Raw genomic sequence first — 57531 nt, 5'->3', positions numbered from 1 at the left:
ATACCAAGCCGGCCGCGGTACTCGTGTACCCAGTTTTCCAACGCCGCGTTCTGGCTCTCGCGCAAGCGCCCGAGTTGCTGGTGCACCATCAGCCACTGGTGGGCCATTGTGCCGATCAGGGGCAGATCGAACTCGTACGCCAGGTGGGCGTTACTGGTGCCGACAAAGACCCCAGGAAAATCGCTGCGCATCACATTCACCACTTCACGCTGGGCCCTGAACGACAGCCGCCGCCGGGTGGAGAAGTCTGAAACGCGAAACTCGGCGAGTTCTTCACGACTGGCATTTTTCTCCAGCCATTCGAACTTCTGGTACAGCTTGCGGGTGACGTCGGCCAACTCGACCTCGGGGTATTTCTCGCGGTTGCGCAATTCGCTGACCATCGCCAATACCGGTTGCTCGAACATGATGCAGTGCAGCATCGGCCCACGGACGCGGATGTGCAGTTGGCCATCGACTTCCGCAACGTGGATGTAGCGCAAATTGAAGCGAAACAGGCCGAGAAACTGTTCGAAGTCCGGGGTCAGGTACTCACGGAAACGCTTGTTGAACAGAAACCGCTGCTCTCCTTCGCGCAGCTGCAACCCGGCGAGCCTTTCCAGCTCGACACGAATGTCCGGAATCAGGTGACCGAGCCGCTCCTTGGAACGCACGATGAACTGATATTCCACCTCGACGTTCGGGTGCTGGTGCAAGACCGCCTGCATCATGGTGAAGGTGTAGTAGTCGGTATCCAGAAGACTCTGGATGGTGCCGCTGCTTGAATCGAATGCACTGTCCATGTCTTTTCCTTATGCGTTTGCCAGGCGGATGGTTTCTTCGCGGGTCGCGGCAACCGAGATCCCCGCTTGCTGCATGTCTTGGATGGCCTGAACGGCGCCCTCCTCACTGATGGCCCGGCAAGCCGGGAGGTGAATGATCACCTTGAAGCCGGCGGCGGCCAGTTGCAGAGCGGTGGTCTTGACGCAGAAATCCAGCGCCAGCCCGCCGACAATGACCTGCTCGACACCCAGGCCCCTCAGGTACTCGATCACCCCGGTGGACAGCTTGCCGTGCAGGTCGTGGTAGCAGGCGCCGTACGGGTGCAAATCCGGCTCGACACCCTTCCAGACGAAATAGTCGTAGTCGTAGGGGGTCGGCAGTTGATCCAGCAGGGCGAAACCTTCGGTACCAGGAACGCAGTGGCTGACCCAGGTGATGTCGGCGTGCTCGAGCCCGGTGGGCACGAACATCTGTGCGTGATCGGCGACCACCCAGGGGGCCTGGGGCGAGTGGGCGTCCTTGCTGCCGATACGGAGGCTGGCCAGGGACGCGATGAAATTCAGCTCACCGGCAATCTGGTCACCGCCCGGCACCGGAAGCTCATCGGGACATAGCGGCGTGAAGCTCTTTTGCGCATCGACATCGAAGGAAGCGGTTTTCCGGGTCAGGCTGTTCATGCTGGGTTTCTCCTCTTCATGGCCACGAGAGTACATAAGGTGTACTTTCATAACAAGCCATCTGTAGAAAATATTTTTGACTTGCCCTTTCTATCCAAACCAATTGGTGCATCAGAAAGCGTGTTTTCACAAAAAAGATTTTGCTGATAGAGTACATGTCATGTACCAAAAGAGGATAAGCCATGTTCGAGATAGCCCTTTATGGCGGCGCCTTCAATCCCCCTCACGCCGGTCATGCCCAGGTGATGATCGAGGCCTCATGCCAGGCCAGACGCGTGCTGGTGGTCCCAAGCTTGCGGCATCCCTACGGCAAGCAAATGGTCGACTATGAGGTGCGCCTGAACTGGCTGGAATCGATCGTCGAAAACGTTCAGCCGCTGTGCCGCGCCGAAGTGCGCGCAAGCCGGGTGGAGCAGGTCGTGGCCCGTGGCGTTGAAGGCGCGATCTACAGCTACACCCTGCTTGCCCATCTCGCCGACAGCCTGGCCCTGGACGGCAAGCGGATCGCGTTGGTGGTGGGGCAGGATGTCGCGGATCTGCTGCCGACCTTCTATCGCGGGCAGGAACTGCTGGAGCGTTTTTCCATCCTTCGCGTAGAAGAAAAGATCCACGTGCGCAGCACGGTGGTTCGCGAACGACTGGCCTCGGGCGAACCGCTTCCCACCCACTGGATGGCGCCGGGCATGAACCCGTTAAACTATGACCTTTACGCTACCCACGGAAATCGACATGCCCACTAGCACAGCCCCCGCTCGCGGTTACCTGCACACCATCGACCTCTGTGTGCTGCGCTTCTGCCGGGAGACCCAGGCGCTGGAAATCCTCCTGAACCGACGGGAAGCCGAGCCGTTCGCCGGCCATTGGGCGCTGCCCGGGATCGTGGTCAATGGTGGCGTCGAAGATCTCACGCTGAACGACGCCGTGGAGCGCCTGCGCAGCTCGAGCAAAGTGGGCATGCCGCTGGCCTGGATCGAACAGGTCGGCACCGTCGGCGACGCGTTCCGCGACCCACGCTGCTGGTCATCCTCGACGTTCTACCTGGCGATTGTCAGCGAGGCGGTCCAGCTCGCCGAACACCAGGTTTTTTTTCCCCTCAAGGATGTCGCCGACGCCTCGATCAAACTCCCTTTCGACCACAACAGCCTGGTGGCCGCCGTCCAGGAACGGTTGTTGTCCAAAGCCCTCTACAGCAGCCTGCCGCTGATGTTCCTGGGCCCGGAATTCAGCGCGCCGGAAGCGGTGAGCATTTTCTCCGTGGTGCTCGACCGCCCGGTGCTCAAGACCAGCATGCGCCAGCGTTTGCTGAAGATGACCGAAGCGGGTTATTTGCAGGAAACCGGCCGCAAGAAAAGCGGCGACGGCGGCCGCCCGCAACGCACGGTGGAAAACCTCAAGCCGGCCAGCGTTTATCTTTTCGATCGTTGTTTTCTAGAGTAGCGCTTAGCGGGCCAACGCAAATGCTGATGATTATTCGCAGGTGTTAAGTGGACCACAACGTATAAGCACTGCCCTATCCACCCGGAGCCTTGTATGTCATTAATCCTTCGCGTCTGCGCCCTTCTCTTGCTGTCGGAAATCGCCCTTGCTGGCCCTTTGATGGAAGCCATCAAAGAGCGCCGCGCCGAACGCCAGCAAGACAGCGTCCCCCTGAAACTCCCCGCCGGCGCTACGCTACTAAAAGATCTCCCCTACGGCCCCAACACCCGAGAACGCCTGGATGTCTACCTGCCCCACAAGCCCAGCAATGCTCCGATCATTTTTATGGTGCATGGCGGCGCCTGGCGAACCGGCGACAAAAACGCCCAGCAAGTGGTGGCCAATAAGGTCAGCCGCTGGGTGGCAAAGGGTTTTATCTTCGTCTCCGCCAACTACCCGCTGCTGCCGGACGCCAAGCCCCTGCAACAAGCCCAGGAAGTGGCAAAGGCGCTGGCAATGACGCAAGCCAACGCCGCGAGTTGGGGCGGTTCGGCTAACCATGTGATAGTGATGGGCCATTCGGCCGGAGCGCATCTGGTCGCGCTCCTGGCGGCCTCCCCCTCGTTGGCAGCCGCACAAGGCGCCAAGCCGTGGCTCGGCACCGTCGCATTGGACAGCGCCGCACTGGACGTGGAGAAGATCATGCAGGCGCGGCATATGCCCTTCTACGACGAAGCCTTCGGCAGCGACCCCACCTACTGGCAACAAACCTCGCCGTCCTACGTACTGGCGAATGGCGTCGCGCCGATGCTGGCTGTGTGCTCCACCCGGCGCGACGTGGCCTGCGAGCAGGCGCACCTGTTTGCCACCCATGCCAGCGCGCTAGCCGTCAGCGTCAGCGTCAGCGTGCTGGAGCAAGGCATGACCCATAAGGATATCAACCAACTGCTCGGCACCCCCGGCGCCTATACCGAGGAGGTTGAACGCTTTATGGCGGGACTGGATAACGACGTGGCTAAACGCTTGGGCCGCTAGCGGCAAGTGGACTGGCGCCGCGTTGCGTGTAGCGCCTAACAATGAGCTGCAACGATGGCCAGCGTTTTCCTGCAATCCCTGTTTGCCAAAGCCGCCGCGCGTTTTTGCGTTAAACACAGGCAATGAAAATAAACGCAGGGGATTTGATCAGTTCAGCGTTTAAGCCTCGACCCTTCCCAGCACCTCGAGGTTTTCCATGCGCCGTCCATTGTTCACCACCGTCCCCGTTCTACTGTGTCTGGCCTTGCTGTGCACCGCCGCCAGCGAAGCCGCTGAACGCCAGCGCAGCGGCGGTTTTTCCACCAGCCGTGGCCACAGCGGTACTTATCAAACCACTGTCAGCGGTCAGCGTGGTGCCGGGTTAAATCGCCAGCAAACGGTTACCGGCGCCGATGGCAAAACCGCCACCCGCTCCAGCACTCGTCAATACGACCCGGCCAGCGGTCAGTTCAACCGTTCCACAACCGCTGCCAACGGTGATACGCGCACCGTGCAAGGCACTCGAACCGATGGCCAGAATAGCGGCACCTATACCGGCGCCAACGGCAATACGGGAACCTTCAATCAGCAGACCAGTCGCACCGATGGCACGGCGAACCGGCAAACTGAGGTGACCACAGCCACAGGTAAAACCCTCAGTCGTGATGCCAGTTACAGCTATGATCGAGTCAGTAACACGCTTCACCGCAGTGTAACCGGTAGCCAAGGCAATACCCGCTCGGGCAGCATCACCGTCACCCCCACCCCTTAAGGCGCCGCCCACGCCATGACGCCCACCGACGAGCAGCTAATGACCGCCATTGCCAGAGGCGACCAGCATGCATTTACCACGTTGGTGGCGCGTCACCTGCCGCGCGCCTATGCCATTGCCCGGCGTTTTTTTGCCCAGCAGACCGACGCCGAAGACATCGCCCAGGAGGCGTTCACGCGGGTATGGACCCATGCCGCCATTTGGCAACCCGGCCGGGCGCAGTTCTCTACATGGTTGCAGCGTATTGTGGTCAACCTGTGCCTGGACAATCTGCGTCGACATAAACATCGCGCTGAGCAGGATATCGACAGCCTGCTGCACGAGTTGCTCGACGCCAAGGCCGACACCGCCGCTAATGTCGAGCGCGCCCGAGAAGCCGCGAAGATTCAACAAGTCGTGCAACGCCTGCCGGAAAAACAACGCATGGCGGTACTGCTCTGCTACTTCGACGAACACAGCAACACACAAGCCGCTGCGTTGATGGGCCTGCACCCTAAAGCGCTGGAAGGCCTGCTCGGCCGTGCCCGCCAACAACTACGGCGCTGGCTGCCCAAAGGCTTGAGCCCGCACCACGAGGATAAACAGCGATGAACGACGTCGATGACGAGCTGCGCCAGCAATTGGCCAATCAACCCCTCCCGCGCCCGCCCCACGGTTTAGCCGCACGCATCGTGCAAGCCGCCACAGCTCAGCCGCAACGCCAGCCGTGGTATCGCGCCGTGCAACAGTGGCGCTATGGGTGGCCAATGAAAGTCGCGGGCCTGGCCTTGTGCGCAGTGCTGGGCGTGTTGGCTGGCCACTGGACGACGCCTGTGGCCGACGACGATATGCAAATCGCTGCCCACGTCATGGGCGGCCTGTTATGGACAGACGAGCGATGAACAAAACCTGGCTACTGAACGGCGCCCTGCTGCTTTCCCTCGGAGCTAACGCCTTTCTCGGCGGCTGGCTGCTAAACCGCCCCAACGCGGTGTCCTTCGAACTGGGGCAGAACCAACTGGTGAGGGAACTGATTGGCAAGGTGCGGCGTTTACCCGACGAGCAACGTCAAGACGTTCGCGCCGTTATCAGCCAGCACGCGCCCGGCTTGCGCAAGCTGGCGGCGCAAGCACGCAGCAACCGACAGGTCATACTTGACCAACTGAGCGCTGACAGCATCGATAGGCAACAGGTACAAACCAGCTTCGCCAAACAACGCGAAGCCACCGTGCAACTGCAAACGGCAGCCCAGGTGATGTTGTTGGACATAGCGGAAAAATTGCCGCCCGAACAGAGACGGCAATTTATGCGTGAGGGACCGTAGGAATGTGCTGCGGTCATCGAGAAACTGACTCACGAGATTGCACAGCTCAAACGATTGGAGTTTGCCAAGCGCTGCGAGCAAAGGTTTCTTAGCGGTTCACCACTTTCGCTGGCAGCGCGATCACCAGCAAAGAGCTAAGCAACAGGCATCCGGCAAAGATGCACATAGCGATCTGCGGGCTGTGGAAATGATCCATGACCACGCCCATCAGTGAGTTGCTGACCAGCCCAGCGATGTTGGCCACTGAACAAGCCAAGGCAAAGCCGGTAGCCGCTGCGGTTCCCTTGAGAAAGGTGGCCGGCAGGCTGAAGAACACAGGTACTGCGCCAATGATCGTCAGCGAGGCAACGGAAAACAGCAGCACCGTAACAGCGACGTTCTGGGTGAAAAAAGTGCTCAGGAACATCGCCGCAGCGCCAATTATGAATGGAACGATAATGTGCCAGCGACGCTCGCGATGCTTATCGGAGCTTGCGCCGATGGCGAGCATACCGATCAGCCCCGCAAGACTTGGGATGGCAACCAGCAAGCCTATCTGGCTGGGGTTGGTGACACCCGCAGTCTTTATGAAACTCGGCATCCAGAAGCCCATGGCATAGGCACTTAATAGGATCGAGAAGTCGATACCGCCGAGCATCCAGACTTTAAGGTTGAAGAAACCTTCGCGAAACGAATGCCCGCCTTTGTTCTCACTGTTGTCCAGACGCAACACGCCTTCGAGCTCGGTCTTTTCCGCCTCGCTGAGCCACTTGGCCTCGCGAATGTTGTTGGGCAGGACGAAGAAGCACAAAAAGCCCAATACAACTGTGGGAATCGCTTCAATGAGGAACAGCCACTGCCAGCCAGCGAAGCCGCCGACGTTGTTGAAGTTGCCCATGATCCAGCCTGACAGCGGGCTGCCGACCAGAGTCGACAACGGCAAACCGATCATGAACAAGGCAATGATGCGGCTGCGCCGATACGACGGGAACCACTGGCTCAGGTAATACAGGACGCCCGGCAGAAAGCCGGCTTCGGCAGCCCCGAGCAGAAACCGCAGGGTGTAGAACTGCCACTCGTTGGAGACAAACATCGTCAGGCCGGAGAGCAATCCCCAACTGATCATGATCCGCGCAATCCATAGACGCGCACCCACTTTTTCCAGGACCAGGTTGCTGGGTACTTCAAACAGGATGTAACCAACGAAAAACAGCCCTGCTCCCAGACCGAAGACGGTTTCACTCATGTGGAGCGAGTCAAGCATCTGTAGTTTCGCGAAGCCGACGTTTATACGGTCCAAATAGGACGCCAAGTAGCAGAAGCACAGGAACGGGATGATGCGCCAGACGATCTTGCGATAGGTGTCCGAATGACTGAGGTCTATCGCACCGGGGGCTTGTGTATTGCTGAGTGACATGATGCTACTCCTGATTCTGCCGCAGCAGCGGCGCGCAATGGCATATGTTTGAATCGGTAGTCAGGAAGTCGAGGCTCTAGCGGCCCTGTTTATTATCGGAACCCGTCTCTTTTTGGACGGCTGTTACGCTTGGGGTCACTCGATCTATCGGTGCAAGTAATCAATGGCTTCGGCTTTAGCGACAACGTCACCATATTTGTTGTCGATATCGAACAGATTTGCCTCGTGCGGCGCCTGGTGTCGGTCGCCTACGCATTCACGTACCACTATGCCGCGAAAACCATGCTGCACGGCGTCCACCGCAGTGGCGCGTACACACCCGCTGGTGGAACAGCCAGCCATGATCAAGGTATCGATGCCCAATGCTTGCAGCATGGGTGCCAAGCTGGTCCCGAAGAAGGCGCTGGCGTACTGCTTGGTCAGCACCACTTCGCTCGGCAGCGGCAGCACTTCAGTGCAGAACGCGGCCAGGGGGTTGCCCTCGACCATGTCCTTCATCACCGGCGCCTTCTTCACCCACATGCCGCCGTCGGCGAAATGCCCGGGGTGGTAGCGGATGTTGGTGTGGATCACCGGAATGCCCTTGGCCCGCGCAACGGCCAGCAGCTCGACGCTATGGGCCACGGCCTCGACCACGCCCGGCGCGTACAGTGGCGCGCCCTCGGTGGTGTAGCCTTGCATGAAGTCGATCAGCAGCAGCGCGGGGCGCTGGCCGAAGCCGACGCGGTTGCCCCAGACGCCGGCGTAGTTGTCCTCTGCGGTGGTCATGGCGGAGCTCCTCAGTACGCACCGGACAGCAAGGCACCGGCGCCGGGCACGATCGGCTCCAACTGCAGGGCCTTGAGCATGGCATAGGTGGTGGCGATGGCGGCGGTGAGCACCGGCTTGCCGGTTTGCGCCTCGACCTTGGCGACGGCGCCCAGGGAAGGCATCTGCACGCAGGCCGAGAGCACGATGACATCGACGTCGGTCAGGTCGAGGCCTGCGACGATGCCCGGCAGGTTAGCCGGGTCATGACGGGCCACTTCAAGGTTGTCCGGAATCTCCAGGGCATGCCATACCTTGACCTCGATGCCTTCGTGCTGGATGTAGTCGACGACCAGTTCGGTCAGCGGCTTCATGTACGGCGCCACAAGGGCGATACGCTTGGCGCCCAGCACCTTGAGGCCATCAACCAGGGCGCCGGCGCTGGTGATCACCTTGGCCTGGGAGTCGTTATCCATCACCACCTGCCCCAGGCGCTGCTGGGATTCACGGTGATAGCCGCGACCCATGGCCATGATCGCCACCAGGCAGGCGTAGCCCAACACGTCGACGCGGGCGTCGGACAGCTCCAGGGCGCAGCGGTCGGACTGGGCGTCCATGGCCGCCAGCTCTTCCTTCTTCACGTGCTTCATGCGCATACGGGCCGAGTGGTAGGTGAAGCGCTCGGGGCGGATCAACTGGCGCGCAGTGAGCATCGCCGGTATCTCGGTTTCCATGGTGGTGTTGGAGCTCGGCACTATCTGGCCGATGCGGTAGAGCTTAGTCATGTCGTGTCTCCGGAATCAGCTGAGGGGGCGGCCAAGGAAGGTGCCGAAGGCGGCGAAGAAGCCTTCGAAGTCGTCCCAGGGAATCATGTGTCCGGCGTCTTTCACGTGCACGGTCTGAATCGACGGCTGCAGACCGCGAATCTCGGCTTCGTCTTCGGCACCGATCACGCCGCCCTTGCCAGCGATCATCAGCAAGGTGGGCAAGTGGTTGCGGGGAAAGTCCTGATGGATATCCACCTCGTGGAAATCGGAATACGCCTTGAGGATTGCCGGCGCATAACAGGTGTGCAGCCATTCGGCACGCAGGGCTCGTTGCTCTTGGGTCCAGGTCGGGCAGAACACGAGCATGTCGTCGGCGTTCATGCCGTCTTCGGCCTGGCGGATCGAGTCGACGTACCACGGCAGCTTGCCCGGGTACTCGCGGCGGCCGGGGCCGGAGACCGGCGGGTCGATCAGCGCGAGCCGGCTGAAGGGCGCGTCGGGGTGGCGGGTGGCGGCGCGCAGAATGAAGCGCGCGCCCATGGAGTGGCCCACCAGCAGACAATCCCTGAGCCCCAGGGCCTGGGCGAAGGCGACGATGTCATCGGCGCAGGCGTCGGTGCCGTAGTCCAGGTTGGGCCCGGTGGAAGACAGGCCGCGGCCGCGGGCGTCGAGAACATAGGTGTCGAAGTGCTCGGCCAGGCGCTCGGCCACGAACCCCCAGGTGATAGCCGGGCTGGTGATACCCGGAATCAGCAACAGCGGCTGCCCCTTGCCGCCATAGCGCAGGTAGTGCTGGCGGATACCGTTGGCCTGCACGTTGGCACCGTAGAGAAATCTGCTCACGCCGCGTTCTCCGATTTCAGCGGATGGTCGAACAACTCGTAACCGAATACCCACGATGGGTCTTCCTGGGTACGCAGCCAGGTGTTGGCGTTGGACACCGCCTGCACGCGGGAGGCGCGCTCCTTGCGGTTGGCCTCGTACAGGCGAAAACCAGTGGCGTAGTCGTTGAGGCCGGTTTCCATCAGGCAGCGGGAGAGCATGGCGCCGTCTTCGATGGCCATGGCAGCGCCCTGGGCCATGTGCGGTTTCATCGGGTGGCAAGCGTCGCCCAGCAGCACCATGCGGCCCCTGCTCCAAACCGGCAATGGCTGGCGGTTGAGCAGTGGCCACTTGGTGATGCTCTCGGCGTTCTCGATCAGCGCCTGCACGCTCGGGTGGTAGCCCTTGAAGGCGTCGAACATGGCCTCGCGGCTGCAGTCGACGAAGCTGGCATTGCCCCCTTCCCATTCGGCCTGGGGCACACCGCTGACGAAGTAGTACTCGTCGCGCTTGGCGGTGGTGTAGTAGACCATCAGGTGGCGGTCGCCCGACCACCACTTCACGCAGTCTTCGAAATTGAAATCGTACTTGGCCAGCTTGTGCGCCGGGATCAGCGCGCGGTGGCCAACCCAACCGCTGTAGGTGGGTGCTTCGGCACCTAGCAGGTGCTCGCGGACCCGGGAGTTGATGCCGTCGGCGCCGATCACGATGTCGGCGCGGGCCTGGGTGCCGTCGGCGAATTTCAGCAGCACGTCGCTGCCGCTTTCATCGAGGCTGGCCAGGTGTTTGTTGAAGTGCACCGAGCCGGGCTTGATGGCGGTCATCTGCAGGGCATGTAGGTCGCCGCGGTGCACGGTGATGTAGGCCGCGCCGTATTCCTTGCGGGCGAAATCGCCCAGCGGGATGCGCGACATGTATTCGCCATCCTGGTCGCGGCTTAGCCAGAAGTCCGGGTGCGAGCCCATGGCTTCGACCTGCTTCTCGATACCTTGGCGGCGGAAAATCTTCAGCACATTAGGGCCCATGTGGATCCCGGCGCCCAAGCGCGAGAATTGCGGCGCCTGTTCGTAGATATCGACTTCGAAGCCAGCCTGTTGCAGCGAAGCGGCGGCTGCCACGCCACCCAGACCAGCGCCGACGATGGCGATTCGTTGTGTTGCCCCCATGGGTCGTGTCTCCTCGATGACCGATCTCAAAGCGCGGGACCGGAACGCATTTACAGTGTATGCACTATTTATTTTTCCTGTGAAGAGCCTGTCTAAAAAAATTTCAAAAACGACACCTAGTGAATAACCGCCAATATAGCCAATAAAATATAGGACTGCTGCAACTTAAAGTAATTGGCCCGTCCTTTGCTGAGCCGCCTGAACAGTGTAAGCGCTTGCAAATATACAGTGCATACATTACAAATGCGCACCATCAAGAAGCGCTGCGCGCCATCGCGGTGCATAGTTCCAAATTCAGCGAAGGAGAGAGGCAATGGCTGTCAGCGACGGTGAACTGACCCAGATGTTCGAGCACGTGCTCAAGCTTTCGAAAGTGGATACCACCCAGAGTGTGGCCATTCTCAAGGCCCATTACTCCAACCCGCGCACCGTGCGCGCGGCAATGGAGGCCGCCCAGCGCCTGGGCGCCAAGGTCTACGCCGTAGAGCTGCCGGCCTTCAACGCGCCGGTGGCCATGGGTAATGACATGACGGCCTACTGCGGCGACACCGCGCTCACCGGCAACCTCGCGGCCCAGCGCGCGCTGGAGGCAGCCGACCTGATCATCGACACCATGATGCTGCTGCACTCGCCCGAGCAGGAGCAGATTCTCAAGACCGGCACGCGCATGCTGCTGGCCGTGGAGCCCCCGGAAGTACTGGCGCGAATGCTGCCCACCGAGGCCGACAAAGCCCGCGTGATGGCCGCCGAAGCGGTGCTAAAGCAGGCCCGCACCATGACCGTACGTTCCCGCGCCGGCAGCGAATTTCGCGCCGCGCTGGGCCAATACCCGGCCGTGACCGAATACGGTTACGCCGACGCCCCGGGCCGCTGGGACCACTGGCCCAGTGGCTTTCTGTTCACTTGGCCGAACGAGGAAACCGCCGAAGGCACGCTGGTATTGGACGTGGGCGATATCTTGCTGCCGTTCAAGACCTACTGCCGCGAGCGCATCACCCTGGAGATCGACAAGGGCTTTATCACCCGCATCCACGGCGGTTTCGAGGCCGAGTACCTGCGCGAGTACATGAAGTACTTCAACGACCCCGAGGTGTACGGCATCTCCCATATCGGCTGGGGCCTGCAGCCTCGCGCGCAGTGGACCGCCATGGGCCTGCACGACAAGAACGACGGCATGTGCATGGACGCCCGCGCGTTCTACGGCAACTTCCTGTTCTCCACCGGCCCCAACACCGAGGTGGGCGGCAAGCGCAAGACGCCGTGCCATATGGACATCCCATTGCGCAACTGCGATATCTACCTGGATGACCAGGCCGTGGTACTGGCGGGTGACGTAGTCGCCCCGGCCGCCTCCATCGCCCGTTGACCCACATCGCTGGCGCCCGTGACGCAAGGTCCGGGCGCGCGGCGGTGGTGAACTTTGAGTTATCGTATGTATTTTTCAGCTGCTGCGGACCCGTCCTGCCCATGAGCTCCCCCGATTCTTCCTACGCTTTCACCGAACAGGTGGGGCACTTGCTGCGCAAGGCTTACCAGCGCCATATGGCGATCTTCCAGCAGAACGTTGGCGAGTCGCAGCTCACGGCGGTGCAGTTCATTACCCTGTGCGCCGTGCGCGACAACGGCCCCAGCTCGCTGACCGAGCTGGTGGCGCTGACCGCCGTCGACCAGGCCACCATCCGCGGCATCGTCGAGCGCCTCAAGGCTCGAGAACTGGTCGAGCTGGGCCACGACGCCAAAGACCGGCGCAAGGTAATCGTGCACCTGTCCGAAGCCGGGCGCGTGGCGGTAGAGCAGACCGAGCCCTGCGCCCTGCAGATCAGCGAACTGACCCTGAGCAACCTCAATCCCGGCGAGCGGGTGGCAATGCTGTTCCTGCTGCGCAAAATGATCGACGATCCGGCCTGACTCACCCGCTTTGCCACACCTGGCGCGAGGCTCCGCGCGCCAGCAGGCAATTGGCACCGTTCTTGCCTTTTGATGTAGTAAGCACTACACGAAATAGAGAGCGGCATGAACAAACCTCTTTCGCCCACCTCCACGATTAGCGTCAACTGCACCGTCAACGGCCAGCCGGTGACTTGCAGCGCCATGGCCGACACGCCCTTGCTATTGGTGCTGCGCAACGACCTGCACCTCAATGGCCCCAAGTTCGGCTGCGGCCTGGGCGAATGCGGGGCGTGCACGGTGATCGTCGACGCAAAGGCTGCGCGCTCCTGTGTGCTGCCCTTGAGCGGGGTGGCGAATCGTAACGTCACCACCCTCGAAGGCCTCGGTGACCGTCACCACCCGCACCCGGTGCAGCAAGCCTTTATCGATGCCCAGGCGGCCCAGTGCGGGTATTGCCTGAACGGCATGATCATGACCGCCAAGGCCTTGCTCGACCGCAACCCCGACCCTAGCGAAGAACAGATCCGCCGCGCACTGTCGGCGAACCTGTGCCGTTGCGGTACGCACCTGGAAATCCTTGCTGCGGTGCGGCGCGCCGCCCAGCTATACCGTGAGGGCCACTGCAATGACTGACCGACCCGTTCCCACCCAGGCCGAACTGCTGGCGCGCGAGGGCGTACTGCTGGTGGTCGACCGGATCCAGCCACCGCCCGGCCTGGTGCCCAAGGGCAAGACTCCAGTCGTCAAGCCCAAGGAACTGGGGTTGTTCATCGCCCTGTGCGACAACGGCGAATACTACGCCTTCAACGGCCACGTCGACCTGGGCACCGGCATCCAGACCTCTCTGGGGCAGATCGTCGCCGAAGAACTCGACCTGCGCATGGACCAACTGCGTGTGGTACTGGGCGATACCGCCCGCACGCCGAACCAGGGCGCAACCATTGCCAGCGCGACCTTGCAGATCTCTGCGATACCGCTGCGCAATGCCGCCGCCGAAGCTCGTCGCTGGTTACTGGCCGCCGCCGCCAAACGTTGTGGCAGCGATGACCTGCGCATCGAGGCCGGTGTGGTACATGGCCGCGATGGCCAGGCGCTGAGTTTCGCCGAATTGATCCAGGGCCAGCACATCGAGCTGAGCATCAGCGGCACTGCGCCCCTGAAACCGCTGGACGATTACAAACTGGTGGGGCAAAGTTCGGCGCGCGTCGACATTCCGGCCAAGGCCACCGGCGATCTGACGTTCGTGCAAGACATGCGCGTGCCCGACATGCTCCACGGGCGGGTCGTACGTCCGCCTTATGACGGCTACGATACCGGTGTGTTCGTCGGCACCAGCTTGATCGCCGTGGATGAAAGCTCCATCGCCCATCTTCCCGGCATCGTCCGCGTGGTGGTGATCGGCGACTTCATCGGCGTGGTCGCCGAGCGTGAAGAACAAGCGATCAAAGCCGCCCGCGAGCTCAAGGTGCAATGGCGGCCCTGGCAGCAGCATTTACCAAACCTCGACAATATCGAACAGGCGCTGCGCGACAACCCGTCCATTGAACGGGTCGTGCACGACACTGGCGGCGTCGATGCGGCATTGGCCAGTGCCGCGACGCGGCTGACCCGCCGCTACCTGTGGCCCTATCAATTGCACGGCTCCATCGGCCCGGCCTGCGCGGTGGCCGACTATCAACCGCAGGCCACCCGCATCTGGTCCGGCACACAGAACCCCCATGCCCTGCGCGCCGACCTCGCCTGGCTGCTGGAGTGCGATGAAACCAGCATCGAGATCATCCGCATGGAAGCCGCCGGCTGCTATGGGCGCAACTGCGCCGACGACGTGTGCGCCGATGCCGTGCTGCTGTCCCGCGCGGTCGGCAAACCGGTGCGCGTGCAACTGACTCGCGAGCAAGAGCACGCCTGGGAACCGAAAGGCACTGCGCAACTGATGGACGTCGACGGCGGCATCGATGCTGCCGGCGACCTGGCCGTGTATGACTTTCGCACCCGCTACCCGTCCAACGGCGCGCCCACCCTGGCGCTACTGCTTACCGGCCGCGTCGAGCCGGTGCCAGTGGCCTACGAGATGGGCGACCGCACCGCTGTGCCCCATTACAGCTACCCCGAGTTGCGGGTGAGCATCGAAGACATGGCGCCCATCGTGCGCGCCTCCTGGCTGCGCGGCGTATCAGCGCTGCCCAATGTATTCGCACATGAATCCTATATCGACGAACTGGCTTACGAAGCCGGCATCGACCCGGTGGAATACCGCCTGCGCTACCTGCCCGACGAACGCGCCGCCGAACTGGTGCGTGCCACTGCCGAGCGCGCGCAATGGTCACCGCACACCCAGCCTGGGCAAACGCCCAGCGAAGATGGCGTGCTGCGTGGCCGCGGCTTCGCCTATGCGCGCTACATCCACAGCAAATTCCCCGGTTTCGGCGCCGCCTGGGCCGCCTGGGTCGCCGACGTGGCCATCGACAAGCACACCGGCGAAGTCGCTGTGACCCGCGTGGTGGTCGGCCATGACGCCGGCATGATGGTCAACCCGGCCGGGGTACAGCACCAGATTCACGGCAATGTGATGCAGTCCACCAGCCGCGTGCTCAAGGAACAGGTGACCTTCGAAGAATCGCGGGTGGCCAGCAAGGAATGGGGTGGCTATCCGATCCTGACTTTCCCGCAGGTGCCCGAAGTCGATGTACTGATGATGCCGCGCCAGAACGAGCCGCCGCTGGGCGCCGGGGAATCGGCCTCGGTGCCGAGCGCGGCGGCCATCGCCAACGCCGTGTTCGACGCCACCGGCATCCGCTTTCGTGAACTGCCGATCACCGCCGAGCGGGTGCTGGCCGCGCTCAAGGCCGCCGAGCCTCAAGACCCACTCGGGCTGCCTTATGCCGCACCGGTGAAAAGCAAGAAGCGCAAATGGCTGTTCGGCGGCCTGGCCGGGCTGTTCGGTACGGCCCTGGGCCTGGGCATCAGCGCCATGCCGTGGCGCGCGGAAATCGCCGCGGTCACGCCGCCGCCGGCCGGTACCTGGAGCACCGCCACTCTCGAGCGCGGCCGGCAACTGGCCGCCGCCGGGGATTGCGCCGTGTGCCACACCGCCCGCGATGGCGCGACCAACGCCGGCGGCCTGGCCATGGACACGCCGTTCGGCACCTTGTACAGCAGCAACATCACACCTGACGGGCAGACTGGCATCGGCAACTGGTCCTTCGCCGCCTTCGACCGCGCCATGCGCAAGGGCATCAGCCGCGATGGCCGGCATCTGTACCCGGCATTTCCCTACACGGCCTTTCGCAACATCAAGGAAGCCGACATGCAGGCGCTGTACGCCTACCTGATGTCGCAACCGGCAGTACCGAGCACGCCACCGGCCAACCAGATGCGCTTCCCGTTCAATGTGCGGGCGCTGATGGCGGGTTGGAACACGCTGTTCCTCAAGCAGGGTGAATACCAGGACGACCCGACCCGCAGCGCCCAGTGGAACCGCGGAAATTATCTGGTCAACGGCCTCGGCCACTGCGCTGCCTGCCACTCGCCGCGCAACTTGATGGGCGCGGAACAGGGCGGGGCGAAGTTTCTTTCCGGGGCGATGGTTGATGGCTGGGAGGCGCCGGCACTGACCGGCCTGTCCAAGGCGCCTACGCCCTGGACCGAAGACCAGCTGTTCACCTACATGCGCACCGGTTTCAGCGCCGAGCACGGCGTGGCGGCCGGGCCCATGGGGCCGGTGGTCAGCGAGTTGTCGACCTTGCCGGACGATGACCTGCGGGCGATCGCCCATTACCTCGGCACCCTCGAAGGTAAGCCCGCCGCCCAAGCGCAGCAGGCAGTTGCCAGCGCACCGAGTACGGCCAACCTGGCCAATGGCCGACGGGTGTTCGAAGGCGCTTGCGCCGGTTGCCACAGCGCTTTGGACGGCGGGCCCGAGCTGTTCGGTGTGAGCCCGTCCATGGCCACCAATACCAACGTGCACAGCGAACGCCCCGACAACCTGATCAAGGTCATTCTGCACGGCATCGGCAACCCCGCGGTCAGCGAGCTGGGCTATATGCCGGCCTTCAAGGACAGCCTCTCGAACACCCAAGTCAGTGATTTGGTGGCCTACCTGCGCAGCAACTTCGCCGCCGACAAGGCGCCATGGCCGCCCCTGGCCAAGCAGGTCGCGTGGCTGCGTGCCAACCCTGGCAGCCACTGAGCCCTGTCAGCCAACGGCCAGCCCGCGCAGTACTTGGTCGCGGGCGTAGTCCAGCCAGCGGTCGCGGGCGCTTTTGCTGTCCAGATCGACACCCAGGAAGGCACCCAGGGTGTGCAGGTTGGAGTTGTAGAAGTAGCACAGCGAGGCAATCAGCAGGTAAGTATGGAGCACGTCCACGTCGGCCCGAAACACCCCCTTCGCTTGCCCCGCCTGGATGATCGGCGCCAGGGTATTGAGCGCCGCGCCTGACAGCACCAAAAGGTGGGGCGATTTGCGCGAGTGCTTGCCTTTGTACAGGTTTTCGCTGTTGAGGATGCTGATGAATTCGGGATGGCGCCCGTAGTAGTCCCACACGAACCCAAGCAGTTGCTGCACCGCCGCGATCGGCTGTTCGAGGTCGAAGCGCTGGCGGCTCTCGGCTTCGTTGAAGTCGGCGTAGATGCCTTCCAGCACGCGGATGAACAACTGCTCCTTGCTCTTGAAGTAGTAATAAATCATGCGGTCGTTGGATTTCGCCAACCGCGAGATTTTCTCGATGCGCCCGCCCGAGTAGCCGTCCTGGCTGAATACTTTGGTGGCGGCCTTGAGGATGCGTGCGCGGGTTTCTTCGGCTTGTTGGCTGCGCAACCCGGAATTGGGAGTGGCCATGGGGATCCTGTGGCGGAGAGTGCTGAGGCAATGATACGCCATGAAGCTGTGCGGTATGAGCAGGGGTAATCATGCAGCAACTTGATGGCGGTATCCGCCAGGCGCTGGCCCGTCTACGCGAGGGGCAGCCGATCTGGCTCTGGTCGATGCCTGCGGGTACACATCGGCACCACGCAGGAACTTCTGATCGCCGGTGTGCACCTCGCTCTTGGTAGACGACTCACTCCACCGTCACAGACTTCGCCAAATTCCGCGGCTGGTCTACATCCGTCCCCTTGAGCACCGCGACGTAGTACGACAGCAGCTGCAGCGGGATGGTGTAGAGGATCGGCGACAGGATGTCGTGGATGTGCGGCATGTGCACCACGTGGGTGCCTTCACCGTTGGTCATGCCGGCTTGCTCGTCTGCAAAGACAATCAACTGGCCGCCGCGGGCGCGCACTTCCTGCAGGTTGGACTTGAGCTTTTCCAGCAGCTCGTTGTTCGGCGCCACGGTGACCACCGGCATGTCGTTATCCACAAGCGCCAGCGGGCCGTGCTTGAGTTCACCGGCCGGGTAGGCCTCGGCGTGGATGTAGGAGATTTCCTTGAGCTTCAAGGCCCCTTCCATCGCCACCGGGAATTGCGCGCCACGCCCGAGGAACAGGGTGTGGTTCTTCTCGGCGAACAGTTCGGCGATTTTTTCCACCGTGCTGTCCATGGCCAGGGCTTCGCCCAGGCGGGCCGGCAGGCGGCGCAGTTCTTCCACCAGTTTGGCCTCGACGCCCTCGCCCAGCGTGCCGCGGACCTGGCCCAGGGACAGGGTCAGCAGCAGCAGGCCCACCAGTTGCGTGGTGAACGCCTTGGTCGATGCCACGCCGATCTCACGGCCGGCCTGGGTCAGCAGGGTCAGGTCGGACTCGCGCACCAGCGAGCTGATACCAACGTTACAGATCGCCAGGCTGGCGAGGAAACCCAGCTCCTTGGCATTGCGCAGGGCCGCGAGGGTGTCGGCGGTTTCCCCGGACTGGGAAATGGTGACGAACAAGGTGTCCGGCTGCACCACCACCTTGCGATAGCGGAACTCACTGGCCACTTCGACCTGGCACGGAATACCGGCCAGTTCTTCGAGCCAGTAACGGGCGACCATCCCGGCGTGATAACTGGTGCCGCAGGCAACGATTTGCACGTTACGCACCTTGGCGAACAGTTCGGCGGCCTGTGGGCCGAACGCCTGGACCAGCACTTGGTGCTGGCTCATGCGGCCTTCCAGGGTGCGCTGCACCACGGCCGGTTGTTCGTGGATTTCCTTGAGCATGAAGTGGCGGAACTCGCCCTTGTCGGCGGCTTCGGCACCGTCGCGGTATTGAACGGTCTCGCGCTCCACGGCTTTGCCGTCGATGTCCCAGATTTGCACGCTGTCGCGGCGAATCTCGGCGATATCGCCTTCTTCCAGGTACATGAAGCGGTCGGTGACCTGACGCAGCGCCAACTGATCGGAAGCCAGGAAGTTTTCCCCCAGGCCCAGGCCGATCACCAAAGGGCTACCGCTGCGGGCCGCGATCAGGCGATCAGGTTGTTTCGCGCTGATGACCGCCAGGCCATAGGCGCCGTGCAGCTCCTTGACGGTGGCCTTGAGGGCCACGGTCAGATCCACCAGGTCCTTGAGCTTGTGGTTGAGCAGATGGGCGATGACTTCAGTGTCGGTGTCCGAAGTGAACACATAACCGAGCGCCTTGAGCTGTTCACGCAGGGCTTCGTGGTTTTCGATGATGCCGTTGTGCACCACCGCCAGATCGCCGGAGAAATGCGGGTGAGCGTTACGCTCGCACGGCGCGCCATGGGTGGCCCAACGGGTGTGGGCGATACCGAGGCGACCGAGCAGCGGCTCGGCGTCCAACGCCTGCTCCAGTTCGCTGACCTTGCCCGGACGACGCATGCGCTCGAGCTTCTCGTCGTGGGTGAACACCGCCACACCGGCGCTGTCGTAGCCGCGGTATTCCAGGCGCTTGAGGCCTTCGAGCAAGATTGCTGTGATGTTGCGTTCAGCAACGGCGCCGACAATTCCACACATGCTATTTCTCCTGGCTGACAGGCGCGCAGATCACGGTGATGCCGCGGGCCTGAATCTGATCGCGGGCCTCTACGGGCAGGCGATCATCGGTAATGAGGGTATGGACGCTGCTCCACGGCAGCTCCAGGTTGGGGATCTTGCGGCCGATCTTGTCGGCCTCCACCATCACGATCACTTCCCGGGCGACCTCAGCCATCACGCGGCTCAAGCCCAGTAGTTCGTTGAAGGTGGTGGTACCTCGAACCAGATCGATGCCGTCGGCGCCGATGAACAACTGGTCGAAGTCGTAGGAACGCAGAACCTGCTCGGCCACCTGGCCCTGGAACGACTCGGAGTGAGGGTCCCAGGTGCCGCCGGTCATCAACAGCACCGGCTCGTGCTCCAGTTCGCTCAAGGCATTGGCGACGTGCAGGGAATTGGTCATCACCACCAGGCCCGGCTGCTGGCCGAGTTGGGGGATCATGGCGGCGGTGGTGCTGCCGCTGTCGATGATGATCCGCGCGTGTTCGCGGATCCGCTTCACGGCGGCCCGGGCAATGGCGAGTTTGTACTTGGAGACGGTTTGCCCGTTATCGGCCACCAACTCCTGCGGCATCGGCACCGCGCCACCGTAGCGACGCAGCAGCAGGCCATTGGTTTCCAGGGCGGCGAGGTCCTTGCGAATCGTAACCTCCGAGGTTTCGAAGCGCTTGGCCAGCTCATCCACACTGACCTCGCCCTGCTCTTGGAGCAAAGCAAGGATGTTGTGACGGCGCTGTGGCGTATTGCGTTTCGACATGGCGGCTTAAGTTTCGATTCGAAAGATAACGTAAGCAATCAAAACCTATTGCGGCGATATCGTCAAGGCGCCCGGAGAAAAATTCAGAAATCCTCTCATCACTGTGGGAGCGAGCTTGCTCGCGAAGGGGTCAGACCAGGCAATACAGCTTTACCTGATACACCGCTATCGCGAGCAAGCCCGCTCCCACAGGGGTTGTGGATAACTTAGGGCTTCTTGATTTTTTCCGGCCGCTTCCAGCCGTCGATGTTGCGTTGGCGCGCGCGCGCCACCGCCAATTGGCCGTTATCCACATTCTGGGTCAGGGTCGAACCGGCCGCCGTGGTCGCACCGCTGGAGATATCCACAGGCGCCACCAAGGAGTTGTTGGAGCCGATGAAGACATCGTCACCCATTACGGTTTTCCACTTGTTGGCGCCATCGTAGTTGCAGGTGATGGTGCCGGCGCCAATGTTGGTGCGGGCGCCGACTTCAGCGTCACCCAGGTAGGTCAGGTGGCCGGCCTTGGCGTCTTCGCCCAAATGAGCGTTCTTGAGTTCGACGAAGTTACCCACATGGGCACGGGCTTCCAGCACGGAGCCTGGACGCAACCGCGCAAACGGGCCGGCATCGCTGCCTTCGCCCATGACCGCGCCATCGAGATGGCTGTTGGCCTTGATCACCACGCCTTTGCGCAGGGTGCTGTCCTTGATCACGCAGTTCGGGCCGATGACCACGTCGTCTTCGATGACGACCTTACCTTCGAGGATGACGTTGATATCGATGACCACGTCGCGACCCACGCTGACTTCACCGCGCACGTCGAAACGGGACGGATCGCGCAGGGTCACGCCTTGGGCCATCAGGCGGCGGGCGGCGCGCAATTGATAGTGGCGCTCCAGCTCCGCCAGTTGCCGGCGATCGTTGGCGCCCTGCACTTCCATGGCGTCCAGCGGCTGCTCGGTGGCGACCACCAGCCCATCGGCAACGGCCATGGCAATCACATCGGTCAGGTAGTACTCACCCTGGGCATTGTTGTTCGACAGACGACTCATCCAGTCGCCCAGGCGCTCGGCCGGCACGGCAAGAATTCCGGTGTTGCCCTCGGTGATCGCGCGCTGTGCCTCGTTGGCGTCCTTTTGCTCGACAATCGCCGTCACCTGGCCGTCGGCGTTGCGCACAATGCGGCCGTAACCAGTGGGGTCATCCAGCTCCACGGTCAGCAGGCCCAACTGCTGTGGGGCGACGTGCTTGAGCAGGCGCTGCAAGGTCTCGACTTCGATCAGCGGCACGTCGCCGTAGAGAATCAACACCGTATTGGCCGTGATGAACGGCACGGCCTGGGCCACGGCATGGCCGGTGCCCAGTTGTTTGTCCTGCAGAACGAAATTCAGGTCATCCGCCGCCAGGCGTTCACGTACCGCATCGGCACCGTGGCCGATGACCACGTGAATGCGCTGTGGATCAAGTTGCCGGGCACTGTGGATAACATGACCGAGCATGGAATTGCCGGCGACCGGGTGCAAGACCTTGGGCAACGCCGAACGCATGCGGGTGCCTTGGCCGGCCGCGAGGATAACGATTTCAAGAGACATGACTGGCTACCAATCCTGGGTGGTCAGCGGCTGCGACCAGGTAATGAATGTGGGGAAAAGAAAAAAGGGTAGCCGAGGCTACCCTTTTTAATCAATCGCACAGAAAGCAGACGGCTTAGCCGCCGAACTTCTTGCGGATCTGCTGGACGGTACGCAGCTGGGCTGCGGCCTCGGCCAGACGTGCGGCAGCAGAACCGTAGTCGAAGTCTGCGCCTTTTTCGTTCAGAGCCTTCTCGGCAGCCTTGACGGCTTCCTGAGCGGAGGCTTCGTCCAGGTCGGCAGCACGTTGCACGGTGTCGGCAAGAACCTTGACCATGTTCGGCTGAACCTCGAGGAAACCACCGGAGATGTAGAACACCTCCCTTTCCCCGCCCTGCTTGGTCAGAGTAATCGGACCTGGCTTCAAGCTGGTGATCAGCGGTGCGTGACCCAGGGCGATACCAAGATCACCCAGCTCACCGTGCGCAACCACAAACTCGACCAGACCGGAGAAGATTTCCCCTTCCGCACTGACGATATCGCAATGGACTGTCATAGCCATCTGATTGCCTCAACCTAAATTAGCGCCCGTTACCGGGCGCCGGGATTACAGTTTCTTGGCTTTCTCGATCGCTTCTTCGATGCCGCCGACCATGTAGAACGCTTGTTCTGGCAGGTGGTCGTAGTCACCGTTGAGGATGCCTTTGAAGCCAGCAATGGTGTCTTTCAGGGAAACGTATTTACCCGAGGCACCGGTGAAGACTTCAGCCACGAAGAACGGCTGCGACAAGAAGCGCTGGATCTTACGAGCACGGTTTACCAACTGCTTGTCGGCTTCCGACAGCTCATCCATACCCAGGATCGCAATGATGTCCTTCAGTTCCTTGTAACGCTGCAGCACGTACTGAACGCCGCGAGCGGTGTCGTAGTGCTCCTGGCCGATCACGTTCGGGTCCAGTTGGCGCGAAGTCGAGTCCAGTGGGTCTACCGCTGGGTAGATACCCAGGGAAGCGATGTCACGGGACAGAACGACGGTGGCGTCCAAGTGGGCGAAGGTGGTCGCTGGCGACGGGTCGGTCAAGTCGTCCGCTGGTACGTATACCGCTTGGATCGAGGTGATCGAGCCTTGCTTGGTGGAAGTGATGCGCTCTTGCAGCACGCCCATCTCTTCAGCCAGGGTCGGCTGGTAACCTACTGCCGAAGGCATACGGCCCAGCAGTGCGGATACTTCGGTACCGGCCAGGGTGTAACGGTAGATGTTGTCGACGAACAGCAGAACGTCGTTACCTTCGTCACGGAACTTCTCGGCCATGGTCAGGCCGGTCAGGGCTACGCGCAGACGGTTTCCCGGCGGCTCGTTCATCTGGCCGTAGACCAGTGCCACTTTGTCCAGAACGTTGGAATCCTTCATCTCGTGGTAGAAGTCGTTACCCTCACGAGTACGCTCACCCACACCGGCGAACACGGAATAACCGCTGTGCTCGATGGCGATGTTACGGATCAGTTCCATCATGTTTACGGTCTTGCCTACACCGGCACCACCGAACAGACCGACTTTACCGCCCTTGGCGAACGGGCAAACCAGGTCGATAACCTTGATGCCGGTTTCCAGCAGCTCGTTGCCACCAGCCTGTTCAGCGAAGGTTGGCGCAGGACGGTGAATGCCCCAGCGCTCTTCGGTGTCGATCGGGCCAGCTTCGTCGATCGGATTGCCCAGTACGTCCATGATCCGGCCCAGGGTCGCTTTACCGACCGGTACGGAGATGGCTGCGCCAGTGTTGTTGACGTCCAGACCGCGCTTCAAGCCCTCGGTGGAGCCCATCGCAATGGTACGAACCACGCCGTCGCCCAGCTGCTGCTGAACTTCCAGGGTGGTTTCGGCGCCTTGAACCTTCAAGGCGTCGTAGATGCTCGGTACGCTGTCGCGTGGGAATTCCACGTCGATAACGGCGCCGATGATTTGAACGATACGTCCGCTACTCATAGCTGGATCCTCTGAATATTTGAACCGTTAAACCGCGGCAGCGCCGCCGACGATTTCCGAGATCTCTTGGGTGATCGCAGCCTGACGCGCCTTGTTGTAGATCAGCTGCAAATCGCTGATCAAATCACCGGCGTTGTCGGTAGCGTTCTTCATCGCGATCATCCGCGCCGCTTGTTCAGCTGCGTTGTTCTCGACCACCGCCTGGTAGACCTGCGACTCCACGTAGCGGACCATCAAGCCGTCAAGCAGCTCCTTGGCATCCGGTTCGTAGAGATAGTCCCAGTGGTGCTTGAGTTCCTGTTCCGGGGTCGCCACCAGTGGAATCAACTGCTCCACGGTCGGCTGTTGCGTCATGGTGTTGATGAACTTGTTGGATACCACGGACAGGCGGTCGATCCGGCCTTCCAGGTAAGCATCCAGCATCACCTTGACGCTGCCGATCAGGTCGTTGATCGACGGTTCTTCACCCAGGTGGCTGATAGCAGCGACGACGTTACCGCCGAAGTTGCGGAAGAAAGCCGCACCCTTGCTACCGACCACGCACAGATCGATCTCGACGCCTTGTTCGCGGTTTACCGCCATGTCCTTGACCAGGGCCTTGAACAGGTTGGTGTTCAAGCCACCGCACAGACCACGGTCACTGCTCACCACAACGTAACCGACGCGCTTGACGGCGCGTTCGATCATGAACGGGTGGCGGTATTCCGGGTTGGCGTTGGCCAGATGACCAATCACCTGGCGGATGCGCTCCGCATAAGGACGGCTAGCAGCCATGCGCATTTGTGCCTTGCGCATTTTGCTGACCGCCACTTTTTCCATGGCGCTGGTAATCTTTTGCGTGCTTTTGATGCTCGCAATCTTACTGCGAATCTCTTTTGCGCCTGCCATGTAACACCTATCAGGTTAGCAAGCGGGAGCCTTGCGGCTCCCGCTGCGGCTTACCAGGTTTGGGTGGCCTTGAACTTCTCGATACCGGCCTTGAGGCCAGCGTCGATTTCGTCATTGAAGTCACCTTTAACGTTGATCTTGGCCATCAAATCGGCGTGATCGCGGTTGAAGAAAGCGATCAGCGCTTGTTCGAAGCTGCCGATCTTGGCGATTTCAATGTCAGTCAGGAACCCACGCTCAGCGGCATACAGCGACAGCGCCATGTCAGCGATCGACATTGGTGCGTATTGCTTCTGCTTCATCAGCTCGGTAACGCGCTGACCATGCTCAAGTTGCTTACGGGTCGCTTCGTCCAGGTCAGAAGCGAACTGGGCGAATGCCGCCAGTTCACGGTACTGGGCCAGGGCGGTACGGATACCACCGGACAGCTTCTTGATGATCTTGGTCTGAGCGGCACCACCCACACGGGATACCGAAACACCGGCGTTCACAGCAGGACGGATGCCCGAGTTGAACATGGCCGATTCCAGGAAGATCTGACCGTCGGTGATGGAAATCACGTTGGTCGGAACGAACGCGGAAACGTCGCCAGCCTGGGTTTCGATGATCGGCAGAGCGGTCAGGGAACCGGTCTTGCCAGTCACTGCGCCGTTGGTGAACTTCTCTACGTACTCTTCCGAAACGCGGGATGCGCGCTCCAGCAGACGGGAGTGGAGATAGAACACGTCGCCTGGGTAGGCTTCACGGCCTGGTGGACGGCGCAGCAGCAGGGAAATCTGGCGGTAGGCCACTGCTTGCTTGGACAGATCGTCATAAACGATCAGCGCGTCTTCACCGCGGTCGCGGAAGTATTCGCCCATGGTGCAACCGGAGTACGGTGCCAGGAACTGCAGTGCGGCCGATTCGGAAGCACTGGCGGCAACGATGATGGTGTTAGCCAGTGCACCGTTCTCTTCCAGCTTGCGAACCACGTTGGCGATGGTCGATTGCTTCTGACCGATTGCCACGTAGACGCAGAAGATGCCGCTGTTTTTCTGGTTGATGATCGCGTCGATCGCCAGAGCGGTCTTACCGATCTGACGGTCGCCGATGATCAGCTCACGCTGGCCACGGCCGACAGGGATCATGGCATCGACAGCCTTGTAGCCAGTCTGAACAGGCTGGTCTACCGACTTACGCCAGATCACGCCTGGAGCAACTTTCTCGACCGCGTCGGTCTCGGTGTTGTTCAGCGGACCTTTACCGTCAACAGGATTACCCAGTGCGTCGACAACGCGACCCAGCAGTTCCTTACCTACCGGAACTTCGAGGATGCGGCCGGTGCACTTGGCGCTCATGCCTTCAGCCAGCGTCGTGTACGCGCCCAATACCACGGCACCTACAGAGTCTTGCTCCAGGTTGAGGGCCATACCGTAGACGCCGCCCGGAAACTCGATCATCTCGCCGTACATGACGTCGGCCAGACCGTGAATCCGCACGATGCCGTCAGATACGCTGACGACAGTGCCTTCGTTACGGGCTTGGGAGGTCACATCGAGCTTGTCGATGCGGCCCTTGATAATTTCACTTATTTCGGAAGGATTGAGTTGCTGCATTGCTCTGCTGCCCCTTCAAACTCAAGATTTCAATGCTTCGGCAAGTTTCGCGATTTTGCCGCGAATCGAGCCATCGATAACCAGGTCGCCGGCGCGGATGACAACGCCCCCAATCAGGGACTTGTCTTCCTCGACTTGCAGGCGCACTTCCCGGTTGAGTCGTGCACTGAGAACCTTGGCGAGTTTGTCTTGCTGTTCTTGGTTCAATGCGAAAGCACTGGTGACTTCCACGTCTACCGATTTCTCTTGCTCGGCCTTGTACAGGTCGAAAAGAGCGGCGATCTCCGGCAAAAGCGGGAGACGGTCGTTTTCGGCAACGACGTGAATGAAATTCTGTGCCTTGGCATCGAACTTGTCGCCGCACACGTCAATGAACGTGGCGGCCTTTTCTGCGCTCGTCAGTCGCGGGGCCTTGAGCACGCGCTGCATGGTGCCGTCTTGCGACACCGCTGCTGCCAGGCCGAGCATGGCTGACCAATTGGCCAGTTGCTGGTGGGCCTGAGCGTGCTCGAAGGCCGCCTTAGCGTAAGGTCGGGCCAACGTGGTCAGTTCTGCCATGATCGCCCTCGCTTAGATTTCAGCAGCCAGTTTGTTTACCAGCTCTGCGTGCGCGTTTTGATCGATTGTGGCACCCAGGATCTTCGAAGCACCGCCAACGGCCAGAGCACCCACTTGGGCACGCAGCGCGTCTTTGACACTGTTGAGTTCCTGTTCGATCTCGGCTTGAGCCTGAGCCTTCACACGGTCAGCTTCGACGCGAGCCTGTTCACGGGCTTCGTCAACAATCTGGGTACCGCGTTTCTTGGCTTGCTCGATGATTTCAGCTGCCTGAGCTTTCGCTTCGCGCAGTTGCTGACCCACTTTCTCATGGGCCAACTCCAGGTCGCGAGCTGCACGGCTGGCAGCGTCCAGACCATCAGCGATCTTCTTTTGACGTTCGTGCAATGCCGCAATGACCGGAGGCCATACGAACTTCATGCAGAACAGTACAAAAATCAGGAACGCAACGGACTGGCCAATCAGGGTCGCATTAATGTTCACGCCAACACCTCGCAGTTACGTTGTCCATCACACCAATCTACTCGAGACATCCGAGTAATTAGCCAGCGATTTGACCAACGAACGGGTTCGCAAAGGTGAAGAACAGCGCGATACCAACACCGATCATGGTCACGGCGTCGAGCAGACCGGCCACGATGAACATTTTGACTTGCAGCATTGGAACCATTTCTGGCTGACGCGCTGCGCCTTCCAGGAACTTGCCGCCCAACAGGCCGAAACCAATTGCGGTACCCAGTGCGCCCAGGCCGATCAACAGTGCAACAGCGATAGCGGTTAGACCAACTACAGTTTCCATCTTTCCTCCCGACTTTTACGTCGTATGGTTTAGGTTTTTTAGATTAAAGCGGTAAAACAAATCGTTTCTCAGCCCGGTTCGGGCTCCTTCCCGTTTGACCGGGAAGGACATCAGACTAGTCGAGACTGGCCTTAATGGTTTTCTTCGTGCGCCATCGACAGGTAGACGATGGTCAGCATCATGAAGATGAACGCCTGCAGGGTGATGATCAGGATGTGGAACACAGCCCACGCCCACTGCAGAACTACACCCAGGCCGCTGAGCCACAGCAGGCCGCTGCCGAACATCACAGCGATCAGGATGAACACCAGTTCGCCGGCATACATGTTGCCGAACAGACGCAGTGCCAGAGAAATCGGCTTGGCGATCAGGGTCACGAATTCCAGCAGGAAGTTCACCGGAATCAGCAGGGCTTGAACGAGGATGTTCTTGCTGCCGAACGGGTGCAGGGTCAGTTCGCCGATGAAGCCGCCGATGCCCTTGACCTTGATGCTATAGAAAATGATCAGTGCGAAAACCGAGAACGCCATGCCCAGGGTCGCGTTCGGGTCGGTGGTCGACACGGCGCGGAAGGGGATGTGGTGATCACCGGAGATCAGGATGGCCAGCTGAGGAATCCAGTCGACCGGTACCAGGTCGACGGCGTTCATCAGGAACACCCAGACGAAGATGGTCAGTGCCAGCGGTGCGATCACCGGGCTGCGGCCATGGAAGCTGTCTTTCACGCTGCCATCGACGAATTCGACCAGTACTTCAACGAAGTTCTGCAGTGCACCTGGCTGACCGGATGTCGCCTTCTTCGCCGCCATGCGGAAAAGAAGAACGAAAATCAGGCCCAGTGCGACCGACCAGCCGAGGGTATCGACGTGGAAAGCCCAGAAGCCCATTTCCTTGGCTTCTGCTGCGGTGTGGGCAAAGCCCCAGCCGCCGTTGGGTAGCTGACCGAAGGTCAGGTTCTGCAAGTGGTGCTGGATATAGCCCGAAGCGGTTGTCTCTGCCATGGTTGCCTCAAACGCCCTAAGGTCTCGAAAGTCTTGTTCTCATTAGCAGGGGAGCGAACCAGCTGACCAGTTGGGTCAGCACGAAGACGCCGAATACAGCCAGCGGCGCCAATGGCTTCACACCTGCGAACGTCAGTGCAAACAGCACTGCCGTCAAAATCAGTTTCCCCGCCTCGCCGGCATAAAAAGACCGGACGATAGCCTGGGCTGCTCGGGCGCCGGAAAACCGAAAGGCCCTGTGAGCAAAGTAAATATTGGGAAGCAAGGCTATCAGGCCTCCGCAAAGTCCTGAGTATCCGGCGACGACTCCTTTCCATTGCCAGAGCGCCAATGTGGCGATCAGTACGACGGTGAATTGAGCCATCAGAACCGGGAAAACTGCCAGACGATGGAACGGCAAGCGGTTTGGCGTGCGGGTTTCCATCGCTTTTGCTCTCCAATAGTCGGCCGCCATAATTCAATAACTTGGCATAATTTGTGCCGACAAAATGCGCGCAGAGTATAGGGGCGGTTCTGCCCCTATTCAACTGTCAGGTAGTGATTTCCGACTGCGCGCTACAAGAGCAATTGTTTCAGCGAATGTGTGCAAGGACACCTTGCAACTCATCGAGGGAGTTATAACCGATCACCAGTTGGCCTTTGCCCTTCTTCCCGTGGCGAATCTGCACCGCAGAGCCCAGGCGCTCGGCCAGGCGTTGTTCGAGGCGGGCGATATCCGGATCGATCTTGGGTGCCTCGACAGGTGCCGGTTTGCCACTGAGCCACTGGCGAACCAGTGCCTCGGTTTGGCGCACGGTGAGGCCGCGTGCGACAACATGTCGCGCCCCTTCAACCTGTTGATTTTCCGGCAAACCGAGCAATGCCCGGGCATGACCCATTTCCAGGTCGCCATGGGACAGCATGGTCTTGATGACTTCCGGCAACGCAATCAGGCGCAGCAGATTGGCCACGGTCACGCGGGACTTGCCCACCGCCTCGGCAACCTGTTGCTGGGTCAGCTGGAATTCCTGCTGCAAGCGCTGCAGGGCCACGGCTTCCTCGATCGGGTTGAGGTCTTCACGCTGGATGTTCTCGATCAGCGCCATGGCGATGGCCGTTTCATCCGGCACATCGCGGACCATCGCCGGGATGGTTTCCTGGCCGGCCTGCTGGCTGGCGCGCCAGCGACGTTCGCCGGCGATGATCTCGAAGCGTCCATTGGCGATCGGCCGGACCACGATCGGCTGCATCACGCCCTGGCTCTTGATCGATTGGGCCAGCTCTTCCAGCGCCTGCGGGTCCATGTCCCGACGCGGCTGGTATTTGCCACGCTGGATCAGGTCCAGGGGCAAATGCTGCAGCTCGCGCTGGTCGGCCTGTACGGCCTGTTCTTCCAGCGAACTGACAGTCGGACCGCTGAGCAGTGCATCCAGTCCACGTCCGAGACCTCGTTTCTTGACGGCCATGGGGTTTCCTTAAGTTGGCTGGGCTGCAGCGGTGCGTGGGTTGCGGCGCTGACGACGAACCATTTCGCCCGCCAGGGCCAGGTAAGCCAGCGCACCACGGGATTGTTTGTCGTAGGCCAGGGCCGGCATGCCGTAGCTCGGCGCTTCGGCCAGACGGATGTTACGGGGGATGACGGTGTCGTAGAGCTGCTCGCCGAAGTGTTCCTTGAGCTGGGCCGAGACATCGTTCATCAGGCTCAGGCGCGGGTCGTACATGGTCCGCAACAGGCCTTCGACCTTCAGGTCCGGGTTCAACAGTTCGGCGATGCGCTTGATGTTATCCACAAGGTCGCTCAACCCCTCCAACGCGAAGTACTCGCACTGCATGGGGATAATGACCCCATCGGCGGCCACCAGGGCGTTGAGGGTCAGCATCGACAGCGATGGCGGGCAGTCGATCAGGATGTAGTCATAGTTTTCCCGGATCGGCGCCAAGGCGCTGCGCAGACGGCTTTCCTTCATCTGCATTTCCAGCAGCACCACTTCGGCCGCCGTCAGGTCACGGTTGGCCGGCAGCAGTTGATAACCGCCATGTTCTGAGAAGTGCATGGCCTGGCCCAGATCGCATTCGCCGATCAGGACGTCGTAGATGGAGTTTTCCAGGCCATGCTTATCCACACCGCTGCCCATGGTGGCGTTGCCCTGTGGATCGAGATCGATCAACAGCACCCGGCGCTTGGTCGCGACCAGGGATGCTGCGAGGTTGATGCAGGTGGTGGTCTTGCCCACACCACCTTTCTGGTTCGCTATCGCGAATACCTTAGCCATTCTTGCTTGTGTTCCCAATCATGCCGTGCGGCGCAGTATCAGCAGATGGCGTTGGCCTTGGCAACCGGGTACGGCCAAGGCGTGTTCGCTATCGAGGTGGAAGTCTGCCGGCAATGCTACCAGCTCATCGGCCGGATGAACGCCCTTCATTGCCAGCCAGCGCGTATCGGCGTCGCCCAGGTGGCGAGTCCAGTTGCTGAAGTTCTCCATGCTGCTGAACGCCCGGGAAATGATCCCGTTGAACGGCTCGGCAGGCTGGAACGCTTCGACGCGGCTGTGGATAACTTGCAGGTTATCCAGTTTGAGTTCGAGTTTGACCTGGGTCAGGAAGCGGGTTTTCTTGCCGTTGCTGTCCAGGCAGGTCACTTGCGAGTCGGGAAACAGGATCGCCAGCGGGATTCCCGGCATGCCACCGCCACTGCCAACGTCCAGCCAACGACCGTTTTCGATGAAGGACATGACGCTGAGGCTATCGAGCAGATGCCGCGAGACCATTTCATCAGGATCGCGCACGGCGGTCAGGTTGTAGGCCTTGTTCCATTTGATCAACAGCGCCAGATAACCCAGCAATTGCGCATGCTGGGCTTCGCTCAGGCTGACGCCGAGTTCACGGGCACCTGTGGATAACTCTTCAGCGTGTTGCGAGGTGACCATCGAACTCAAGCGCTTTGCTCCAACTGGCGGCCCGCGCCGCGTTTTTTCAAATGAATCATCAACAGGGAAATCGCCGCTGGCGTGACACCGGGAATGCGCGAGGCCTGGCCCAGGGTCTCTGGACGGGTCGCACCGAGCTTGCTCTGGATTTCTTTCGACAACCCGGAAATGCCGGTGTAATCGATATCCACAGGCAGCTTGGTGTCTTCGCTGGCGCGCAGGCGGGCGATCTCATCCTGCTGGCGGTCGATGTAACCGGCGTACTTGGTCTTGATCTCGACCTGTTCGGCCACCTGCGGATCTTCCGCGCCCTGGCCGGTTACTTCCACCAGCCCGGCGTAATCGATTTCCGGACGGCTCAAAAGGTTGAGCAGGTTGTATTCGTGGGTCAGCGGCGTACCAAATTTCGCCGCGATGGCATCGCCCTGCTCGGTACCGGGGCGAACCCAGGTGCTTTTCAGGCGTTGCTCTTCCAGCTCGATACGCTCGCGTTTCGTGCAGAAAGCGGCCCAGCGCACGTCATCCACCAGACCCAACTCGCGGCCTTTCTCGGTCAGGCGCAAGTCGGCGTTGTCTTCCCGCAGGATCAGGCGATATTCGGCGCGGGACGTGAACATCCGATACGGTTCCTGGGTACCCAGGGTAATCAGGTCGTCCACGAGCACACCGATGTAGGCCTCATCGCGGCGCGGACACCAGCTGTCTTTGCCCTGGGCACGCAGTGCCGCGTTGGCACCGGCCAACAACCCTTGGGCGCCGGCCTCTTCGTAACCGGTGGTGCCGTTGATCTGCCCAGCGAAGAACAGGCCGCCGATGACTTTGGTTTCCAGGCTGTACTTCAGGTCACGGGGGTCGAAATAGTCGTATTCGATGGCGTAGCCGGGGCGAACGATGTGGGCGTTTTCCATGCCGCGAATCGATTGCACGATCTGCAGTTGCACATCGAACGGCAGGGAGGTGGAGATCCCGTTCGGATACAGCTCGTGTGTGGTCAGGCCTTCTGGCTCGATGAAGACCTGGTGGCTTTCCTTGTCGGCAAAGCGATGGATCTTGTCTTCGATCGACGGGCAGTAACGTGGACCGATACCTTCGATTTCACCGGCAGCGGAATACATCGGCGAGCGATCGAGGTTCGCCGCAATGATTTCATGGGTGCGGGCATTGGTGTGGGTGATCCAGCAACTGACTTGCCGTGGATGCTGTTCCTTGTTGCCCATGAACGACATGACCGGGATCGGCGTATCGCCAGGCTGCTCGGTCATCACCGAGAAATCCACAGACCGACCGTCGATACGCGGTGGCGTACCGGTTTTCAAGCGCCCGACACGCAATGGCAGCTCACGCAAACGGTGGGCCAGAGCGATCGACGGCGGATCACCCGCGCGACCGCCGGAAAAGTTCTGCAAACCAATGTGGATAAGTCCGCCGAGGAAGGTCCCGGTGGTCAACACCACGGAATCGGCGAAGAAACGCAGGCCCATCTGCGTCACGACACCGCGTACCTGATCCTGCTCGACGATCAGGTCATCGGCCGCTTGTTGAAATATCCACAGGTTCGGCTGGTTCTCCAGGATTTCGCGGACAGCGGCCTTGTACAGGACGCGGTCGGCCTGGGCGCGAGTAGCGCGCACGGCTGGGCCTTTGCGGCTGTTCAATACGCGAAACTGGATCCCCCCCTTATCGGTGGCCATGGCCATCGCGCCCCCAAGGGCATCGATCTCCTTGACCAGGTGGCTTTTGCCAATGCCACCAATGGCAGGGTTGCAACTCATGGCGCCGAGGGTTTCCACGTTATGCGTCAGCAACAGGGTTTTTGCCCCCATGCGTGCTGATGCAAGTGCTGCCTCGGTACCGGCATGACCGCCGCCGATGACGATCACTTCAAAACGGGAAGGGAAATCCACCACGCACCTCGTGCCTGCTTTATTCAGGTAATTCGGAAATAGGTTTTGAGTCTGGCCCTGGGCGTTTTTCGAGCCAGGTCGGCAAGTATAGGGACTTCATCCTTTCTAAAGAACCCTTTGCACAAAATTTAACCAGCTGTGGAGAACTCGCGGTTAAAAAAATAAAAAAGAAAGAAATTTATAAGATCTTTGTTTTTATGTTTATTCTTACTGCCCCACCTATCTGTGGATAACGTTCTGTAGGCCTTTATTTACGTCGTGTACAGAGATTCAAAACCCTGTGGCCATGTGGCATTGAGGGGCTTGGATAACCGGTGTAAGCCTGTGGATGAATGAGGTTGTTATCCACAGAGGCGGTTATCTTCAGTTTTGAAGGCCGCTTATCAACCGACCTCAATGGCAGTTATTCACAGGGCTTAATCCACAGAAAACTGCCGCTACGGGTCGCATCAGCGCCCACAGGCAAGCCGCCATCAGGGGCAATCGGTTCAAAAAAAGAGAGGTGGAACCGGGTTTGCGTTGCGCTCGTCAGATTGTCGAGGACAAACCCGGTTGCAAAGGAGGGGCTATTTACCGATGCAAAAGCTGGAAAAGATCCGCCCCAGCAAGTCATCGGAACTGAAGGCGCCGGTAATTTCCCCAAGGGACTGTTGCGCTTGGCGCAGGTCTTCGGCCAACAACTCACCAGCCCCCGCCAAGGTCAGCTGCGCGCGACCGTGTTCCAGGGCGGCACTGGCATGGCGCAACGCTTCAAGGTGCCGCCGGCGGGCGCTGAAGCTGCTTTCCGAGGTCTGCTCGTAGCCCATGCAGGCCTTGAGGTGCTCGCGCAGCATTTCCAGGCCTTCGCCTGCCGACTTCGCGCTCAGGCTGATGGTCACGTGTCCGTCAGCGCTGACTTGCAGGGCAATCGGCTCCTCAGTCAGGTCGGCCTTGTTGCGAATCAGGGTGACTTTCGCCGGATCCGGGCGGACCTCGAGGAACTCCGGCCACAAGGCAAAGGGGTCGTCTGCTTCTGGTGCGGTGGCATCCACCACCAGCAATACCCGGTCGGCTTCACCAATGGCCTTGAGTGCACGTTGAACGCCGATTTTTTCCACCTGGTCCTCGGTGTCGCGCAAACCGGCCGTATCCACCACGTGCAGCGGCATGCCGTCGATGTGGATATGTTCACGAAGGATGTCCCGGGTGGTGCCGGCGATCTCGGTGACGATCGCCGCCTCGCGGCCGGCCAGGGCATTCAACAGGCTGGATTTGCCGGCATTCGGTCGGCCAGCGATCACCACGGTCATCCCATCGCGCAACAAGGCACCCTGCCCGGCTTCGCGCAGTACTGTGGATAACTCATCGCGCACTTTATCGAGCATGCTCAGCACGTGGCCATCGGCGAGGAAGTCGATTTCCTCTTCCGGGAAGTCGATCGCGGCCTCGACGTAGATCCGTAGGCCGATCAATTGCTCGGTGAGGTTATGCACACGCTGGGAAAACGCTCCCTGCAGGGAACGTAACGCGTTGCGCGCAGCCTGTGCAGAACTGGCTTCGATCAAATCGGCGATCGCTTCAGCCTGGGCCAGGTCGAGTTTGTCATTCAGGAACGCCCGCTCGCTGAATTCCCCTGGCCGGGCCAGTCGACAACCCAATTCCAGGCAGCGCTTGAGCAGCATGTCCAGCACGATGGGGCCGCCATGTCCCTGCAGTTCCAGTACGTCTTCGCCGGTGAACGAGTTTGGCCCCGGGAAATACAAGGCCAGCCCTTCGTCGAGCACCTGCTGGTCATCACTGAAAAACGGGCCGTAATGGGCGAACCGCGGCTTGAGTTCACGACCGCTGATAGCCTTGGCCGCGGCACTGGCCAAGGGCCCCGAAATACGGACGATGCCGACGCCACCGCGACCTTGGGCGGTGGCAACGGCAGCGATGGTTTCACGCGGTGCGCTCATAAACCGGTATCCAGACAAAAGTGGCAGATAGCAAAACGCCCCACTAGGGGGCGTTTTGTGTGGTTATCCACAGAGCAAGTTACGCCTCGGCTTTTTTAGTCGCCGCTTCGATCTTACGCGTGATGTACCACTGCTGAGTGATGGACAACACGTTGTTCACAACCCAGTACAGCACAAGACCCGCCGGGAACCACAGGAAGAAGAAGGTGAAGATGATTGGCATCATTTTCATGACCTTCGCCTGCATCGGGTCCGGAGGTGTCGGGTTCAGCTGCTGCTGGATGAACATGGTCGCGCCCATGATGATCGGCAGGATGAAGAACGGATCCTTGATCGACAGGTCGGTAATCCACAGCATGAACGGTGCCTGACGCATCTCCACGCTTTCCAGCAACACCCAGTACAGCGACAGGAACACTGGCATCTGCACAAGAATCGGCAAGCATCCACCCAGCGGGTTGATCTTCTCTTTCTTGTACAACTCCATCATGGCCTGGGACATTTTCTGCCGGTCATCGCCATGCTGTTCTTTCAGGGCGGCCAGTTTCGGCGCCACTGCACGCATGCGTGCCATGGATTTATAGCTGGCGGCCGACAATGGGAAGAAAATCCCCTTGATCAGCATGGTCAGGAAAATGATCGACCAGCCCCAATTACCGACGATGCTGTGGATATGTTGCAGCAGCCAGAAGATCGGCTGGGCAATGAACCACAGGAAACCGTAGTCCACGGTCAGTTCCAGGCCTGGGGACAACTCTTTCAGCACCGCCTGGCTTTTTGGACCGGCATACAGAATGGCGCTGGTTTCGGCTTTCGCACCTGGCGCGGCAGTCAATGTCGGGCCGGTGTAACCGATGATGAAGTTGCCCTTGCTGTCTTTACGCGTCTGGACAACGTTGCTGTCGCCCTTCTGCGGGATCCAGGCTGTTACAAAATAGTGCTGCAGCCAGGCAACCCAGCCACCTTGTACGGTTTCCTTGAGCTGACCTTTGTCCATGTCCTTCATGGACACTTTCTTGTACGGCTCCGAACTTGTCCACAGGGCGGCGCCCAGGTAAGTCGCGGTGCCGGTGGCGGTGCTGGAGGAAGGATCGTCGCTGGCGTCACGCTTGAGTTGCGCGAACATCGCACCGGACCAAGGCTGGGCGCTCTGGTTGTCGATCAGGTAAGAGACGGTGACGTCATACAGGCCACGTTTCAGGGTGAAACGCTTGATGTAGTTGACACCGTCCTTGCTGAACTTCAGGTCCACGACCAATTGGTCCTGACCGTCAGCCAGTTGATAAGTCTTCTTCTCGGCAGAGTAGACCGGGCGACCGGCCGGGTTCGAATCCGGGCCGTTGCTACCAATCAGGCCACTTTGGGCCAGATAGGTGCGCTCGTTACCGTTGTCGAACAACTGGAACGGGATTTCCGGATGATCCTGGCGACGCGGGTACAGCGGCAGCTTCAGCTGGGCGACGTCACCACCTTGTGGATCGATTGCCAGCTCGAGCACGTCCGTCTTGACCTGGATGAGATCTTTGCTTGCGGCCACAGGGGCTTCGGCAGGCGCGCTGGTATCGCTTGCCGCGCGTGGGATGTCGTCATTGCTGGCAGCATTGTTGCCAACGGGAGCATCCGGCAGGCTCGGTGCGGTATTGCTGGCTGCAACATTCTGAGTCGGCAGGGCAGCCTGGCCATAGTCCTGGTTCCATTTAAGGACCATGACGTAGGACACGATTGCCAGGGCGACGATCAGGATCGTGCGTTTGATATCCATGATTACTCGGCCATCGAAGAAGAACGGGAGGTAGGGATAGGCGGAACCGGGTCATAACCGCCGGGATTCCACGGATGACAGCGACCTAAACGACGAAAGGTCAGCCAGCCACCGCGCAGGAGACCATGATTTTCTATGGCTTCGTACGCGTAGCAGGAACAACTGGGGTAGAAACGACAGTGACTGGCCATCAAAGGACTAATGGCATAGCGATAAAACTGGATCGGAACGAGTGCCAGTTTACGCATCGGGACTGTCTACCCCTACAGTTTCGGTGTTGACCGCTGGTACTGGCTTGTTGCGTGCCAGACGTTTCCAGAGCTTGCCGAAATGCTGAATCAATTCGGGGTTTTCTACGTCACCCAAACCTTTGCGCGCGACGATAACAATGTCCCATCCAACCAGTGAATCCTGGTTCAGGCGAAACGATTCGCGCATCAGACGTTTGAGGCGATTGCGCTGAACGGAGAGCTTGACGCTCTTTTTCCCGATAACCAGCCCTAGTCGGGGGTGATCGAGATCGTTGCTGCGCGCAAGGAGCAGGAGATTTTTCCCCGGAACCTTGCCGGTAGGGGAGTCAAAGACTGCCTTGAAATGCCGGGGTGTAAGCAGACGCTTTTCCCGACTGAAGTCCTGACTCACCTCCAGTGCCGGATTATCAAACTGCCAGACGCGCACGACCTTTGGCGCGACGACGCGACAGGACGGCACGACCGTTCTTGGTAGCCATGCGAGCACGGAAACCGTGGGTACGAGCGCGTTTGATAGTGCTTGGTTGGAAAGTACGTTTCATGTCGTGTTACCTGGTTCGTCCACAACGGGCCGGAATGGCCCCCGTTTTAAGAGACCGGGGATTCTAGAGAAAGCAAGCCTCTAGGTCAATTTCCAACCAGCGTTTCCTTTAAATAGATATCCGGCCGCTTTCGGCGGATTCATCACACAGCGCTAGATATAGAAATAAAGAAGGGAATTATTTAAAGCTTTCTGTAAAGCTTATAAAAGCAAGGTCGCCACCTGTCTGTGGATAACCACGCCAAGGCCTTGTAATCAGCCATGTACAGAGAATGACAACTACACGGGAAAGCAGTGGCCAGCCTGTGCTGCGCTGTCGGATAAGCTGTGGGTGGAATGGCTGGTTATCCACAGGGCGGTTATCCACCGAGTTTCGCCCCCACTTGTGCAACGACCTCAGGCTCGGTTATCCACAGAGCTTATCCACCGACCGTCGGTCGTCTTTCTCTCGGTTAACGCATTGATAAATCATGGGCGATGAGCAACCTGCGTGTGGATAAGTGCACGTCTGCTCGCTACAATGGCCGCTTGTTTTTGCCTCACCGGCTTTCAACTTAGGGGATATCCGTGTCAGTGGAACTTTGGCAGCAATGCGTGGAGCTTTTGCGCGATGAGCTGCCTGCCCAACAATTCAACACTTGGATCCGTCCACTACAGGTCGAAGCCGAAGGCGACGAGTTGCGTGTCTATGCACCGAACCGTTTCGTTCTCGACTGGGTCAACGAAAAGTACCTGGGCCGGGTCATGGAACTGCTTGACGAGCATGGCAATGGCATGGCGCCTGCGTTGTCCTTATTAATAGGCAGCAAACGCAGTTCGGCCCCCCGCGCCGCGCCCAATGCGCCGCTGGCCGCCGCAGCGTCACAGGCTCAGCAGGCTGCTGCCCCTGCCCCTGCGCCTGTGAACAACCATGCCGCCCCGGCACCCGCGCCTGCCCCGAGCAAACGCAACACGCAAAAAGTCGCCGAAGTCAGCGAAGAGCCTTCCCGGGACAGCTTCGACCCCATGGCCGGTGCCAGCTCCCAGCTGGCTCCGGTGCGGGCCGAACAGCGCACCGTCCAGGTCGAAGGCGCGCTCAAGCACACCAGCTACCTGAATCGGACCTTTACCTTCGAGAATTTCGTCGAAGGTAAATCCAACCAACTGGCCCGCGCGGCAGCCTGGCAGGTCGCGGACAACCCAAAGCATGGTTACAACCCGCTCTTCCTTTATGGCGGTGTCGGCTTGGGTAAGACCCACTTGATGCACGCGGTGGGCAACCATCTATTAAAGAAGAACCCGAATGCCAAGGTCGTGTACCTGCATTCCGAGCGTTTCGTGGCCGACATGGTCAAGGCGCTGCAACTGAACGCCATCAACGAATTCAAGCGCTTCTACCGTTCGGTGGACGCCTTGCTGATCGACGACATTCAGTTCTTCGCCCGCAAGGAACGTTCCCAGGAAGAGTTTTTCCACACCTTCAACGCATTGCTTGAGGGCGGGCAGCAGGTCATTCTCACCAGTGACCGCTACCCGAAAGAGATCGAAGGCCTCGAGGAACGCCTCAAGTCGCGTTTCGGCTGGGGCCTGACGGTGGCCGTCGAGCCGCCGGAGCTGGAGACCCGGGTTGCGATCCTGATGAAGAAGGCCGACCAGGCCAAGGTGGAACTGCCTCACGACGCGGCATTCTTCATCGCCCAGCGTATCCGCTCGAACGTGCGTGAACTCGAAGGTGCCCTCAAGCGGGTCATCGCCCATTCGCACTTCATGGGCCGCGATATCACCATCGAATTGATTCGCGAATCCTTGAAGGACCTGTTGGCGCTCCAGGACAAATTGGTTTCTGTGGATAACATTCAGCGAACGGTTGCTGAATACTACAAAATCAAGATATCCGACCTGCTGTCCAAACGCCGTTCCCGTTCGGTGGCACGTCCACGCCAGGTGGCCATGGCCTTGTCCAAGGAACTGACCAACCACAGCCTGCCGGAAATCGGCGATGTGTTTGGCGGACGCGATCACACCACCGTGTTGCACGCGTGCCGCAAGATCAACGAACTTAAGGAATCCGACGCGGACATCCGCGAGGACTACAAGAACCTGCTGCGTACACTGACCACTTGATGACCACCAGCGCAGCTTATTAAGGCAAGGGACTAGACCATGCATTTCACCATTCAACGCGAAGCCCTGTTGAAACCCCTGCAACTGGTCGCAGGCGTCGTCGAACGCCGCCAGACCTTGCCGGTACTTTCCAACGTGCTGCTGGTTGTCGAAGGCCAGCAATTGTCGCTGACCGGTACCGACCTGGAAGTCGAGCTGGTCGGTCGTGTGCAACTTGAGGAACCGGCCGATCCGGGTTCCATCACCGTGCCGGCGCGCAAGCTGATGGACATCTGCAAGAGCCTGCCCAACGACGCGCTGATCGACATCAAGGTCGATGAGCAGAAGCTCGTGGTCAAGGCCGGTCGCAGCCGCTTTACCTTGTCCACACTGCCCGCCAACGATTTCCCGACCGTCGAAGAAGGCCCGGGTTCGCTGACCTGCAGCCTGGACCAGAGCAAATTGCGTCGCCTGATCGAGCGCACCAGTTTCGCCATGGCCCAGCAGGACGTGCGTTATTACCTCAACGGCATGCTCCTGGAAGTGTCGGCCGGCGTTATCCGCGCCGTCGCCACCGACGGTCACCGCCTGGCGATGTGCTCGATGCAGGCCGATATCGGTCAGCCGGATCGCCACCAGGTGATCGTGCCGCGTAAAGGTATCCTGGAGCTGGCCCGCCTGCTGACCGAGCCCGACGGCAACGTCAGCATCGTGTTGGGCCAACACCATATCCGCGCTACCACCGGTGAGTTCACCTTCACGTCGAAGCTGGTGGACGGCAAGTTCCCAGATTACGAGCGCGTGCTGCCAAAAGGCGGTGACAAGCTGGTCCTGGGCGATCGCCAGGCCCTGCGCGAAGCCTTCAGCCGTACCGCGATCCTGTCCAACGAGAAGTACCGAGGCATTCGTCTGCAACTGGCCAACGGGCAGTTGAAGATCCAGGCGAATAACCCGGAGCAGGAAGAAGCGGAAGAAGAAGTAGGCGTTGAGTACAACGGCGGCTCCCTGGAAATCGGCTTCAACGTCAGTTACCTGCTCGACGTGCTGGGCGTGATGACCACCGAGCAAGTGCGTCTGATCCTGTCTGACTCCAACAGCAGTGCGCTGGTGCAAGAGTCCGACAACGACGATTCGGCCTACGTTGTCATGCCGATGCGTCTGTAATCATGCCCAGCAGAAGCTAGATGTCCTTAAGTCGCGTCTCGGTCACCGCGGTGCGCAATCTGCACCCGGTGACCTTCTCCCCCTCCCCCCGCATCAATATCCTTTACGGCGCCAACGGCAGCGGCAAAACCAGCGTCCTGGAAGCCGTGCACCTGCTCGGCCTTGCCCGTTCGTTCCGCAGCACCCGGCTGTTACCGGTCATCCAGTACGATCAACTGGCGTGCACGGTGTTCGGGCAGGTGGAACTGGCGGAAGGTGGCCATAGCGCCTTGGGGATCTCGCGGGACCGGCAAGGGGAATTCCAGATCCGCATCGATGGGCAAAACGCTCGCAGTGCGGCGCAACTGGCCGAGATCCTGCCATTGCAGCTGATCAACCCGGACAGTTTCCGCCTTTTGGAAGGCGCGCCGAAGATTCGCCGGCAATTTCTCGACTGGGGCGTGTTCCACGTGGAACCGCGCTTCATGAGCACTTGGCAGCGCTTGCAGAAGGCGCTGCGCCAGAGAAACTCTTGGCTGCGACATGGTACACTTGACGCCGTTTCGCAAGCGGTTTGGGACAGGGAACTGTGCCAGGCCAGCGCTGAAATCGATGAATACCGCCGCGCTTACATCAAAGCCTTGAAACCGGTCTTCGAGCAGACCTTGAGCGAACTGGTTGAGCTTGAGGGCCTGACGCTCAGCTATTACCGAGGCTGGGACAAGGACCGGGAACTGAGCACCGTGCTGGCTGGCTCGCTGCAGCGGGACCAGCAGATGGGCCATACCCAGGCTGGACCACAACGCGCTGACTTGCGCCTCAGATTGGGTGCACATAACGCCGCGGACATCTTGTCCCGGGGGCAGCAGAAGCTAGTGGTGTGTGCCTTGCGTATCGCCCAGGGGCATCTGGTCAGCCAGGCCCGGCGCGGTCAGTGTATTTATCTGGTGGATGACTTGCCGTCCGAGCTGGACGAAGCCCACCGCCGCGCGTTGTGCCGCTTGCTGGAAGACTTACGCTGCCAGGTGTTCATCACCTGTGTAGACCACGAATTATTGAGGGAAGGCTGGCAGACGGAAACGCCAGTCGCCCTGTTCCACGTGGAACAGGGCCGTATCACCCAGACCCACGACCATCGGGAGTGAAGGCATTGAGCGAAGAAAATACGTACGACTCAACGAGCATTAAAGTGCTGAAAGGCCTGGATGCCGTACGCAAACGTCCCGGTATGTACATTGGTGACACCGACGATGGCAGCGGTCTGCACCACATGGTGTTCGAGGTGGTCGACAACTCCATCGACGAAGCCCTCGCCGGCCATTGCGACGACATCAGCATCATCATCCATCCGGATGAGTCCATCACCGTTCGCGATAACGGCCGTGGCATCCCGGTAGACGTGCACAAAGAGGAAGGCGTTTCCGCCGCCGAGGTCATCATGACCGTCCTCCACGCTGGCGGTAAGTTCGACGATAACTCCTACAAGGTCTCCGGCGGTCTGCACGGCGTAGGTGTATCGGTGGTGAACGCGCTGTCCGAACAGCTTGTGCTCACGGTACGTCGCAGTGGCAAGATCTGGGAACAGACCTACGTCCATGGCGTGCCTCAGGCACCGATGGCGATCGTTGGCGACAGCGAATCCACCGGCACCCAGATTCACTTCAAGGCGTCGAGCGAAACCTTCAAGAACATCCACTTCAGCTGGGATATCCTGGCCAAGCGGATTCGCGAACTGTCCTTCCTCAACTCCGGTGTCGGCATCGTCCTCAAGGACGAGCGCAGTGGCAAGGAAGAGTTGTTCAAGTACGAAGGTGGCCTGCGGGCGTTCGTTGAGTACCTGAACACCAACAAGACCGCGGTCAACCAGGTGTTCCACTTCAACATCCAGCGTGAAGACGGCATCGGCGTGGAAATCGCCCTGCAGTGGAACGACAGCTTCAACGAGAACCTGTTGTGCTTCACCAATAACATTCCACAGCGCGACGGCGGTACCCACCTGGTGGGCTTCCGTTCGGCGCTGACCCGCAACCTGAACAACTACATCGAACAGGAAGGCTTGGCGAAGAAGCATAAAGTCGCCACCACCGGTGACGATGCCCGCGAAGGCCTGACGGCGATCATTTCGGTGAAGGTGCCGGATCCGAAGTTCAGCTCCCAGACTAAAGACAAGCTGGTGTCTTCCGAAGTGAAGACCGCGGTCGAACAGGAAATGGGCAAGTATTTCTCCGACTTCCTGCTGGAGAACCCGAACGAAGCCAAGCTGGTGGTCGGCAAGATGATCGACGCCGCCCGTGCCCGTGAAGCCGCGCGCAAGGCCCGTGAGATGACTCGCCGCAAAGGCGCCCTGGACATCGCCGGCCTGCCGGGCAAACTGGCCGACTGCCAGGAAAAGGACCCTGCCCTGTCCGAGCTGTACCTGGTGGAAGGTGACTCTGCTGGCGGTTCCGCCAAGCAGGGCCGCAACCGTCGCACCCAGGCCATCCTGCCACTCAAGGGCAAGATCCTCAACGTCGAGAAGGCGCGCTTCGACAAGATGATTTCCTCCCAGGAAGTCGGCACCTTGATCACCGCGCTGGGCTGCGGCATTGGCCGCGAAGAGTACAACATCGACAAGTTGCGCTATCACAACATCATCATCATGACCGATGCTGACGTCGACGGTTCGCACATCCGCACCTTGTTGCTGACGTTCTTCTTCCGCCAGTTGCCGGAGCTGATTGAGCGCGGCTACATCTACATCGCCCAGCCGCCGCTGTACAAGGTCAAGAAAGGCAAGCAAGAGCAATACATCAAAGACGACGACGCCATGGAAGAGTACATGACGCAGTCGGCCCTGGAAGACGCGAGCCTGCACCTGAACGAAGATGCCCCGGGTATTTCCGGTGAAGCCCTCGAGCGCCTGGTCAACGACTTCCGCCTGGTAATGAAGACCCTCAAGCGCCTGTCGCGCCTGTACCCACAGGAACTGACCGAGCACTTCATCTACCTGCCAGCCGTGAGTCTGGAGCAACTGTCCGATCACGCAGCGATGCAGGATTGGCTGGCCCAGTATGAAGTACGCCTGCGCACCGTGGAAAAATCCGGCCTGGTCTACAAAGCCAGCCTGCGCGAAGACCGTGAGCGTAACGTCTGGCTGCCGGAGGTCGAACTGATCTCCCACGGCCTGTCGAACTACGTCACCTTCAACCGCGACTTCTTCGGCAGCAACGACTACAAGACCGTCGTATCCCTTGGCGCGCAACTGAGCACGCTGCTGGACGAAGGTGCGTACATCCAACGGGGTGAACGCAAGAAAGCCGTGACCGAGTTCAAGGAAGCCCTTGAATGGCTGATGGCGGAAAGCACCAAGCGCCACACCATCCAGCGATACAAAGGTCTGGGTGAAATGAACCCGGATCAGCTGTGGGAAACCACCATGGACCCAAGCTCGCGCCGGATGCTGAAAGTCACCATCGAAGACGCCATTGGCGCGGACCAGATCTTCAACACCCTGATGGGTGATGCGGTCGAGCCTCGCCGTGACTTCATCGAGAGCAATGCGTTGGCAGTGTCCAATCTGGATTTCTGATCCTTCTGCAAACCCCGCTCCGACAAAAAGCCAACGCACATGCGTTGGCTTTTTTTTTACACCGAAAATACCCATTCCTTCTAAGACCCATTGGTCAAAAAAGGGTGTAACTGGGTAACACCCTGGCATAAAGCCTTCATTCTCAATGGGTTAGAATCGGGTGAAGACCCCGGATACCGGGGGCTTGGATTTCCTGGCGCAAAACTTGCGTGTTTAATAACTTACACACCGTTTTTTTAAATTTACAGAAGCGATGTGTCGAGATGGTACGAATAAATCCAAATGCCAAGGGTAGTCTCAATGAGCGGTACGCAAACTTCCGATAATCTGGCCCAAGGGCTCAAGCCCCGTCATGTGACGATGCTTTCCATCGCCGGTGTGATTGGCGCCGGTCTGTTCGTCGGCTCCGGCCATGCGATAGCAGCAGCTGGTCCGGCCGTGTTGTTTGCCTACGCTGCCGCAGGTGCCTTGGTGGTGCTGGTGATGCGGATGCTGGGGGAAATGGCGGTGGCGTCGCCGGACACGGGTTCCTTCTCGACGTATGCGGACCGGGCGATTGGTCATTGGGCGGGGTTCACCATCGGCTGGCTCTACTGGTGGTTCTGGGTCCTGGTGATTCCGCTGGAGGCCAACGCTGCCGCAACGATCCTGCATGCCTGGTTCCCGAATGTGGCGATCTGGGTCTTCACATTGGTCATCACCCTGCTGCTGACGGTCACCAACCTGTTCAGTGTGAAGAATTACGGAGAGTTCGAATTCTGGTTCGCCCTGGTCAAGGTGGTGGCGATCATCGGCTTCATCGGGCTCGGTGTGATGGCGATATTCGGTGTTCTGCCAACCAGCCAGGTCAGCGGTGTTTCGCACCTGTTCGACACCCAGGGCTTCCTGCCCAATGGCATGGGCGCGGTGTTGGGGGCGATCCTGACCACTATGTTTTCGTTCATGGGCACCGAGATCGTGACCATCGCGGCGGCCGAATCGAAGAATCCTGGCCAGCAGATTTCCAAGGCGACCAACTCGGTGATCTGGCGGATTGGCTTGTTCTATCTCGTTTCCATTTTCATCGTCGTCGCCCTGGTGCCCTGGAACGACCCGCTTCTGGCCAGTGTTGGCTCCTACCAGACGGTGCTGGAGCGCATGGGCATCCCCAATGCCAAGCTGATCGTCGATATCGTGGTCCTGGTGGCGGTCACCAGTTGCCTGAACTCGGCGCTGTACACGGCTTCGCGCATGATGTTCTCGTTGGGCAAGCGCGGTGATGCACCGGCCGTTTCCCAGCGCACCAACAAGAGCGGCACGCCTCACTGGGCAGTGATGCTGTCGACCGGCGCGGCCTTTTTGGCGGTGTTCGCCAACTACGTGGCGCCGGCGGCGGTCTTCGAGTTCCTGCTGGCCAGCTCTGGCGCCATTGCGTTGCTGGTGTACCTGGTCATTGCGGTTTCGCAATTGCGTATGCGCAAACAACGCATGGCTCGCGGGGAAAAAATCGCTTTCAGCATGTGGCTGTTTCCCGGCCTGACCTACGCGGTGATTGTCTTCATCGTCGGAGCCTTGACCATCATGCTGTTCCAGGAAGCCCATCGCGTGGAGATCCTCGCGACGGGTCTGCTGAGTGTCTTGGTGGTGATCTCCGGTGTGCTGATCCAGCGTCGTCGGATCGCAAAAACAGGAAGCCTGGTACCGACGATCGGGTGATATCCATTGTGTGGCGAGGGGATTTATCCCCGTTGGGCTGCGCAGCAGCCCTAAAGCAGTGAATTCAATCTTCCAGGCACACTGAGGTGCCTGGTTGGGGGGCTGCTGCGCAGCCCAGCGGGGATAAATCCCCTCGCCACGGATGCATCCAATATCTAGCTCGCGACAGACGCCTCACTCCCCGCCGCCACACTCTCCAACCGATACCCATACCCGTAGATCGTCAGCAACTGCCAACCGCGATCCGCCGTCAGCCCGAGCTTGTTGCGCAGGCGATAGATATGGGTGTCGAGTGGCCGCGACGAGGTCATTTCCTCGTGGGTCCAGAAGCGTTCATAGAAATATTCCCGGGACAGCGGCCGGCCCAGGTTGGCGAACAGGCATCGGGCCAGGCGGTATTCCCGTTCGGTCAGGCTGATGGGAATGCCGGCGCGGGTGATGGTCAGTTCGGCGTCGTCGAACGCCAGGTCGTTGAACACCAGTATGTCGCTGGCGGGCGCGCGTTGCAGGTTGTGACGGCGCAGCACGGCCGTGACCCGGGCCTTGAGCTCGTTAGGCCTGAAGGGTTTGCTCACGTAGTCGTCGGCGCCGGCGTTGAGGGCCTGGACGATGTCGTGCTCACCGTCGCGGCTGGTCAGCATGATGGCGGCCGGTGGCGAATCCATGTGCTCGCGGGTCCAGCGCAGCAATGAAAGCCCGCTGATGTCTGGCAGTTGCCAGTCGAGGATCAACAAGTCGAAGGTTTCCCGCCGCAGTTGTCGCAACAAGGCTTCCCCTCGTTCAAAACTGTGCAGGATCCAGGCTTGCTCGCCTCTGCCGGGGATTTGTTGCAGCGTCTGTTCTACCCGGCGCAACTCGGCCGGTTCATCGTCCAGTATGGCGACACGCATGGAATGCGATTCCTTGATCTCGAGAGTAACGGACATCTTCAGGTGGCAATGAAAGGCAGCCAGTGGCTGATTCATTGACCTGTCGCTGGCTGCGACAATACCGGCTCGCGACACAGAGGGAAAGGCAGCAGCGCACCACCTATCGAGTCCGTTATAGTCGTGGGCTTTCAAGCCTGTCGACTGAGGCAGGCCAGTGAAGATATCCACCGTCCTTGAGTTCGGCCAGGAGGCCTATGAGTAACCAGCGTCGCCGTGAAAGTCGTGAACCCACCCAGGTTCAGCGGTTGTTTCGACAGTTGGTGCGGGAGTGGTTGTGGATAAGTCTGCTGCTGTTGCCGATGACGGCCTTGCTGTCATTGAGCAGCCAATCCACAGGCCATTCAGGCGCCGCATTGCTGTCGGTGTGCCTGGTGGGTTGTGTGTTGGGCTTGCTGCTGTTGCGCCCACGCCTGGCCCTGTGGACAACGGTGGGTGGCATGAGCCTGGCCCTGTTGATCAGTGCCATGCTCGGCGCGCGGGGGTGGTGGTGGTCGCCCATGGCGAGTGTGCTGGGGATCATGTTCGGCTACCTGATCTGGAATTGGCGACGGCTTAGCGTGGTGTTGGCCTATTTCGGTTGGGAGCTGGCACGCCTGGACGCCGAGCCCAAGGTCTTCCCGGAGCGTCGCCGCGCCTCCTATACCGGTAGTGACCGTTTACAGGGCCAGATCATGGCCCTGGAACAAGCTATGAGCCGAACCCGCGACACCCGGCGCTTCATTGCCGACGGCTTGGAATACTTGCCGGTGGCAACCATGATCAGCGATCCCCAAGGCAAGTTGCTGCTGGGTAATCGAAAGGCGCGCGAGCTGTTCGGCCATGGCTTGGCGGGCGGCGATGTGCTGGAGCATCTTGGGCAATTGGGTTATCCGGGGCTGGAACACGGGACGCATCACCGTTTATCCACATTGCCCTTGGTGGAGTTTCGCGACATGCGCGAGCGCAGCTTGCGCCTGGAACGGGCTGCGCTGTTGCCGGTGGATGGCGATGCGCCGATTGGCTGGTTGCTGAGCCTCACGGACCTGAGCGCCGAACGTGAGGCGGAAGAACAGCGCAGTGTCATGTTGCGGTTCCTCTCCCATGACTTGCGCGCCCCTCACTCGGCAATCCTTGCGCTGCTCGATGTGCAGCGGCATCAGGTGGGTGGCGATCATCCGCTGTTCGACCAGATCGAGCGCCAGGTACGGCGCGCCTTGGACCTGACCGAGGGCTTCGTACAACTGGCCAAGGCCGAATCCGAGGCCTATCAATTCCAGCCAACGCTGTTCGCCATGCTGGTGTTGGACGTGCTCGATCAGGCGCTGCCCATTGCCCAGGCAAAGCGTATTCGGTTGGTTCACGAAATAGAGGATGAAGACGCGATGGTGCGGGCGGATCAATCGTTATTGACCCGTGCCCTGTTCAATCTGCTGGAAAATGCCATCAAGTACAGTCCGCCCGATGCCTGCATTTCCCTGCAGGTTCATTGCATCTCGGGTTGGTTGATCTGCAATGTCGCCGACCAAGGCAAGGGCATCAGCGCCGAAGAACTGCCGGACCTGTTCAGTCAGTACCGGCGGTTTTCCTCGGCCCAAGGGGTCGATGGAATTGGCCTGGGATTATCGATGGTCAAGGCCGTGGTCGACCATCACGAGGGGAAAATCGAGTGTCGTAGCGTGGTGGGTAAAGGCACGACGTTCAGCCTGCGCTTCCCGTTATTGGAAGATTGAACAGATCGCAGCCTTCGGCAGCTCCTACAGGACGTATCCAATCCCCGAAGGCTACGATTTTTTGCTGCTATAAAAACTTATGCACCTGAACGTGGGTTTTATGTGTTTAGGAAATATGTATTAAAAACATAGGCTTACCACATAAAATCAACGGATTTCGAAAAAACGGTACACAGGTTATCCACAGATCTCAAACAGCAGCTTGTTCCGTGGAAACTTCCGCAACAGGGCCTGGAGGAAGCGAGCCCATTTCCCGTTGAGCCTGTTCATTCCAGGCTTGTACGCGGTCATTGAGCTCGGCGATGGCGCGGGGCCCAGTGCCTTCGGCATACATCGGTGCGCCGATCACCACGGTGATGACGCCTGGTGTTCTTATCCAACCTGCCTTGGGCCAGAATTTGCCGGCATTGTGTGCAATCGGCAGCACCGGCAGGTTCGCGTTCACCGCCAATGCGGAACCGCTGCGGGAGAACTTGCCAATCGTCCCGTAAGGAACACGAGTGCCTTCGGGGAAGATCAGCACCCAGGTATTGTCCTTGAGCAGTTCGTCGCCCTTTTTCGCCACTTGCTTGAGCGCCACTTTGGGATTGTCGCGATCGATGGCAATCGGGCGCAGCATGGCCATGGCCCAGCCAAAGAACGGTACGAACAGCAGCTCACGCTTGAGGACCTGGCTCAACGGCTCGAAATAGGCCGAGAGAAAGAACGTCTCCCAGGTGCTCTGGTGGTTGGACTGGATCACGCAGGGCCGGTCCGGCACGTTCTCGGCGCCTTTCACTTCATAGCGAATGCCCAGGAACACCTTGCTCAGCCACAGTGCGCAGCGGCACCAGTACACGTTGATGAAACGGTAGCGCGCCCTGAACGGCAGGAAGGGCGCGATAAAAAAACTCAGGGTGCACCACAGCAAGGAGCTGGTGCCCAGCAGCAGGTAAAAGAGAAAGCTTCTGATGGCCTGCAATATCGACATAGCGGCGTTTACCGTTGCGGGCAATGCCCGCCTGTTCAAGCGCTTCCCGAACAGTCCTTGATCAGGATGTGTTGGGAGCTCTAATTGTGGATAAGTTCAGCGGCAATCGCCGCCAGGTCGTCAAAAATCAAGGTGCCCACCGGCAGGGTCTTGCCCAGAGTCTTCTCGCCTTTCCCGGTCTTTACCAAAACTGGCTGACAATCGACGGCCTTGGCCGCCTCCAGGTCACCGAGACTGTCACCGACGAACCACACACCTGCCAAGGCCACATCGTAATGCGCGGCAATGGTTTTCAACATGCCCGGCTTGGGCTTGCGGCAATCGCAGCCGTCGTCCGGCCCATGCGGGCAATAGACGATCAAGCCGACTTCCCCGCCCTGCTCCGCCACCAGGGCGCGCAGGCGCTCATGCATGGCGTCCAGGACGGTGAGGTCATAATAACCGCGGGCAATGCCCGACTGGTTGGTGGCGACCGCCACCGTCCAGCCGGCCTTGCTCAACTGCGCGATGGCTTCGATCGAACCGGGCAGCGGCAACCACTCCTCCACCGATTTGATGTAAGCGTCGGAGTCGTGATTGATCACCCCGTCCCGATCGAGAATCAGCAGTTTCAAGCGTTACCCCAGCAACGAAATATCGGCGACGCCGAGGAACAGCCCACGCAGACGCGCCAGCAGCGCGTAACGGTTGGCCCGTACTTTGGCATCTTCGGCGTTGACCATCACCGCCTCGAAAAACGCATCCACCGGTTCGCGCAGTGCCGCCAGGCGCGCCAGGGTTTCGCTGTACTGACGCGCCGCCGCCATTGGCTGGACCGCCTGGTCCGCCTGCTGGATCGCCGAGTACAGGGAAAACTCGTTGGCGTTGTCGAAATACTTGGCTTCGACGGTGGCCGCGATGTTGCCTTCGGCCTTGCCCAACAGGTTCGATACCCGCTTGTTCACCGCGGCCAGTGCGGCGGCTTCCGGTAGTTTGCGGAAGGCTTGCACCGCTTGTACGCGCTGGTCGAAGTCCAGGGCCGAACCCGGTTTCAGGGCTCGCACCGACAGGTAGGTGGCGACGTCGACGCCTTCATCTTCATAACGCGCACGCAGGCGGTCGAAGATGAATTCCAGCACCGCATCGGCCAGGCCGGCAGCCTTGACCTTGCTGCCGAACGCGTTGACGGCGAATGCCACGGCGTCGTTCAGGTCCAGGTCCAGTTGCTTGTCGATCAGGATCCGCAACACACCCAGGGCCGCACGACGCAAGGCATACGGGTCTTTGCTGCCGGTGGGCAGCATGCCAATGCCGAAGATGCCGACCAGGGTGTCGAGCTTGTCGGCGATCGCCACGGCCGCACCGGTCAGGGTGGTTGGCAGTTCAGCGCCGGCACCGCGGGGCATGTACTGTTCGTTCAGGGCCAGCGCCACGTCCTGCGGCTCGCCATCGTTGAGGGCGTAGTAGTAACCGGCGACGCCTTGCATCTCCGGGAACTCACCGACCATCTCGGTGGACAGGTCGCACTTGGACAGGATGCCGGCACGGGCCGCGCGCTGGGCGTCGCCGCCGATGCGTGGGGCGATGAATGCCGCCAGTTTCGAAACGCGCTCGGCCTTGTCGTAGACGCTGCCGAGTTTTTCCTGGAACACCACGTTGCGCAGGCGCTCGTTGAAGCTTTCCAGGGGCTGTTTCTTGTCTTGCTTGAAGAAGAACTCGGCATCGGTCAGGCGCGGGCGAACGACTTTTTCGTTACCGGCGATGATCTGTTGCGGGTCCGTGCTTTGGATGTTGGCAACCGTGATAAAGCGCGGCAGCAACTTGCCTTCGGCGTCCAGCAGGCAGAAGTACTTCTGGTTGTCCTGCATGGTGGTGATCAGCGCTTCCTGCGGCACTTCAAGGAAACGTTCCTCGAACGAGCACACCAGCGGCACTGGCCATTCCACCAGCGCGGTCACTTCGTCCAGCAGGTTGGCCGGCACGATGGCGGTGCCTTCCTGCAGGGTGGCCAGCTCTTCGGTGCGCTTGCTGATCAGCTCGCGCCGCTCGTTGGCGTCGGCCAGTACGTAGGCGGCACGCAGGTCGGCCAGGTAGTTGGCCGGCGAGGTGATGCGCACGCTCTGTGGATGATGGAAGCGGTGACCGCGGGAGTCGCGACCGGCTTTCTGGGCCAGGATCGTGCAATCGATGACCTGGTCACCGAGTAACATCACCAGCCACTGGGTTGGACGTACGAATTCTTCCTTGCGCGCGGCCCAGCGCATGCGCTTGGGGATCGGCAAGTCATTGAGGGAGTCTTCGACGATGGTCGGCAACAGGCTGGCGGTCGGCTTGCCCTTGATGCTCTGGCTGTAGCGCAGCTTCGGGCCGCTCTGGTCGATTTCGCTCAGGTCCACGCCGCACTTCTTGGCGAAGCCCAGGGCGGCCTGGGTCGGGTTGCCGTCGGCATCGAACGCGGCCTGGCGTGGCGGGCCGTCGAGGTTGATGCTGCGGTCCGGCTGCTGGGTCGCCAGGGCGGTGATCAGCACGGCCAGGCGGCGCGGCGCGGCGTACACCTGTTTGGCTTCGTAGCTCAGGCCAGCGGCTTGCAGGCCTTTGTCGATACCGGCCAGGAACGCATCGGCCAGGGTATTCAGGGCTTTGGGTGGCAGTTCTTCGGTGCCCAGTTCAACCAGAAAATCTTGAGCACTCATTGTGCAGCCTCCAGCTTAGCCAACACTTCATCACGCAGGTCCGGGGTCGCCATCGGGAAGCCCAGCTTGGCACGGGCCAGCAGGTAGGCTTGCGCAACGGAACGCGCCAGGGTGCGTACACGCAGGATGTATTGCTGGCGCGCGGTCACGGAAATCGCCCGGCGTGCGTCCAGCAGGTTGAAGGTATGGGACGCCTTCAACACCATTTCATAGCTCGGCAACGGCAGCGGTTGATCCAGTTCGATCAGGCGCTTGGCTTCGCTCTCGTAGAAATCGAACAGCTCGAACAGCTTCTCGACGTTGGCGTGTTCGAAGTTGTAGGTCGACTGCTCCACTTCGTTCTGGTGGAACACGTCGCCATAGGTCACTTTGCCGAACGGGCCGTCGGCCCACACCAGGTCGTAGACCGAATCCACACCCTGCAGGTACATGGCCAGGCGTTCGAGGCCGTAGGTGATTTCGCCGGTGACCGGGTAGCACTCGATGCCGCCCGCCTGCTGGAAGTAGGTGAACTGGGTCACTTCCATGCCATTGAGCCAGACTTCCCAGCCCAGGCCCCAGGCGCCCAGGGTTGGCGACTCCCAGTTGTCTTCGACGAAGCGAATGTCGTGCACCAGTGGGTCGAGGCCCACGTGCTTGAGGGAGCCCAGGTACAGTTCCTGGAAGTTTTCCGGGTTCGGCTTCAGGACCACCTGGAACTGGTAGTAGTGCTGCAGGCGGTTCGGGTTTTCGCCGTAGCGGCCGTCAGTCGGGCGGCGGCTGGGCTGCACATAAGCGGCGTTCCAGGTTTCCGGGCCGATGGCACGCAGAAACGTGGCTGTGTGGAAAGTGCCGGCGCCTACTTCCATATCGTAGGGCTGAAGTACCACGCAACCTTGCTCGGCCCAGTATTGCTGGAGGGCGAGGATCAAGTCTTGGAAGGTACGCACGGCTGGCGTAGGCTGGCTCACGAAATTCACCTGTTTCTTGGGCTGCGATTTAAAGAGCGGGAGTATACCCGATTCGTTCGTGCGCACGCCCCCTGGAGCCTTATGCCACGCTGCTTTTGGTGTTCTGACGATCCGTTGTACATGGCTTATCACGATCAGGAGTGGGGCACGCCGCTGCGCGATGCGCAGGGTTTGTTCGAGTTGCTTTTGCTCGAAGGGTTCCAGGCGGGGCTGTCCTGGATCACCGTTTTGCGCAAACGCGAGCGTTACCGGGAAGTGTTGTACGGCTTCGATGTGCAGCGCGTGGCGCAGATGAGCGACGCGGAAATCGATGAGCTGATGCTCGACCCGGGCATCATCCGCAACCGCCTCAAGCTCAAGGCCGCCCGTCGCAATGCCCAGGCCTGGCTGGCGCTGGAAGACCCGGTGGCGTTCCTCTGGTCGTTCGTGGGCGGCAAACCCATCATCAACCATTTCAAGGATCGCAGCGAAGTGCCGGCCATCACGCCCGAGGCACTGGCGATGAGCAAAGGCCTGAAAAAAGCCGGGTTCACTTTCGTCGGGCCGACCATTTGCTACGCCTTGATGCAGGCCTCGGGCATGGTCATGGATCACACCCAAGACTGCGACCGCTACGCCGAGTTGGTAAACGGCGGTTAGAATAGCCGGCTCGCAACACGGCCCATACATTCAGGAGTGACCTGTGGATAAGTTGAAAGGCGCCTTGCTGGTCGGCGCTCTGCGGTTGTTTGCGCTGCTGCCCTGGCGAGCGGTGCAGGCGGTGGGCTCGGCGATTGGCTGGCTCATGTGGAAATTCCCCAACCGTTCCCGCGACGTGGTGCGGATCAACCTCGCCAAGTGCTTTCCCGAGATGGACCCGGCCGAGCGCGAGCGGCTGGTGGGCCAGAGCCTCAAGGACATCGGCAAATCCCTGACCGAAAGCGCCTGCGCCTGGATCTGGCCGGCCCAGCGCTCCATCGACCTGGTGCGCGAAGTCCAAGGCCTGGACGTGCTGAAAGAAGCCCTGGCCTCCGGCAAAGGCGTGGTGGGTATCACCAGCCACCTGGGCAACTGGGAAGTGCTCAACCACTTCTATTGCAGCCAGTGCAAACCGATCATTTTCTACCGCCCGCCCAAGCTCAAGGCAGTGGATGAATTGCTGCAAAAGCAGCGCGTACAGCTGGGCAACAAAGTCGCCGCATCCACCAAGGAAGGCATCCTCAGCGTCATCAAGGAAGTGCGCAAGGGCGGCCAGGTGGGCATCCCCGCCGACCCGGAACCGGCCGAATCCGCCGGCATCTTCGTGCCCTTCTTCGCCACCCAGGCCCTGACCAGCAAGTTCGTGCCGAACATGCTCGCCGGCGGCAAGGCGGTCGGCGTCTTCCTTCACGCCCTGCGCCTGCCGGACGGCTCCGGCTACAAAGTCATCCTCGAAGCCGCGCCAGAGGCCATGTACAGCACCGACACCGAAACCGCCTGCGCGGCCATGAGCCAAGTGGTGGAGCGCTACGTGCGGGCTTACCCGAGCCAGTACATGTGGAGCATGAAACGCTTCAAGAAGCGCCCGCCGGGCGAGGCGCGGTGGTACTGACCTGCCGCACACCGCTCCCCCTGTGGGAGCGGGCTTGCTCGCGATAGCGCCCTAACAGCCGCCACATAACTAACGGACTTCACCCCACGCCATCTCCCCTCCTAAAGCTCGGTCCCCGGCTGTCGATAACCCGATGTATCCGCCAATCATGGACCGATGAAATGGAACTCTCCCTTAGCACTGCCTCTATCCCTCCAGCCAACACCAACCTCACCCGTTCCGAGCAGAAGTTGGTCACCAATCCTCCAGCAGGCTCCGTAAAGGAACTGGCAAACGGCGGCCCAGCAGCCATCTACCACCCCAGTGAGGAGACTCAAACCACGGTGGGAACACCGGTGTTTACCGTCACCTGGATCGGTCGACCCCAATCGCCAGATTTTCCGCGATATGCCGCGATCACCGCGGGAGCGAAAAGCACGCTGACCACCTCCTTCGAGACATTCCAGTCAACGTTGTCAGCGACCCACCCGGATTTGGCCAGCAAGAAATACGGCTTCACCGTCGAGGCCGACGGCAAGCTGAAAGTGCTCAACTCGGCTGGCCAGCTCAGCAGCTCGGACGCCCAGCGGCTGACGGATCTGCTCAACGAATCCACCGATCTGAAAGCCGCAGCCGTTGCGTTCCGCGACGCCTCCATCGACATGGTCGACGCCGACTCGCCATGGTCCGGCAGCTATCTGGGTCTCTACAACCTGACCAAGGAAAACTTCGCCAGTACCATCGACCTGGCGCCGATGCTCAAGCGCGCCGGCTCGGTGCCGCCCCAGGAATTTTCGGACGGGCTGTTTTTCAACCAGCTGGCGTACAAAGGTGAACGGGCGACGCGAGAGACGGAAGCCGCGATGCTTGAACGGCGTGCTGCGCAGCGATTCAGCGCGCAGGCCTGAAAGCCGTGTCTACCGAACCGTGTGGCGAGGGAGCTTGCTCCCGCCGGGCTGCGCAGCGGCCCTTCCCCATGATCAGCTATGAGCTGGCGGTGTGGTCGGCTTCCTGATGGTTGTTTGACCACGAGGAGGCGCAAAGCCTCAATCGTGTCCATGATTAAGGGCCTGCGATATCGGCGACGTTGGGATGGCAAAGCCATCTCTAAATCCGTCGGACTACCGTCCAGTCAGGAATATCGCACTTCCTCTGGTTCATTAATCAAGGAGTCCCCTCATGAACATCGTTTTCACCGGACGTCAGGTCCTGGTCACTGGGTCCACCAGCGGTATCGGTTTTGCCACAGCCAAAGGTTTTCTCGAAGCCGGCGCTCATGTAGTCATCAACGGTCGCAGCCAGAGCAGCGTGGACGACGCATTGCAGCGCCTGGGTGCCCTTGCTTCAAATGCCGTCGGTTTCGTTGGCGACCTGAGCAATGAATCAGGCTGCCAGGCACTGATCGCCAAGCACCCCAGCTTCGATATCGTCATCAACAACCTGGGCATTTTCAAACAGGAGGATTTCTTCGAAACGCCGGACAGCGAATGGCAGCGGTTCTTCGAAACCAACGTGATGTCAGGCGTGCGTGTTTCCAGGGCCTACGCGCAAGGCATGGTCGAGCGCGGTTGGGGGCGGATTGTGTTTGTTTCGTCGGAATCGGGCGTGAACATTCCTGCCGACATGATCCACTACGGCTTCACCAAGACCGCCCAACTGTCCATCGCTCGCGGCTTGGCCAAGCGCCTCGCCGGCACGGGCGTGACGGTGAACTCGGTGCTGCCTGGGCCGACGCTTTCCGAAGGGGTTGCCCAGATGCTCCAGGCAGACGTCGAGCGCAGTGGAGAAAGCCTGGAAAAGGTCGCGGCGGATTTCGTCAACGAGCACCGCAGCACCTCGATCATCCAGCGCGCGGCACGCGTCGAGGAAGTTGCCAACATGATCATCTACGCCAGCTCGGAGCAGGCCTCGGCCACTACGGGGGCGGCGCTGCGTGTCGATGGTGGTGTGGTGGATAGCATCGTTTAGAGGGCTATGACACGTTGCAAAAAAACGCCGCTTCCTCATGAGAGATAAGCGGCGTTTTTTGTTTTGGAAGCAACATGGGTTGATTCGACCGGCGTTGGAGTGGTGAAGGGATGGTTCAGCCCACTCTGTTTTCCATCAGTCGATCCGAGCCACCTTCGGCCACACGGTTTTCTATCAACCGATCCGAACCGCCTTCAGCTACGCGTTTTTCGATCAG

The 57531-nt window shown here is 60.3% G+C and carries 55 protein-coding genes (1 of these 55 only partly in view); 21 read left to right on the top strand and 34 right to left on the bottom strand.

The genetic code is table 11. The features are described from left to right. Positions 1 to 782 carry the 5' portion of a nicotinate phosphoribosyltransferase gene (gene pncB / locus BM317_RS07975; protein WP_092473835.1) on the bottom strand. It extends 448 nt beyond the left edge of the window, so only the first 782 of its 1230 coding nucleotides appear in the window; it begins with the start codon at positions 780 to 782; the stop codon falls past the left edge of the window. A gap of 9 nt (positions 783 to 791) precedes the next feature. Continuing rightward, the gene (locus BM317_RS07970; protein WP_092168159.1) at positions 792 to 1439 is read right to left on the bottom strand and encodes a nicotinamidase; all 648 of its coding nucleotides are present in this window, start codon (positions 1437 to 1439) and stop codon (positions 792 to 794) included. Positions 1440 to 1621: 182 nt separating this feature from the next. Between BM317_RS07970 and BM317_RS07965 the strand changes: the two genes are divergently transcribed. The 7 genes from BM317_RS07965 (at position 1622) to BM317_RS07935 (ending at position 5944) form a co-directional block, all read left to right on the top strand. After that, entirely contained in the window at positions 1622 to 2179 is a 558-nt protein-coding gene (locus BM317_RS07965; protein WP_092473833.1) for an adenylyltransferase/cytidyltransferase family protein, read from the top strand. Continuing rightward, positions 2169 to 2876 (top strand): NUDIX hydrolase, encoded by a 708-nt coding sequence (locus BM317_RS07960; protein WP_092473831.1) that lies wholly within the window; start codon positions 2169 to 2171, stop codon positions 2874 to 2876. Before BM317_RS07965 ends, BM317_RS07960 begins: the two co-directional genes overlap by 11 nt. A gap of 93 nt (positions 2877 to 2969) precedes the next feature. Next, positions 2970 to 3890: an alpha/beta hydrolase gene (locus BM317_RS07955; RefSeq protein WP_170866249.1), complete on the top strand. Its 921-nt coding sequence runs from the start codon at positions 2970 to 2972 to the stop codon at positions 3888 to 3890. A 196-nt stretch (positions 3891 to 4086) separates the two neighbouring features. Beyond that, positions 4087 to 4641, top strand: a complete 555-nt coding sequence (locus BM317_RS07950) for a hypothetical protein (protein WP_092168150.1) — start codon at positions 4087 to 4089, stop codon at positions 4639 to 4641. 15 nt (positions 4642 to 4656) lie between these two features. Next, entirely contained in the window at positions 4657 to 5232 is a 576-nt protein-coding gene (locus BM317_RS07945) for a sigma-70 family RNA polymerase sigma factor (protein WP_092168147.1), read from the top strand. After that, the gene (locus BM317_RS07940; RefSeq protein ID WP_092473829.1) at positions 5229 to 5522 is read left to right on the top strand and encodes a hypothetical protein; all 294 of its coding nucleotides are present in this window, start codon (positions 5229 to 5231) and stop codon (positions 5520 to 5522) included. The genes BM317_RS07945 and BM317_RS07940 overlap by 4 nt, the downstream gene beginning before the upstream one ends. After that, positions 5519 to 5944: a periplasmic heavy metal sensor gene (locus BM317_RS07935; RefSeq protein WP_170866248.1), complete on the top strand. Its 426-nt coding sequence runs from the start codon at positions 5519 to 5521 to the stop codon at positions 5942 to 5944. The genes BM317_RS07940 and BM317_RS07935 overlap by 4 nt, the downstream gene beginning before the upstream one ends. 88 nt (positions 5945 to 6032) lie before the next feature. Here BM317_RS07935 and BM317_RS07930 read toward each other — a convergent pair whose 3' ends face one another. The 5 genes from BM317_RS07930 to BM317_RS07910 form a co-directional block, all read right to left on the bottom strand. Next, positions 6033 to 7340, bottom strand: coding sequence for an MFS transporter (locus tag BM317_RS07930; RefSeq protein ID WP_092168137.1), 1308 nt, complete (start codon positions 7338 to 7340; stop codon positions 6033 to 6035). Positions 7341 to 7484: 144 nt separating this feature from the next. Continuing rightward, a complete protein-coding gene (locus tag BM317_RS07925; protein ID WP_092473825.1) occupies positions 7485 to 8108 on the bottom strand; it encodes an N-carbamoylsarcosine amidohydrolase in 624 nt (207 codons plus the stop codon). 11 nt (positions 8109 to 8119) lie between these two features. Continuing rightward, positions 8120 to 8872 carry a maleate cis-trans isomerase family protein gene (locus BM317_RS07920; RefSeq protein ID WP_092168128.1) on the bottom strand — a complete coding sequence of 251 codons (753 nt, stop codon included), beginning with the start codon at positions 8870 to 8872 and terminating at the stop codon, positions 8120 to 8122. A gap of 15 nt (positions 8873 to 8887) precedes the next feature. Further along, a complete protein-coding gene (locus tag BM317_RS07915) occupies positions 8888 to 9697 on the bottom strand; it encodes an alpha/beta fold hydrolase (protein WP_092168125.1) in 810 nt (269 codons plus the stop codon). After that, a complete protein-coding gene (locus BM317_RS07910) occupies positions 9694 to 10842 on the bottom strand; it encodes an FAD-dependent monooxygenase (RefSeq protein WP_092473823.1) in 1149 nt (382 codons plus the stop codon). Before BM317_RS07910 ends, BM317_RS07915 begins: the two co-directional genes overlap by 4 nt. A 313-nt stretch (positions 10843 to 11155) precedes the next feature. Here BM317_RS07910 and BM317_RS07905 point away from each other — a divergent pair, with 313 nt between their 5' ends. The 4 genes from BM317_RS07905 to BM317_RS07890 all read left to right on the top strand — a co-directional run bounded on the left by BM317_RS07905 (position 11156) and on the right by BM317_RS07890 (position 16921). After that, complete coding sequence (locus tag BM317_RS07905; protein WP_092473821.1) at positions 11156 to 12208, top strand: 2,5-dihydroxypyridine 5,6-dioxygenase; 1053 nt, start codon at positions 11156 to 11158, stop codon at positions 12206 to 12208. A 101-nt stretch (positions 12209 to 12309) separates the two neighbouring features. Continuing rightward, positions 12310 to 12750 carry a MarR family winged helix-turn-helix transcriptional regulator gene (locus tag BM317_RS07900; RefSeq protein ID WP_092168114.1) on the top strand — a complete coding sequence of 147 codons (441 nt, stop codon included), beginning with the start codon at positions 12310 to 12312 and terminating at the stop codon, positions 12748 to 12750. Positions 12751 to 12855: 105 nt separating this feature from the next. Then, on the top strand, positions 12856 to 13365 hold the full coding sequence (locus BM317_RS07895; protein ID WP_092168110.1) for a (2Fe-2S)-binding protein: 510 nt from the start codon (positions 12856 to 12858) through the stop codon (positions 13363 to 13365). Further along, the gene (locus BM317_RS07890) at positions 13358 to 16921 is read left to right on the top strand and encodes a molybdopterin cofactor-binding domain-containing protein (protein WP_092473819.1); all 3564 of its coding nucleotides are present in this window, start codon (positions 13358 to 13360) and stop codon (positions 16919 to 16921) included. Before BM317_RS07895 ends, BM317_RS07890 begins: the two co-directional genes overlap by 8 nt. Before the next feature lie 6 nt (positions 16922 to 16927). On the opposite strand, the gene BM317_RS07885 is transcribed toward BM317_RS07890, so the two are convergent. The 22 genes from BM317_RS07885 to rpmH all read right to left on the bottom strand — a co-directional run bounded on the left by BM317_RS07885 (position 16928) and on the right by rpmH (position 38080). Next, positions 16928 to 17569: a TetR/AcrR family transcriptional regulator gene (locus tag BM317_RS07885; RefSeq protein WP_092473817.1), complete on the bottom strand. Its 642-nt coding sequence runs from the start codon at positions 17567 to 17569 to the stop codon at positions 16928 to 16930. 220 nt (positions 17570 to 17789) lie between these two features. Next, positions 17790 to 19622 carry a glutamine--fructose-6-phosphate transaminase (isomerizing) gene (gene glmS / locus BM317_RS07880; protein ID WP_092473815.1) on the bottom strand — a complete coding sequence of 611 codons (1833 nt, stop codon included), beginning with the start codon at positions 19620 to 19622 and terminating at the stop codon, positions 17790 to 17792. A 1-nt stretch (position 19623) separates the two neighbouring features. Continuing rightward, positions 19624 to 20400, bottom strand: coding sequence for a DeoR/GlpR family DNA-binding transcription regulator (locus BM317_RS07875; RefSeq protein ID WP_060739917.1), 777 nt, complete (start codon positions 20398 to 20400; stop codon positions 19624 to 19626). A 206-nt stretch (positions 20401 to 20606) separates the two neighbouring features. Then, a complete protein-coding gene (gene glmU, locus BM317_RS07870; RefSeq protein ID WP_092473813.1) occupies positions 20607 to 21974 on the bottom strand; it encodes a bifunctional UDP-N-acetylglucosamine diphosphorylase/glucosamine-1-phosphate N-acetyltransferase GlmU in 1368 nt (455 codons plus the stop codon). Between the two features lie 115 nt (positions 21975 to 22089). Beyond that, positions 22090 to 22515: a F0F1 ATP synthase subunit epsilon gene (locus tag BM317_RS07865; protein ID WP_072407653.1), complete on the bottom strand. Its 426-nt coding sequence runs from the start codon at positions 22513 to 22515 to the stop codon at positions 22090 to 22092. A 45-nt stretch (positions 22516 to 22560) separates the two neighbouring features. Beyond that, a complete protein-coding gene (gene atpD, locus BM317_RS07860; protein WP_003187186.1) occupies positions 22561 to 23937 on the bottom strand; it encodes a F0F1 ATP synthase subunit beta in 1377 nt (458 codons plus the stop codon). A 27-nt stretch (positions 23938 to 23964) separates the two neighbouring features. After that, a complete protein-coding gene (gene atpG, locus BM317_RS07855) occupies positions 23965 to 24825 on the bottom strand; it encodes a F0F1 ATP synthase subunit gamma (RefSeq protein ID WP_072343713.1) in 861 nt (286 codons plus the stop codon). 50 nt (positions 24826 to 24875) lie between these two features. Next, the gene (gene atpA / locus BM317_RS07850; protein ID WP_053126819.1) at positions 24876 to 26420 is read right to left on the bottom strand and encodes a F0F1 ATP synthase subunit alpha; all 1545 of its coding nucleotides are present in this window, start codon (positions 26418 to 26420) and stop codon (positions 24876 to 24878) included. 21 nt (positions 26421 to 26441) lie between these two features. Next, positions 26442 to 26978, bottom strand: coding sequence for a F0F1 ATP synthase subunit delta (locus BM317_RS07845; protein WP_060739913.1), 537 nt, complete (start codon positions 26976 to 26978; stop codon positions 26442 to 26444). A gap of 12 nt (positions 26979 to 26990) precedes the next feature. Then, positions 26991 to 27461, bottom strand: a complete 471-nt coding sequence (locus BM317_RS07840) for a F0F1 ATP synthase subunit B (protein ID WP_047230097.1) — start codon at positions 27459 to 27461, stop codon at positions 26991 to 26993. 58 nt (positions 27462 to 27519) lie between these two features. Then, on the bottom strand, positions 27520 to 27777 hold the full coding sequence (gene atpE, locus BM317_RS07835) for a F0F1 ATP synthase subunit C (protein WP_003097235.1): 258 nt from the start codon (positions 27775 to 27777) through the stop codon (positions 27520 to 27522). A 131-nt stretch (positions 27778 to 27908) separates the two neighbouring features. Continuing rightward, entirely contained in the window at positions 27909 to 28778 is an 870-nt protein-coding gene (atpB, locus tag BM317_RS07830; protein ID WP_003207096.1) for a F0F1 ATP synthase subunit A, read from the bottom strand. 16 nt (positions 28779 to 28794) lie between these two features. Next, positions 28795 to 29202, bottom strand: a complete 408-nt coding sequence (locus BM317_RS07825) for a F0F1 ATP synthase subunit I (protein WP_053126821.1) — start codon at positions 29200 to 29202, stop codon at positions 28795 to 28797. A 148-nt stretch (positions 29203 to 29350) separates the two neighbouring features. Further along, positions 29351 to 30223 (bottom strand): ParB/RepB/Spo0J family partition protein, encoded by an 873-nt coding sequence (locus tag BM317_RS07820; RefSeq protein ID WP_060739912.1) that lies wholly within the window; start codon positions 30221 to 30223, stop codon positions 29351 to 29353. Positions 30224 to 30232: 9 nt separating this feature from the next. After that, entirely contained in the window at positions 30233 to 31030 is a 798-nt protein-coding gene (locus BM317_RS07815; RefSeq protein ID WP_003207100.1) for a ParA family protein, read from the bottom strand. Positions 31031 to 31048: 18 nt separating this feature from the next. Continuing rightward, positions 31049 to 31684 carry a 16S rRNA (guanine(527)-N(7))-methyltransferase RsmG gene (gene rsmG / locus BM317_RS07810; protein ID WP_170842301.1) on the bottom strand — a complete coding sequence of 212 codons (636 nt, stop codon included), beginning with the start codon at positions 31682 to 31684 and terminating at the stop codon, positions 31049 to 31051. 5 nt (positions 31685 to 31689) lie between these two features. Beyond that, positions 31690 to 33588, bottom strand: a complete 1899-nt coding sequence (gene mnmG, locus BM317_RS07805; protein ID WP_092167969.1) for a tRNA uridine-5-carboxymethylaminomethyl(34) synthesis enzyme MnmG — start codon at positions 33586 to 33588, stop codon at positions 31690 to 31692. 566 nt (positions 33589 to 34154) lie between these two features. Continuing rightward, the gene (gene mnmE / locus BM317_RS07800) at positions 34155 to 35525 is read right to left on the bottom strand and encodes a tRNA uridine-5-carboxymethylaminomethyl(34) synthesis GTPase MnmE (RefSeq protein WP_092473811.1); all 1371 of its coding nucleotides are present in this window, start codon (positions 35523 to 35525) and stop codon (positions 34155 to 34157) included. A 79-nt stretch (positions 35526 to 35604) separates the two neighbouring features. Then, entirely contained in the window at positions 35605 to 37287 is a 1683-nt protein-coding gene (gene yidC, locus BM317_RS07795) for a membrane protein insertase YidC (RefSeq protein WP_092167961.1), read from the bottom strand. A 2-nt stretch (positions 37288 to 37289) separates the two neighbouring features. Beyond that, positions 37290 to 37535 (bottom strand): membrane protein insertion efficiency factor YidD, encoded by a 246-nt coding sequence (yidD, locus tag BM317_RS07790; RefSeq protein ID WP_010465488.1) that lies wholly within the window; start codon positions 37533 to 37535, stop codon positions 37290 to 37292. Next, positions 37528 to 37929, bottom strand: coding sequence for a ribonuclease P protein component (gene rnpA / locus BM317_RS07785; protein WP_003207107.1), 402 nt, complete (start codon positions 37927 to 37929; stop codon positions 37528 to 37530). The genes yidD and rnpA overlap by 8 nt, the downstream gene beginning before the upstream one ends. A gap of 16 nt (positions 37930 to 37945) precedes the next feature. Next, complete coding sequence (gene rpmH / locus BM317_RS07780) at positions 37946 to 38080, bottom strand: 50S ribosomal protein L34 (RefSeq protein WP_003213577.1); 135 nt, start codon at positions 38078 to 38080, stop codon at positions 37946 to 37948. 566 nt (positions 38081 to 38646) lie between these two features. Here rpmH and dnaA point away from each other — a divergent pair. The 5 genes from dnaA to gabP all read left to right on the top strand — a co-directional run bounded on the left by dnaA (position 38647) and on the right by gabP (position 46567). After that, the gene (gene dnaA, locus BM317_RS07775) at positions 38647 to 40182 is read left to right on the top strand and encodes a chromosomal replication initiator protein DnaA (protein ID WP_092473809.1); all 1536 of its coding nucleotides are present in this window, start codon (positions 38647 to 38649) and stop codon (positions 40180 to 40182) included. Between the two features lie 39 nt (positions 40183 to 40221). Next, positions 40222 to 41325, top strand: a complete 1104-nt coding sequence (dnaN, locus tag BM317_RS07770; protein ID WP_003196145.1) for a DNA polymerase III subunit beta — start codon at positions 40222 to 40224, stop codon at positions 41323 to 41325. A gap of 20 nt (positions 41326 to 41345) precedes the next feature. Continuing rightward, positions 41346 to 42449 (top strand): DNA replication/repair protein RecF, encoded by a 1104-nt coding sequence (gene recF / locus BM317_RS07765; RefSeq protein ID WP_092167953.1) that lies wholly within the window; start codon positions 41346 to 41348, stop codon positions 42447 to 42449. Between the two features lie 5 nt (positions 42450 to 42454). Beyond that, positions 42455 to 44872 carry a DNA topoisomerase (ATP-hydrolyzing) subunit B gene (gene gyrB, locus BM317_RS07760; RefSeq protein WP_060739906.1) on the top strand — a complete coding sequence of 806 codons (2418 nt, stop codon included), beginning with the start codon at positions 42455 to 42457 and terminating at the stop codon, positions 44870 to 44872. 300 nt (positions 44873 to 45172) lie between these two features. Further along, positions 45173 to 46567, top strand: a complete 1395-nt coding sequence (gabP, locus tag BM317_RS07755; RefSeq protein ID WP_092167949.1) for a GABA permease — start codon at positions 45173 to 45175, stop codon at positions 46565 to 46567. A 155-nt stretch (positions 46568 to 46722) separates the two neighbouring features. Here gabP and BM317_RS07750 read toward each other — a convergent pair whose 3' ends face one another. Next, on the bottom strand, positions 46723 to 47457 hold the full coding sequence (locus BM317_RS07750; protein WP_092167944.1) for a response regulator transcription factor: 735 nt from the start codon (positions 47455 to 47457) through the stop codon (positions 46723 to 46725). A gap of 233 nt (positions 47458 to 47690) precedes the next feature. Between BM317_RS07750 and BM317_RS07745 the strand changes: the two genes are divergently transcribed. After that, positions 47691 to 49205, top strand: a complete 1515-nt coding sequence (locus BM317_RS07745; RefSeq protein ID WP_092473807.1) for a sensor histidine kinase — start codon at positions 47691 to 47693, stop codon at positions 49203 to 49205. A 190-nt stretch (positions 49206 to 49395) separates the two neighbouring features. Here the strand turns inward: BM317_RS07745 and BM317_RS07740 are convergent, their stop codons facing one another. The 4 genes from BM317_RS07740 to glyQ all read right to left on the bottom strand — a co-directional run bounded on the left by BM317_RS07740 (position 49396) and on the right by glyQ (position 53797). Continuing rightward, complete coding sequence (locus BM317_RS07740) at positions 49396 to 50175, bottom strand: lysophospholipid acyltransferase family protein (protein WP_092167935.1); 780 nt, start codon at positions 50173 to 50175, stop codon at positions 49396 to 49398. 80 nt (positions 50176 to 50255) lie between these two features. Continuing rightward, positions 50256 to 50789, bottom strand: a complete 534-nt coding sequence (gmhB, locus tag BM317_RS07735; protein ID WP_060739901.1) for a D-glycero-beta-D-manno-heptose 1,7-bisphosphate 7-phosphatase — start codon at positions 50787 to 50789, stop codon at positions 50256 to 50258. A gap of 3 nt (positions 50790 to 50792) precedes the next feature. Beyond that, positions 50793 to 52847 carry a glycine--tRNA ligase subunit beta gene (glyS, locus tag BM317_RS07730; RefSeq protein WP_092473805.1) on the bottom strand — a complete coding sequence of 685 codons (2055 nt, stop codon included), beginning with the start codon at positions 52845 to 52847 and terminating at the stop codon, positions 50793 to 50795. Next, positions 52844 to 53797 carry a glycine--tRNA ligase subunit alpha gene (gene glyQ, locus BM317_RS07725; RefSeq protein ID WP_003177094.1) on the bottom strand — a complete coding sequence of 318 codons (954 nt, stop codon included), beginning with the start codon at positions 53795 to 53797 and terminating at the stop codon, positions 52844 to 52846. Before glyQ ends, glyS begins: the two co-directional genes overlap by 4 nt. Before the next feature lie 81 nt (positions 53798 to 53878). Between glyQ and BM317_RS07720 the strand changes: the two genes are divergently transcribed. The 4 genes from BM317_RS07720 (at position 53879) to BM317_RS07705 (ending at position 57314) form a co-directional block, all read left to right on the top strand. Further along, a complete protein-coding gene (locus BM317_RS07720; RefSeq protein WP_060739899.1) occupies positions 53879 to 54436 on the top strand; it encodes a DNA-3-methyladenine glycosylase I in 558 nt (185 codons plus the stop codon). A gap of 43 nt (positions 54437 to 54479) precedes the next feature. Beyond that, entirely contained in the window at positions 54480 to 55367 is an 888-nt protein-coding gene (locus BM317_RS07715) for a lysophospholipid acyltransferase (RefSeq protein WP_092167931.1), read from the top strand. A gap of 161 nt (positions 55368 to 55528) precedes the next feature. Beyond that, positions 55529 to 56254: a hypothetical protein gene (locus tag BM317_RS07710; RefSeq protein WP_092167928.1), complete on the top strand. Its 726-nt coding sequence runs from the start codon at positions 55529 to 55531 to the stop codon at positions 56252 to 56254. A 271-nt stretch (positions 56255 to 56525) separates the two neighbouring features. Continuing rightward, on the top strand, positions 56526 to 57314 hold the full coding sequence (locus tag BM317_RS07705; RefSeq protein ID WP_092473803.1) for an SDR family NAD(P)-dependent oxidoreductase: 789 nt from the start codon (positions 56526 to 56528) through the stop codon (positions 57312 to 57314). Positions 57315 to 57531: the final 217 nt, after the last annotated feature.

Source organism: Pseudomonas sp. NFACC24-1 (assembly GCF_900115235.1).
Lineage (GTDB): Bacteria > Pseudomonadota > Gammaproteobacteria > Pseudomonadales > Pseudomonadaceae > Aquipseudomonas > Aquipseudomonas fluorescens_AA.
Note: the sequence above shows the minus strand (reverse complement) of the source record. Positions and strands in the feature narration are given on the sequence as shown.

Coding starts and splice junctions, on each gene's coding strand:
- gabP (WP_092167949.1), top strand. CDS start 45,173: ATGAGCGGTACGCAAACTTCCGATAATCTGGCCCAAGGGCTCAAGCCC.
- BM317_RS07720 (WP_060739899.1), top strand. CDS start 53,879: ATGCCACGCTGCTTTTGGTGTTCTGACGATCCGTTGTACATGGCTTAT.
- BM317_RS07955 (WP_170866249.1), top strand. CDS start 2,970: ATGTCATTAATCCTTCGCGTCTGCGCCCTTCTCTTGCTGTCGGAAATC.
- mnmE (WP_092473811.1), bottom strand. CDS start 35,525: ATGAGCGCACCGCGTGAAACCATCGCTGCCGTTGCCACCGCCCAAGGT.
- BM317_RS07945 (WP_092168147.1), top strand. CDS start 4,657: ATGACGCCCACCGACGAGCAGCTAATGACCGCCATTGCCAGAGGCGAC.
- glmS (WP_092473815.1), bottom strand. CDS start 19,622: ATGTGTGGAATTGTCGGCGCCGTTGCTGAACGCAACATCACAGCAATC.
- BM317_RS07710 (WP_092167928.1), top strand. CDS start 55,529: ATGGAACTCTCCCTTAGCACTGCCTCTATCCCTCCAGCCAACACCAAC.
- atpG (WP_072343713.1), bottom strand. CDS start 24,825: ATGGCAGGCGCAAAAGAGATTCGCAGTAAGATTGCGAGCATCAAAAGC.
- BM317_RS07900 (WP_092168114.1), top strand. CDS start 12,310: ATGAGCTCCCCCGATTCTTCCTACGCTTTCACCGAACAGGTGGGGCAC.
- rsmG (WP_170842301.1), bottom strand. CDS start 31,684: ATGGTCACCTCGCAACACGCTGAAGAGTTATCCACAGGTGCCCGTGAA.
- BM317_RS07825 (WP_053126821.1), bottom strand. CDS start 29,202: ATGGAAACCCGCACGCCAAACCGCTTGCCGTTCCATCGTCTGGCAGTT.
- rpmH (WP_003213577.1), bottom strand. CDS start 38,080: ATGAAACGTACTTTCCAACCAAGCACTATCAAACGCGCTCGTACCCAC.
- BM317_RS07935 (WP_170866248.1), top strand. CDS start 5,519: ATGAACAAAACCTGGCTACTGAACGGCGCCCTGCTGCTTTCCCTCGGA.
- BM317_RS07705 (WP_092473803.1), top strand. CDS start 56,526: ATGAACATCGTTTTCACCGGACGTCAGGTCCTGGTCACTGGGTCCACC.
- glyS (WP_092473805.1), bottom strand. CDS start 52,847: ATGAGTGCTCAAGATTTTCTGGTTGAACTGGGCACCGAAGAACTGCCA.
- atpE (WP_003097235.1), bottom strand. CDS start 27,777: ATGGAAACTGTAGTTGGTCTAACCGCTATCGCTGTTGCACTGTTGATC.
- yidD (WP_010465488.1), bottom strand. CDS start 37,535: ATGCGTAAACTGGCACTCGTTCCGATCCAGTTTTATCGCTATGCCATT.
- BM317_RS07960 (WP_092473831.1), top strand. CDS start 2,169: ATGCCCACTAGCACAGCCCCCGCTCGCGGTTACCTGCACACCATCGAC.
- BM317_RS07930 (WP_092168137.1), bottom strand. CDS start 7,340: ATGTCACTCAGCAATACACAAGCCCCCGGTGCGATAGACCTCAGTCAT.
- BM317_RS07940 (WP_092473829.1), top strand. CDS start 5,229: ATGAACGACGTCGATGACGAGCTGCGCCAGCAATTGGCCAATCAACCC.
- BM317_RS07740 (WP_092167935.1), bottom strand. CDS start 50,175: ATGTCGATATTGCAGGCCATCAGAAGCTTTCTCTTTTACCTGCTGCTG.
- yidC (WP_092167961.1), bottom strand. CDS start 37,287: ATGGATATCAAACGCACGATCCTGATCGTCGCCCTGGCAATCGTGTCC.
- BM317_RS07920 (WP_092168128.1), bottom strand. CDS start 8,872: ATGACTAAGCTCTACCGCATCGGCCAGATAGTGCCGAGCTCCAACACC.
- BM317_RS07875 (WP_060739917.1), bottom strand. CDS start 20,400: ATGTCGAAACGCAATACGCCACAGCGCCGTCACAACATCCTTGCTTTG.
- BM317_RS07745 (WP_092473807.1), top strand. CDS start 47,691: ATGAGTAACCAGCGTCGCCGTGAAAGTCGTGAACCCACCCAGGTTCAG.
- recF (WP_092167953.1), top strand. CDS start 41,346: ATGTCCTTAAGTCGCGTCTCGGTCACCGCGGTGCGCAATCTGCACCCG.
- dnaN (WP_003196145.1), top strand. CDS start 40,222: ATGCATTTCACCATTCAACGCGAAGCCCTGTTGAAACCCCTGCAACTG.
- atpD (WP_003187186.1), bottom strand. CDS start 23,937: ATGAGTAGCGGACGTATCGTTCAAATCATCGGCGCCGTTATCGACGTG.
- BM317_RS07890 (WP_092473819.1), top strand. CDS start 13,358: ATGACTGACCGACCCGTTCCCACCCAGGCCGAACTGCTGGCGCGCGAG.
- BM317_RS07950 (WP_092168150.1), top strand. CDS start 4,087: ATGCGCCGTCCATTGTTCACCACCGTCCCCGTTCTACTGTGTCTGGCC.
- BM317_RS07925 (WP_092473825.1), bottom strand. CDS start 8,108: ATGACCACCGCAGAGGACAACTACGCCGGCGTCTGGGGCAACCGCGTC.
- BM317_RS07865 (WP_072407653.1), bottom strand. CDS start 22,515: ATGGCTATGACAGTCCATTGCGATATCGTCAGTGCGGAAGGGGAAATC.
- atpB (WP_003207096.1), bottom strand. CDS start 28,778: ATGGCAGAGACAACCGCTTCGGGCTATATCCAGCACCACTTGCAGAAC.
- BM317_RS07820 (WP_060739912.1), bottom strand. CDS start 30,223: ATGGCCGTCAAGAAACGAGGTCTCGGACGTGGACTGGATGCACTGCTC.
- BM317_RS07750 (WP_092167944.1), bottom strand. CDS start 47,457: ATGCGTGTCGCCATACTGGACGATGAACCGGCCGAGTTGCGCCGGGTA.
- BM317_RS07910 (WP_092473823.1), bottom strand. CDS start 10,842: ATGGGGGCAACACAACGAATCGCCATCGTCGGCGCTGGTCTGGGTGGC.
- glmU (WP_092473813.1), bottom strand. CDS start 21,974: ATGTCTCTTGAAATCGTTATCCTCGCGGCCGGCCAAGGCACCCGCATG.
- BM317_RS07845 (WP_060739913.1), bottom strand. CDS start 26,978: ATGGCAGAACTGACCACGTTGGCCCGACCTTACGCTAAGGCGGCCTTC.
- BM317_RS07895 (WP_092168110.1), top strand. CDS start 12,856: ATGAACAAACCTCTTTCGCCCACCTCCACGATTAGCGTCAACTGCACC.
- BM317_RS07885 (WP_092473817.1), bottom strand. CDS start 17,569: ATGGCCACTCCCAATTCCGGGTTGCGCAGCCAACAAGCCGAAGAAACC.
- atpA (WP_053126819.1), bottom strand. CDS start 26,420: ATGCAGCAACTCAATCCTTCCGAAATAAGTGAAATTATCAAGGGCCGC.
- BM317_RS07965 (WP_092473833.1), top strand. CDS start 1,622: ATGTTCGAGATAGCCCTTTATGGCGGCGCCTTCAATCCCCCTCACGCC.
- BM317_RS07815 (WP_003207100.1), bottom strand. CDS start 31,030: ATGGCTAAGGTATTCGCGATAGCGAACCAGAAAGGTGGTGTGGGCAAG.
- BM317_RS07905 (WP_092473821.1), top strand. CDS start 11,156: ATGGCTGTCAGCGACGGTGAACTGACCCAGATGTTCGAGCACGTGCTC.
- BM317_RS07970 (WP_092168159.1), bottom strand. CDS start 1,439: ATGAACAGCCTGACCCGGAAAACCGCTTCCTTCGATGTCGATGCGCAA.